General features: G+C 44.6%; 36 protein-coding genes and 4 pseudogenes. 23 read left to right on the forward strand and 17 right to left on the reverse strand.

Annotated features, from left to right (window positions below):
* The 3 genes from H539_RS0109555 to H539_RS0109575 all read right to left on the reverse strand — a co-directional run.
* Positions 1-247 (reverse strand): transposase (locus H539_RS0109555; protein ID WP_026693347.1); only part of this gene is annotated, 247 nt, incomplete at its 3' end.
* Between the two features lie 849 nt (positions 248-1,096).
* Positions 1,097-1,324: a VOC family protein gene (locus H539_RS32795; RefSeq protein ID WP_245602150.1), complete on the reverse strand. Its 228-nt coding sequence runs from the start codon at positions 1,322-1,324 to the stop codon at positions 1,097-1,099.
* A gap of 81 nt (positions 1,325-1,405) precedes the next feature.
* The gene (locus H539_RS0109575; RefSeq protein ID WP_026693349.1) at positions 1,406-1,795 is read right to left on the reverse strand and encodes a hypothetical protein; all 390 of its coding nucleotides are present in this window, start codon (positions 1,793-1,795) and stop codon (positions 1,406-1,408) included.
* 196 nt (positions 1,796-1,991) lie between these two features.
* On the opposite strand from H539_RS0109575, the gene H539_RS32055 reads away from it, so the two are divergent.
* Complete coding sequence (locus H539_RS32055; protein ID WP_162144708.1) at positions 1,992-2,207, forward strand: hypothetical protein; 216 nt, start codon at positions 1,992-1,994, stop codon at positions 2,205-2,207.
* On the opposite strand, the gene H539_RS33425 is transcribed toward H539_RS32055, so the two are convergent.
* Complete coding sequence (locus H539_RS33425; RefSeq protein ID WP_026693350.1) at positions 2,130-2,369, reverse strand: sigma factor; 240 nt, start codon at positions 2,367-2,369, stop codon at positions 2,130-2,132. The two genes, H539_RS32055 and H539_RS33425, sit on opposite strands and share 78 nt — an antisense overlap.
* Before the next feature lie 830 nt (positions 2,370-3,199).
* Between H539_RS33425 and H539_RS0109585 the strand changes: the two genes are divergently transcribed.
* Both H539_RS0109585 and H539_RS0109590 read left to right on the forward strand, forming a co-directional pair.
* Positions 3,200-4,867 carry a peptide ABC transporter substrate-binding protein gene (locus H539_RS0109585; RefSeq protein ID WP_026693351.1) on the forward strand — a complete coding sequence of 556 codons (1,668 nt, stop codon included), beginning with the start codon at positions 3,200-3,202 and terminating at the stop codon, positions 4,865-4,867.
* 191 nt (positions 4,868-5,058) lie between these two features.
* Positions 5,059-6,102 (forward strand): metallophosphoesterase, encoded by a 1,044-nt coding sequence (locus H539_RS0109590; protein WP_081415839.1) that lies wholly within the window; start codon positions 5,059-5,061, stop codon positions 6,100-6,102.
* 29 nt (positions 6,103-6,131) lie between these two features.
* Here H539_RS0109590 and H539_RS0109595 read toward each other — a convergent pair whose 3' ends face one another.
* The 3 genes from H539_RS0109595 to H539_RS0109605 all read right to left on the reverse strand — a co-directional run bounded on the left by H539_RS0109595 (position 6,132) and on the right by H539_RS0109605 (position 9,780).
* Positions 6,132-7,703, reverse strand: coding sequence for a phospholipase D-like domain-containing protein (locus tag H539_RS0109595; protein ID WP_026693353.1), 1,572 nt, complete (start codon positions 7,701-7,703; stop codon positions 6,132-6,134).
* A gap of 79 nt (positions 7,704-7,782) precedes the next feature.
* Complete coding sequence (locus H539_RS30115) at positions 7,783-8,433, reverse strand: winged helix-turn-helix domain-containing protein (protein WP_051348524.1); 651 nt, start codon at positions 8,431-8,433, stop codon at positions 7,783-7,785.
* Positions 8,434-8,526: 93 nt separating this feature from the next.
* On the reverse strand, positions 8,527-9,780 hold the full coding sequence (locus H539_RS0109605; RefSeq protein ID WP_051348525.1) for an MFS transporter: 1,254 nt from the start codon (positions 9,778-9,780) through the stop codon (positions 8,527-8,529).
* A gap of 176 nt (positions 9,781-9,956) precedes the next feature.
* Between H539_RS0109605 and H539_RS30715 the strand changes: the two genes are divergently transcribed.
* Positions 9,957-10,085: a DUF4177 domain-containing protein gene (locus tag H539_RS30715; RefSeq protein ID WP_081415835.1), complete on the forward strand. Its 129-nt coding sequence runs from the start codon at positions 9,957-9,959 to the stop codon at positions 10,083-10,085.
* Between the two features lie 83 nt (positions 10,086-10,168).
* Complete coding sequence (locus H539_RS0109615) at positions 10,169-10,579, forward strand: SMI1/KNR4 family protein (RefSeq protein WP_026693355.1); 411 nt, start codon at positions 10,169-10,171, stop codon at positions 10,577-10,579.
* A 52-nt stretch (positions 10,580-10,631) separates the two neighbouring features.
* Here the strand turns inward: H539_RS0109615 and H539_RS0109620 are convergent, their stop codons facing one another.
* On the reverse strand, positions 10,632-10,853 hold the full coding sequence (locus H539_RS0109620; RefSeq protein WP_026693356.1) for a hypothetical protein: 222 nt from the start codon (positions 10,851-10,853) through the stop codon (positions 10,632-10,634).
* Between the two features lie 376 nt (positions 10,854-11,229).
* The gene (locus H539_RS0109625) at positions 11,230-12,465 is read right to left on the reverse strand and encodes a helix-turn-helix domain-containing protein (RefSeq protein WP_026693357.1); all 1,236 of its coding nucleotides are present in this window, start codon (positions 12,463-12,465) and stop codon (positions 11,230-11,232) included.
* Between the two features lie 453 nt (positions 12,466-12,918).
* On the opposite strand from H539_RS0109625, the gene H539_RS0109630 reads away from it, so the two are divergent.
* On the forward strand, positions 12,919-13,974 hold the full coding sequence (locus H539_RS0109630) for a threonine aldolase family protein (protein WP_026693358.1): 1,056 nt from the start codon (positions 12,919-12,921) through the stop codon (positions 13,972-13,974).
* Positions 13,975-14,055: 81 nt separating this feature from the next.
* Positions 14,056-14,295, forward strand: coding sequence for a hypothetical protein (locus H539_RS0109635; RefSeq protein ID WP_026693359.1), 240 nt, complete (start codon positions 14,056-14,058; stop codon positions 14,293-14,295).
* A 146-nt stretch (positions 14,296-14,441) separates the two neighbouring features.
* Here H539_RS0109635 and H539_RS0109640 read toward each other — a convergent pair.
* A pseudogene (locus tag H539_RS0109640) lies at positions 14,442-14,588 on the reverse strand (MFS transporter); the annotation flags it as partial.
* Between the two features lie 127 nt (positions 14,589-14,715).
* Between H539_RS0109640 and H539_RS28200 the strand changes: the two are divergent.
* From H539_RS28200 to H539_RS30120, 5 genes and pseudogenes are all read left to right on the forward strand, one after another.
* Positions 14,716-15,585, forward strand: coding sequence for a phosphatase PAP2 family protein (locus H539_RS28200; protein WP_035322277.1), 870 nt, complete (start codon positions 14,716-14,718; stop codon positions 15,583-15,585).
* 64 nt (positions 15,586-15,649) lie between these two features.
* Positions 15,650-16,060 carry an NUDIX hydrolase gene (locus H539_RS28205; RefSeq protein WP_051348526.1) on the forward strand — a complete coding sequence of 137 codons (411 nt, stop codon included), beginning with the start codon at positions 15,650-15,652 and terminating at the stop codon, positions 16,058-16,060.
* Positions 16,061-16,220: 160 nt separating this feature from the next.
* Positions 16,221-17,580, forward strand: a pseudogene (locus tag H539_RS28210) (preprotein translocase subunit SecA); the annotation flags it as partial.
* Between the two features lie 63 nt (positions 17,581-17,643).
* A pseudogene (locus tag H539_RS30720) lies at positions 17,644-17,883 on the forward strand (SLAP domain-containing protein); the annotation flags it as partial.
* 220 nt (positions 17,884-18,103) lie between these two features.
* Positions 18,104-19,249: a polysaccharide deacetylase family protein gene (locus tag H539_RS30120; protein ID WP_051348527.1), complete on the forward strand. Its 1,146-nt coding sequence runs from the start codon at positions 18,104-18,106 to the stop codon at positions 19,247-19,249.
* Positions 19,250-19,594: 345 nt separating this feature from the next.
* On the opposite strand, the gene H539_RS0109675 is transcribed toward H539_RS30120, so the two are convergent.
* The gene (locus H539_RS0109675) at positions 19,595-20,323 is read right to left on the reverse strand and encodes a ZIP family metal transporter (RefSeq protein WP_026693362.1); all 729 of its coding nucleotides are present in this window, start codon (positions 20,321-20,323) and stop codon (positions 19,595-19,597) included.
* 117 nt (positions 20,324-20,440) lie between these two features.
* Here H539_RS0109675 and H539_RS0109680 point away from each other — a divergent pair, with 117 nt between their 5' ends.
* On the forward strand, positions 20,441-20,770 hold the full coding sequence (locus H539_RS0109680) for a four-helix bundle copper-binding protein (RefSeq protein ID WP_026693363.1): 330 nt from the start codon (positions 20,441-20,443) through the stop codon (positions 20,768-20,770).
* A 279-nt stretch (positions 20,771-21,049) separates the two neighbouring features.
* Here the strand turns inward: H539_RS0109680 and H539_RS31425 are convergent, their stop codons facing one another.
* Positions 21,050-21,166: a YetF domain-containing protein gene (locus H539_RS31425; protein ID WP_245602151.1), complete on the reverse strand. Its 117-nt coding sequence runs from the start codon at positions 21,164-21,166 to the stop codon at positions 21,050-21,052.
* 499 nt (positions 21,167-21,665) lie between these two features.
* Here H539_RS31425 and H539_RS0109700 point away from each other — a divergent pair, with 499 nt between their 5' ends.
* Positions 21,666-21,905, forward strand: a complete 240-nt coding sequence (locus H539_RS0109700; RefSeq protein WP_035322278.1) for a hypothetical protein — start codon at positions 21,666-21,668, stop codon at positions 21,903-21,905.
* Positions 21,906-22,472: 567 nt separating this feature from the next.
* On the opposite strand, the gene H539_RS28230 is transcribed toward H539_RS0109700, so the two are convergent.
* On the reverse strand, positions 22,473-24,704 hold the full coding sequence (locus tag H539_RS28230; RefSeq protein WP_245602152.1) for a transglycosylase domain-containing protein: 2,232 nt from the start codon (positions 24,702-24,704) through the stop codon (positions 22,473-22,475).
* Between the two features lie 370 nt (positions 24,705-25,074).
* Here H539_RS28230 and H539_RS0109710 point away from each other — a divergent pair, with 370 nt between their 5' ends.
* Positions 25,075-25,344: an IDEAL domain-containing protein gene (locus tag H539_RS0109710; protein ID WP_026693366.1), complete on the forward strand. Its 270-nt coding sequence runs from the start codon at positions 25,075-25,077 to the stop codon at positions 25,342-25,344.
* A gap of 433 nt (positions 25,345-25,777) precedes the next feature.
* Here the strand turns inward: H539_RS0109710 and H539_RS0109715 are convergent, their stop codons facing one another.
* Both H539_RS0109715 and H539_RS0109720 read right to left on the reverse strand, forming a co-directional pair.
* Entirely contained in the window at positions 25,778-26,230 is a 453-nt protein-coding gene (locus tag H539_RS0109715; RefSeq protein ID WP_425414704.1) for a hypothetical protein, read from the reverse strand.
* Between the two features lie 110 nt (positions 26,231-26,340).
* Positions 26,341-27,339 carry a C40 family peptidase gene (locus H539_RS0109720; protein ID WP_026693368.1) on the reverse strand — a complete coding sequence of 333 codons (999 nt, stop codon included), beginning with the start codon at positions 27,337-27,339 and terminating at the stop codon, positions 26,341-26,343.
* 265 nt (positions 27,340-27,604) lie between these two features.
* On the opposite strand from H539_RS0109720, the gene H539_RS30130 reads away from it, so the two are divergent.
* Positions 27,605-31,414: a PA14 domain-containing protein gene (locus H539_RS30130; protein WP_051348529.1), complete on the forward strand. Its 3,810-nt coding sequence runs from the start codon at positions 27,605-27,607 to the stop codon at positions 31,412-31,414.
* A gap of 414 nt (positions 31,415-31,828) precedes the next feature.
* On the opposite strand, the gene H539_RS0109740 is transcribed toward H539_RS30130, so the two are convergent.
* Both H539_RS0109740 and tagD read right to left on the reverse strand, forming a co-directional pair.
* Entirely contained in the window at positions 31,829-33,001 is a 1,173-nt protein-coding gene (locus H539_RS0109740; RefSeq protein WP_026693369.1) for a CDP-glycerol glycerophosphotransferase family protein, read from the reverse strand.
* Positions 32,994-33,389: a glycerol-3-phosphate cytidylyltransferase gene (gene tagD, locus H539_RS0109745; protein ID WP_026693370.1), complete on the reverse strand. Its 396-nt coding sequence runs from the start codon at positions 33,387-33,389 to the stop codon at positions 32,994-32,996. The genes H539_RS0109740 and tagD overlap by 8 nt, the downstream gene beginning before the upstream one ends.
* Before the next feature lie 485 nt (positions 33,390-33,874).
* On the opposite strand from tagD, the pseudogene H539_RS28240 reads away from it, so the two are divergent.
* The 7 genes and pseudogenes from H539_RS28240 to H539_RS0109780 form a co-directional block, all read left to right on the forward strand.
* Positions 33,875-35,119 (forward strand): annotated as a pseudogene (locus H539_RS28240) (CDP-glycerol glycerophosphotransferase family protein); the annotation flags it as partial.
* A gap of 59 nt (positions 35,120-35,178) precedes the next feature.
* On the forward strand, positions 35,179-35,907 hold the full coding sequence (locus H539_RS0109755) for a WecB/TagA/CpsF family glycosyltransferase (protein ID WP_026693371.1): 729 nt from the start codon (positions 35,179-35,181) through the stop codon (positions 35,905-35,907).
* Between the two features lie 404 nt (positions 35,908-36,311).
* Positions 36,312-37,397, forward strand: a complete 1,086-nt coding sequence (locus tag H539_RS28245) for a glycosyltransferase family 4 protein (RefSeq protein WP_245602153.1) — start codon at positions 36,312-36,314, stop codon at positions 37,395-37,397.
* A gap of 295 nt (positions 37,398-37,692) precedes the next feature.
* A complete protein-coding gene (galT, locus tag H539_RS0109765) occupies positions 37,693-39,198 on the forward strand; it encodes a UDP-glucose--hexose-1-phosphate uridylyltransferase (RefSeq protein ID WP_026693372.1) in 1,506 nt (501 codons plus the stop codon).
* A gap of 110 nt (positions 39,199-39,308) precedes the next feature.
* Positions 39,309-40,487, forward strand: coding sequence for a galactokinase (locus H539_RS0109770; protein ID WP_342664007.1), 1,179 nt, complete (start codon positions 39,309-39,311; stop codon positions 40,485-40,487).
* A gap of 12 nt (positions 40,488-40,499) precedes the next feature.
* A complete protein-coding gene (gene galE, locus H539_RS0109775) occupies positions 40,500-41,498 on the forward strand; it encodes a UDP-glucose 4-epimerase GalE (RefSeq protein ID WP_026693374.1) in 999 nt (332 codons plus the stop codon).
* Entirely contained in the window at positions 41,498-42,577 is a 1,080-nt protein-coding gene (locus H539_RS0109780; RefSeq protein WP_026693375.1) for a M24 family metallopeptidase, read from the forward strand. The genes galE and H539_RS0109780 overlap by 1 nt, the downstream gene beginning before the upstream one ends.
* The last annotated feature ends 223 nt before the right edge of the window (positions 42,578-42,800 follow it).

Raw genomic sequence — 42,800 nt, forward strand, 5'->3', positions numbered from 1 at the left:
TCCGAGGAACTTTAAGACGCAGCTTTCCTGAGGAAACAATCATTTCTCTTTCATAGTAGCCATTTCGGTAATCCGTACGGTTTGATGACCGTTCATGGGAACCGGCCTGGATATACTGATCCCTTTCTGTCTCCATGTACTGATTTAAGATAAGTACCAAGGAAGACTTCACAACATCGTTCAAGTCAGATTGTCCAATCTCAGCTTTAAGTTTATCGAAATCTAGTGTAAAATTAATTTGGGTCATCATCAGATCCTCCTGTGAATGTTTCTCGTGGTTGAAAACATTGTAACATGGAGGGCTGATGTGGCCCTTTTTCTTTTTACACAATTATATAGACTTAATCTCCATGCGGCATTTAACGGTAAAATCTGCAGAGGGAAGTCGGGGGCGGCTATCCCCGAAATGAAATAAAGGGAGAAATTCCCGCTAAATAATAAATATCATAAAAATAAGCTGAAATAGAGGGAGAAATTCCCCTTATTGACTCAAAAAATTAAAAAAGGGGGAGTTTTTCAAAGCATAACGGTAAAACCTCCCCTTAATTTAACCCTCAAGGAGCTCCACTCTGCATTTAACGGTAAAATCTCCCGTTATTTAGCCGTGCAGTTTACTAGATTAAGGACGAGGGATGAAGAGGGAAGCCGGGGTCTTATACCCTATCTGGAATAAAGGGAGAAATTCCCGCTAATTAGTAAATATCATAAAAATAAGCTGAAATAGAGGGAGAAATTCCCCTTATTGACTCAAAAAATTTAAAAAGGGGGAGTTTTTCAAAGCATAACGGTAAAACCTCCCCTTATTTTAACCCTCAACAAGCCCCATCCTGCATTTAACGGTAGAATCTCCCGTTATTTTAGCCTTACAGATTAATAGATTAAGGCCAAGAGATGCAGGTGGCCAATCCCTTTTCCCAAAGACCCAAAAAAAGCCGCCATCCCTTAGGATAGCGGCCACTCAAGTCAGCCTGTACAAATCATGATGATGTTTCCGTCAGGGTCCTTGATGGTGAAGAAGGATAAGTCGTCGAATGTGATGATGTTTGAGTTCATTGTGCAGTTGAGTGCTTCGGCATGTGCATAGGCGGCCCAGATATCATCTGTGTGCAGGTTTGTTTGGGGGGCTGAGGGGCTTGACCCCGTCCGGATCTGCATCCAGTGTGATGCCGGTGTGGCCTTCCACGTCCAGATTGAATACCGGCAGGCAGATTTCCTCTTTATTCAGCTCCTGGCCAAGCAGTTTGGTATACCAGATTGCAGCTTCCTCAAGATTTGAGACATGGATAAACACGGTGTTCATTTTGTTTTGAATCGGACTTTTCATGATTTTCACACTCCGTTAAGATATTTTCACCTTATATAACGGAGATTCAAAGATAAAAATATACGCGGGAACCAAGAAAATTTAAAAAATATGCTGAAAGTTTTCTGCGTTCAACTTCAACCCAAGTTCTTCCGCGGCAAGATTCAGCAGCTCCCAGGAAAAACAATAAAATTTCCATCTCACGATACGGTCTTCTTCATCTTCAAAACTGTGAATATTATTCAGACATAAACCATCATGCCTTTGCTCTATTTCCACCACCACATTTTTTCCCCACAGACGATAATAATAGGGAAAGATGTCTCCCTTAGCCTGACAGGTTTCCAGCCAGTCACGGAGAGAGTTCTTAATCGTTTCTTTCCTGCCATACTCCACTCCGGCATGGGTAATTTCAGTAACAACATCTTCATGCAGAAGGGAGGCAATCAAGCCGGGATCCTTATTTCTAAATCCCTCCAGCAGCACATCCATTGTTCTTCCACAAAAGCTTATTTGTTCAAATTGCCTCGAATATCTATGGATTGACCAGCACCGAAAGAGAAAACTGGATTTTTCAGACGGTTTTTCGATTGATCACGTTCGTTCAAAATTTCTGAACAGCGAGTTTGAACTGATGGAGAATCTGCAGTATCTCGCTTAGCAGCTGACTCCGAAGCAGTATATCTCCTTGATATTAGTCTATGTGCTGAGATTTACAGCTGCCGAGGCAGGCCAGATCATCGGATCCACCAAGGGAGCGGTGTCTGCCTGTGTCCAGCGTGCGAGAGAGGTTTTACGGGAAGCACCCCAGAACTCTGAGGCTGATTTAAAGAAGAATGCTCAAAAGATTGATAGTACTATTCAGCTCCTGAAAAACTTTCGAGAGCATAGAAAGAGACTTTAGTAGAGTTTCCTGGACTAAATCCTCGGCATCCCAGGGAGAATTCGTTAGCCTGTAGCAGTAATACCAAAGATCTTTGCGATATGGCTCGATCTTTTCTTTATACTCTTTTTCAATTCTCCGCAGGTCTTCACCAAGAAAAGATAAATTGTTTTCAGTGCCCATTTCCTGCCTCCAAAGCTGCTTTTTTATGGATGAATAATTTAATTTGGGATTTTAATGAATGAGCCGATCACCAGCCCCTGCCAGCGTGCCGGGCGCCTTTGTTTTATACCGCTGAAGAAAAGCTATGATATGAATGATCGCCCCTATGTATCTGTCTTTTCGGATAATGCCGCCTTCATATTTTTTTAGTGAAAATATACCATGGATGGGAAGCGGGATGAAGACTAAATTTCAAACCTAACCGGTAGAACCTACATGATGCCTCTTCTAAAAAAGTTCCATCTTGTACCAAAAATCATGTTGACTATGGAATTAGGGATGCTTTATATTTAATTAAATAGTCTAAAGATTCAAAACTATTATGTTTGTTTTTATCGCTTCTGTCGAGACTGACCTCCCAGGCAGCGGCGGTATTAGCATAAAGGAGCGGTTCCTGACCTTCAGCAGCAGGAGCTGTTTCTTAAAAAGCAGTCCCTGTCCTTCAGCAGCGGGGGCTGTTTTTTTTATGTTTTTACTGAGCGGCCGGCTTCTTTTCCAGTTTCTATTTCGAGATTCTGAGACTAACTAGTTCCGAAACAAAATCCCAGCGGGTAAGCTCGCAGCTTCTAGAGTGGAAAAGAAGAAAAATGGACCTTGAGGATAAAAGTCCTGTGCCTGCCAAAAGGATGTATAACTTAAATCCTAAGAGTTTTCTTCCAAGTGGAATTTCTTTGTGCAAAATGAAATGAAATCTTGTACAAAAAAATGTATTGAAATTGTAACATTTTAAATTTATAATAAAAAACAAATCTTCAGAAAAATTTGAAGGTTATAAAAAGGGGGGTATTTGATTGAAAAAGAAATTATCGTTTCTTTTGGTCCTCGTGCTGGCTTTAGGTACGTTTTTAGCTGCATGTAGCAGCAGTAAAAACACGGCCTCGAACGAAGGCACCAAAAACAATGACGGCGGAGGAACCAAAACCACAGAAACTAAGAAAGAACAGGTGCTGAACTTATTGGCATCCGCAGAAATTCCGTCCATGGATTCTACTTTAGCTACCGACAATGTTTCCTTTAACGTTATGAATAACGTTTATGAAGGTCTATATCGTTTAGGACAAGACAATGAGCCTGTACTTGGCATGGCTGCTGAAGAGCCGAAGGTTAGTGCAGATGGAAAAGTATGGACATTCAAACTTCGTGATGCAAAATGGTCCAATGGCGACCCTGTAACTGCTAACGACTTCGTGTTCTCCTGGAGACGTGCTGTAGATCCGGCAACTGCCGCTGAATATGCGTACATGCTGTACGATGTGAAAAATGCAGAGGAAATCAACACTGGTAAAGCGAAGGTTGACACACTTGGCATTAAAGCAATCGACAACAAAACTTTGGAAATTACGCTTAAAAACAAGCTTCCATATTTTAAATCTTTAATGTCATTTGCGACATTCTTCCCTGAAAATGAAAAGTTCATTAAAGCTCAAGGTAAAAACTATGCTTTAGAAGCGGCTAATGGTGTTTACAATGGTCCTTTCGTATTAAGCGACTGGAAACATGAGCAAAGTTTCCAGCTTAAGAAAAATCCTACTTATTGGGATAAAGATGCAGTTAAACTTGAGACAATCAACTTCAACATCGTTAAAGATACAGCTACAGGCGTAAACCTGTATGAAACGAAAAAGGCAGACCGTGTTACACTTAACGCCGAGTTCGTTGATAAATACAAAAATGACAAAAACTTTGCAACTACTCCTGATACTACTGTTTATTTCCTTCGTTTGAATGAAAAGAACAAAGTATTGGCTAACCGAGATGCACGTAAAGCGATCGATATGGCATGGGATAAAAAATCCTTCGTTGATGTAATCCTGAACAACGGTTCTAAGCCTGCAAACTTCCTGGTGCCTCGTGCATTTGCTAAAGGTCCGGACGGCAAAGACTTCCGTGATACAAACGGCGACCTTTCCAAGCTTGATGTAGCTGAAGCGAAGAAGCTTTGGGCTAAAGCGAAAAAAGAAGCTGGATTTGATAAAGTAAGCCTTGAGCTTCTAAACTATGATGATGACAACTCCAAAAAGATCTCTCAGTACCTGAAAGAGCAGCTTGAAACAAATCTTGACGGCTTATCCATCTCAATCAAGCCGCAGCCGTTCAAGCAAAAGCTTGATCTTGAGTCTAAAGGAAACTATGACTTCTCATTCGCTGGATGGGGACCAGACTATCAAGATCCTATGACATTCCTGGATATGTTCGTAACTGGCGGAGCTCACAACCAAATGGGCTATTCCAACAAACAATATGATAAGCTGATCAATGATTCAAAAGGTCCTCTTCTTAATGACCTTGGTGCTCGCTGGAAAGCAATGCTTGATGCTGAGAAAATCTTGATGGATGATGCAGCTATCTCTCCAATGTATCAAAGAGGAAATGCATACCTTCAGCGTGAATACGTAAAAGGTATTGTTGACCACCCATTCGGAGGAGACTTCGGATATAAATGGGCTTACATTCAGTAAGCTGTCATCCAGAAAAGGATGCGCTAAATTGGCGCATCCTTTTCTATTTTTGTGAAGAAAACAAGATATTGGAAATCCGCTTCTCTCCTCATGTATGATATAAAAAAATCATCTATGTTAGGAGCTGGATTGTGAGAGGCCGTAATCGATTTATTACTATACTTGTTCTTCTCAACGTGTTGATCATTTATATGGGCTGGAATATCTGGAAGTGGCTTCATATGGCATTGGGATTTCAGCACCCGGAATGGTTTATCCTGATTTATGCTCTTGTCTCTTACGCCTATATCCTTTCGAGAAAATGGAAGAACCTGAAGCTGCTGCGTACAGTTGGATCTGTGTGGATGGGCTTTTTTCAATATGGCGTGCTGATCTTTCCGGCTGCGGATCTTCTGGTTTTAATCCTGATAGCAGCAGGTGTAACCCTCGAACATGCTGTGCTGTTTTCCGGGCTTGCTGCTCTTCTTGCTTTCCTGGTTCTTTTTGGTTTGGGTCTGTTTAATGCGTACAGCCCGGTTATCCGGAAATATGAGATCGAGGTGAAACACAAGAACTCTGGGAGGAAATCCATTCGAATGGCTGTGGCATCGGATATGCATTTCGGCTGGCTGTCAGGAGCGGGGCATGCCAGACGGCTTGTCCGGAAGGTGAAGGATCTGGAGCCTGATTTGATTCTTCTGCCTGGCGATATTATCGATGATGAGCCTGGCCCATTTGTGGAAAAGAAGATTGATCAGATACTGAAGGAGCTTCAGGCGCCGCTAGGGGTATTTGGCGTGCTTGGGAATCATGAATATTATGGCGGGGAGATCCCTGAATATCTGAACATAATGGATCGAATCGATATAAAGATATTAATGGACGAAGTAGTGAAGATAGATGAAGGGTTGTATTTGATCGGCAGGAAGGACCGCATGGACGCCAAGCGCAAATCCTTTCAGGAACTGGCAGAAAAGGTGGACCGCAGCAGTACAGTCATTTCCATGGATCATCAGCCTTATGAGCTGCATCAGGCTGAAGAGGCAGGGGTGGACATCCTGTTTTCAGGCCATACCCACCGCGGACAGATGGCACCGAACCATTTGATCACAAGGAAAATGTATGAGCTCGATTGGGGCTATAAAAAGAAAAATCAGCTTCATGCTTTTGTGTCTTCGGGCTACGGATTTTGGGGGCCGCCGCTCAGGCTCGGCAGCCGCTCCGAAATCCTGCAGGTCGATGTCCGCTTTATCTGACCCCGGACTTTGTAACGTCTGGGGCTTTTTTATGTGAACTTTTTGGTTACTAAATTTGCATATGTGCTCGGGTGAAGCAGCGGGTATTTAAAGAATAAGCTTGAATCCTTTATTTCCTTCGATACAGCCAGGTGACCGTCGATGAGATTCTTCGTACTGGATGCAAACTCCTTACCCTTTACTAGAACGCCCAGCTCAAAATCATGGCACGCGCTTCGTTCATTGATATTATAAGATCCGTGAAAGACGGCGTTCGCCCGTTTATCATAGGAAATTTTCCAATGGGAAAAGCGCCCTGTATGGCTGTAATCAAAAAAGGAAACTCCGTTTTCAAACGGCTTATACATATTGCTTTTTACAGCCGGCCGGTTTGTCAGATGATCATTCACATATAAGGGATTGCAGATGGTAATCCGGCCAGCCTGCTCAGGAGGAAGGCTTTTTAGTTCATCCCAGAATGCCTGGTCGATTAAGTAGGGATTGATGATAACGGCTTCGTCTCCGGCATAGGATATCAGGGATAAGTAATATTGCTGAATGAGATTTACCGGATTGCCGGGAAAGCTTGAGATAATGGTACACTCTTCTCTTCCAAAATTCAGGTCCTCATCGCTTTGATAAAAGGAATCGCCTGGTTTATAGACGTCCCCGCCAAGAACTGTCCATTGAAAAGCAAATACTTCATTCAATGATTGAGCAGCTGCGCCTCTAATCCGGAAGCAGCCATCCTGCCACTCTCCCTCCTCTCTGGGCACACCCTGTGGATTATCCTGTTGGACAGGCGTATCATACGTATATTGATCGCCGATATTCAGGCTGCCCACGATCGAGGTTTTCCCATCTATCACCATAAATTTTCGGTGATTAATAACATTTAAATCAACAAGATACTCTTCCTGGACGTAATCCTGGAGACACAGGGTGCTTTCAGGAACTCCTTTTTCTTTTAGTTCCTTCCTTTTTTGCGGCCACTCATCCTTGGGATAGCAGTTATGGAAGGTATTTACGATTTTGCAGCCTGCAGATGTAAGCCTGTCAGCAATCTTTTGAAAGTCGCCAACCTGAAGGCTTTTTTCGTACCCGATGGCTGTAACTCCGAAGTCCACCATCAAACGTACCTGGACTCCCCTTGATAAAGCATCAAGGAGTGCCTCTGAGACCATGGTTCCTGATGTGTCATTAAAAAACAGCATAACGGAAAAGTGAATATACCTCTGTGCCTTTTTAATCTCCTCTACAAGTAATTCCAGGCACTCGGGCCCGTTTATAAAAGCCTCAACTTGATTGTTCCAAGTAGTTTTTGGAGAGAGTGCTTCCAGTTTACGAAGATCGAGCTTTCTTACATGATGGGTAAGTTCTTCGATGGTCTTGTGATCGATGCCAGGGATGGAAAGGATTTGTTCATAGGTGGTGAATACGCCGCCAAGCTGCTGGCGGAATTTTGACGCAGCCTCAAAGGGGATGTGTGCTTTCGTGAAGGCTGCCGCTTCTTTTGAGTCAGTGACAACCTTTTCGATGGGTCCTTTGGAAAGGAAGTAGTTTAAGAAGTTGATCGTTCCGGCCTGGAGTGTTTTGTTTTGTTCTGGCTGAATAGTAGACATAAGCGTTCCTCTTTCTAAAACAGTAATACTATTCCATACCCACTTCTTCTAATAAAAAAACAGGCCATAGGCGGCCTGCTCATTCTTCCTCAGAATCTTCAGTCGGAGAGATTAACCCAAGTTTATCGGCATCCTCAATTTTATAGCTGATCAAAACATATTGATAGGTTGCCTCTTCCTCATCGGATTCCTGGGGAGGAAGCTCGGGCAAGGGCTCTTTGTCCATCCTGTTTTTCCCCATGGCCTGCATGATCGGTTCCATGGTTTTCCGCCATTCTATTCCTGTCATCCGGTCTGTGCTGCTATTGATCGTTACATTATAAGGGAGTCTTTTGTACTCCACTCCTGACTGCTTATCCTCCCTGACCTTCTCCAGTGCTTTTTGAAACAGCTTCAGGCCGGGATCGAGCCTTCGGTGGACCAGGGACATGGTCAGCTCCACTGAGTCGGATTGTTCGTCCAGATTGCCGCTGTAAACCACATCCTCAATATTGACAGCCCGGTAATATTTTTCAGTAAGATTTCCATGCTGCTTAGTGTCTACCACTTCCAGGAGCTCAAGCTTCATCATTTTTTTGACATGATAATAAAGATTTAAAGGATCCTCTCCCAGCTGCTCCGCCAAATATTTGACGGTAACAGGCTTATCCTGTGCCAGGTGCAGAATCCGGCTCCGTCTGGGATCAGACAGAACCTTCATTAATTCCATAGATGAAATTTTCCACTTCAAGATGATATCCCCCAACCATCAAAGATGTATGGGCTGCAGTCATTTCCAGATACAGCCATATAAATAAGAATACCATATTGACTTCGCACAGTCTTAATCAATTGTCCGGACAACCTTCACGGTTAAAAGAATAATCACGATCCAGAGAAGCAGGAGCATGCTTGAAACCAGCATGATGACGCTGATCGAGAGTCCTGCTGTCAGCAATGCCGCAACGAGTGCATACGAAATAGGTGTAAACCCGTTAGAGGCGGTAGACATCAAGCTCTGGACACGGCCCATCATCTCTGGCTCTACAATCTGCTGAGTGATGGAAGGTCCGATAATATTGCTGATGGCTAAACATACTCCAGCGGTGAAGAGAATGCCCAAGGCAGGAGTCGTGGAGTTCAGCTGGCTGACCGAACCATTCAAAATGGCCATCGTGCCGATCAGTGAAAGGCTCAGGATGGAGCGTTTCCGCTTAAAATTCACGATTCCCGTGAATAAGGCGCCGGCCAGCATCCCGATTGCAAGGGAGCTTTCAATTACGCTGAGGTCCATCACATCTCCGTGAAACCTTCCTTCAACAAGGAGAGGAAGGCCAGCATTCATGGGCCCAACCAGAAAGAGATTGGCAATAACAGAAGTAATCATGGATGTAAGGAGATATGGAACTCGTTTTACATAAAGGATGCCTTCTTTTAAATCCTTAAAGAATCCAGCCGTTTTTTTAAAGGAAGAGTTTTTCTTTGGTTCCTTCATGAAAAGTACGAAAAGCCCGCTGAGCATAATCATGATCCCGGCTGTGGCAAAGGAAGCTTTAAACGAGCCGAACTTAATGAGTGCTCCGGCAATAACAGGGCCCAGGAGAAAAGAAAGCTGATTGGTCGTTTGCAGGACAGAGTTGGCCCTTACTAATTGTTCCTTAGTCACCAGGGTAGGGAGGATTGAATTGCTTGCAGGCCAGAAAAACGAGTCAAGGATGCCAAAGATACAGGCGAAGACAAATAGGATGGATATGCTTGCCGCCCCCTGGAAAACAAGATAAGCAAGAACCAGAACAAGCAGGCCTCTGGAGATGCTGGAAATGCTCATGATGACCGACCGGCGGATCCTGTCGGCTGCGACTCCCCCAATGGCCATCAAAAGCACACGCGGAATGGTAGTGGCCATCAGGATTAAGCCAAGCTTCGCATCCAGATTCAAGCCTTTGATCACATACCAGGTCTCCGACATTAAATAAATCGAAAATGCAAAGCTTGATAAAATGGCTGCACCTGCCAAACAAAGGAACCTGGAATTTTTCCATAAAAGACTGAGAGAAACTGCCTGCTGCTCCATAGAGAGAGTTTTAGCCTGTTCCATATTTTTTCCTCCTGATCATTGGAATTAAATACATCATTGTAATTTATTACAGCGTTATAATTTATTCTATGACAGGATACATAAATTGTAAATATTTTTTTATATTTTTCTGACATTTATTAAAAAGGAAATTTTTTCTAAATTCATTCGTAGAAAAACTTATAGGAGGAAGGAAAATGAATACATACGAATATAAGACCATCAAAATTGAGGGTAAAGGATTTTTTAATACTTCTTACGAAAATGATAAGCTGTTGAATGAATATGGGGCAGAGGGCTGGAAGGTCACAGCCTCCTTTCCCTAGATGCTTAATGGGAGTGCAGTTTCGTTTCGATTTACTACACATTGATGAAAGAACATACTTGATGGATTGCTGAGGTGCTGTTCATGAAAGAAGTCAGAGAGCTGATTCACACACGAAAACAGGGAGTAAAGGAAATAGATATCCAAGCAGCAGAAGACAAACTGGCTGTGACTTTTCCCGAACAATATCGGGATCTATTTAAATTAGTCAATAACGCTGAAATCGGAGAATGGATTCTTTACCCTGTCAAAGATGAGGGAAATCCGAAATCATGGGATGATGTGGTCAGGCAGAATACAGAAGTCAGGGAAGATAGAATGCCAGGGGACTTTATTGCCATCGGAGAAGATGGGTCAGGAGATAAGCTTTGTTTGAAAACGAGCAATGGGATCATAGAGGACCAGATCTATCTCTGGTATCATGAAACGGCAGAAGTAGAGGATTACGCTGCCAGCCTTAGAGAATTTATTGTCAGAAAGACGGAAGAAGGATAAGCGGTTACCTGGTATGTAAAAAAGCATCCAGATGGGCTGGATGCTTTCATTATTATAAAATTTTGCCGGATAGTAAGACGCCTAAACAGTTATCTGTGACATCTGTCACTTCGCACTCTGTTAAAGCTATGTGTTTTTCTGCTTCTAATAGTTTGGCTGATTCCATGATTTCTTGATTGTCTTCGTAACTCTCAGTGATCATGATAAAAGAAAAATCGCCTCGGTCTGTTGATCTCTCTTGTTTAATTTGGTCTAATAAAAATCCCTTTTCCATATGATCCCCCTATTTTACTTTCTTGATGAAAGAAATATTTCCTAAAAATCTGCACTATGAGGCAGGAAGGACAAAGGTGCTTAAGTGTCAGCTTTATGAAATACCTGCTGGAGTTATCTACAATTCAATCATATCAGCTATAGGTCCATAGTCATATTGGGAAATATTCTGGCCATTTCAACGATATTCATATTTTTGAACACATAAAGGGAGACGGACAGCAGTCCTTTTAACTAAATGAGAGTTGGTATAGTTGGGAAACTTTTATGGGAATTTTAAGTTTCTATTTATTGGAAGCAGTTTTTTAAATATCTTAAGTAGTCTGGACTCCGGAGGCTGTAAGAAAATGGTTCGGAGCAGGACGGCTCCGAACCGATTAATTTTGAAACAGCTGCTGGCTTTTCTCCATATATGTAATGGCTTCTTTATACATTCCCTTACTCTTATAGTGTTTTTCCAGCACACTATAGAGCTCCTCGCCGTGGACCTTTTGTAAATTGTCTTTTTCAAGCATGGGAAGCAGGTGGTTTTCTAAATAATGAAAGGCTTCGTCTTCATTCTTGAATAATAATAAGTGATATTCAGCCAAGTGCTGATATTTTTTTATGCCCGATTTTTTGGCGAGGGTCTTTAGCTTTTTGAAAGCGGGAAAGCTGTCTTCCATATTTTCAATATATAATAAATCCGCGTATCCATACAGGCTTGTAAGATAATACGGACTTGCAGGATCCTGAAGTTCAAGGCTTAGTTTATAGTATTTTAAGGCCTCTCCGTTATCCTCCAGCTTTCTATAAAGATACGCCATATTATGATAGATTTGAGGACGCAGATTTTCCTGGTCTTTAAAAATTTCCAGGCTCCTCAATAAATGCTCATAGCAATCTATGGCCTCTTTGAAAATTCTCGTATGGGTATAATGGATGCCCAAAAGCATCAGGGTATGGATGATCCTGATAAAATTATAGTTTTCAGAGAACAGGGCAAGCGCTTTTTTGGCATAATGAACGGAAACACCCGGTTCTTCCTTCAGGCTCTTGGTCAGCGCCATATAATAATAAAATTCGCCGATATCTTTGGAAAGGAAATTGGTGGTCAATAGCTGCATAAACAGTTCTTCGGCTTCCTCATACTTATTCTCGGTCATAAGAAGAATGGCACTATAATAAGTGAAGGAGTAATGATCCTGCTGGGAAAAATTCTTTTTATTTTTTAAAAGCATACTTTTATGTTCTTCAGCTTTTTCAAGGTCTCCGCAAAAGGTGTAATACCTTAATTTCATAAGGGAGAACTGATTGATATAAGAAGAATATAAAATAAGCTCCTCCAATTCTTCTAAAGAGTTATAGATCTCCGCTGCTTTATCTCTTTGAATATAGATGATTGCCGTGTGCAGCTCATCCAGCAGCTTCCCTATTTTCTCTTCTTTTTCATGAACTTCTTTTAAATCTATATCCAGCTTCTCTAATAATAGTTTTAGAGTATCCTGATTCACTTCTTTTGTATTATTTTCTATTTTGCTCAAATGCGGGGTAGAACAAATTCCAGAGGCAAGTTCTCGCTGAGTGATATTTTTTCGAATTCGATAGGCCTTAATCAAGGAGCCCAGCTTCATAATAACCCTCCTAGTATCTCTACATTAAAAATATACCATTTGACAGGTGTAAAGAGGGTGAAAAATGATAATTTGTATTGGTTTAGGGGGGGATTACCGATATACTTTAAAAATCGATTTATGATTTGTCTATGTGAAAAATAGAAGTATAGGAGATTTGCCACGTTATCCTTTCTAAACAAAGATACAAAACGCAGAAAGAGAGTATTCAGGAATGCGGTTGTTAAATAAGAACAACCGCTTTTATGGCGTGTAAAAAAATTGAATCTAACCATACGAACAATGATAGCGTTTCCATTTGTAATCTGCACCTTTCCAGAAGTTGACACAGCTCTCTAAATGCACTAAATTTGTTTACAAAGTGGAGAATCGCTTTAAAGGAATAAAGAACTGTTGGAAGTCATGTGAAATCTATCACAACAAAACATGAATGCTGAGCTGGAGGGGATATGGATGGTACGGTTTGAAAATGATTATGCTGAGGGTGCTCATGAGCGGATTCTGAAACGATTGGTGGAAACCAATGAAGAGCAGACACCTGGATATGGGATGGATGAGCATTGTGAAACGGCCAGGGCCTATATTCGAAGAGCTTGTGAGTCAGAAGAGGCAGATGTACACTTTCTGGTTGGCGGAACACAGACCAATACAACGGTGATCGCGTCCATATTACGTCCGTATCAAGGCGTAATTGCTGCGATTTCCGGGCATATTGCCATACATGAAACAGGGGCTATTGAAGATACGGGCCATAAGGTGCTGACTGTTCCGAGTGAAGATGGGAAAATCCAGGCAGAACAGGTGAAAGAATTATGCGATGCCCACTGGAATGACGGAGGTCCTGAGCACTTGGTACAGCCTGGCATGGTTTATATTTCACAGCCTACCGAAAATGGCACCACGTACAGTAAAGCTGAACTGGAAGAGCTGAGTAAGGTCTGCCGGGAACTTGGGCTGCCGCTCTTTATAGATGGTGCCCGATTGGGCTATGGCCTGGTTTCTGAAGGAAGTGATCTATCCCTGGCAGATATTGCGAGACTCAGTGATGTGTTTTATATCGGGGGAACGAAGATAGGAGCCTTGTTCGGGGAAGCCGTTGTCATTATTAATGAGGACTTGAAAAAGGATTTCCGTTATTTCATCAAGCAAAGAGGCGGATTGCTGGCGAAAGGAAGACTGCTTGGGATCCAATTCGAAACCCTTTTTGAGGATGGCTTATACTTTGAAATGTCCCATCATGCCGTCGAAATGGCCATGAACATCCGCGAGGCATTTATCGAAAAAGGCTTTTCACTGCGATACGATTCCAAGACCAATCAGCAGTTCCCTATTTTACCCAATGATGTGCTGGAGAAACTCAGCAAAACGTACTCCTTTTCCTTCTGGGAACACATCGGCGATTCACACAGTGTGGTTCGGTTTTGTACCAGCTGGGCGACTAAAAAGGAAAATGTTAAACAGCTGATCGAGGATATCAAGGCGTTAGAAATGGAATATGCAAGCGTGTAAAAAACATTTTATAGAGATTGCCGGGAACGTTCCATCTGGCAATCTTTTTTAATGTTTATGCATGATTAAAGCAAGGAATCCTTGCTGGCTTTTCCTTATAAATATGCGGCAAATAATCTATTTTGGAATGAAGATAAGCTCCAGCCGCTCATACAGCGGATTAACGAGCGGTATGTCCATTCTGATACAAAGGAGAAAATCTACTGTTATATGCTCCGTATCTTCCTTGAGGAAATATATAATACAGTGATCCTCGATGAAACAGGCCATGATATAAATGGGTGGCGAATTGACTGCAAACGATTAGGGATCAATTCTTGAATCAGTGATCTCTGTTAAAAACAAAAAATCCGGCCGCTGCAGCGGCCGGATTTCTGTCATTAATGGGCATTGCCCTGTGTAAGTTTTTTCTTTTTCAAGGACTTCCTTTTTGCGTAATATCTCTGCTCGCGTTTGTGGAAGCTTTATTCAATTTCCTCTAAAGAACGGCCCTTGGTTTCAGGGACATATTTCTTAACAAAGATAAGGGACAGAACGCCGAATCCCACAAATATAAAGAAGGTGGACGATAGGCCGACTGCGGCATTGAGCACTGGGAACAGCAGGCCTGACTCAAGATTCTGAAGTGTCGGAGCCTGGTAGCCATTCATCCGTTAAAAATGTCTTTCCGTAGCGAACTTGTCCATGCCGAATCTTCTTATTGTGAATAAAATAGATTACTAGAACACATGAGGTGATGGGATGACACTTTATTCTGGGAGGGAACTGCCCTATTGGAAAAACCTGCCTTACGCTGGAGAGACAAGCCTTCCGAAAGGAATTGATCCAGCTGCAGGTTCTTGGCCGACCTTCTTTTTAAGAAGAAACAGCAGGGGAGAATTTTTAGATGGAGAGGGCCAGAAACTATCATTTAATCTCCCGCATCCATCGAAAATAGATTTTGCGGGAAGAGAATTGGAGGTAGTGAAAAAAGCGCTGCGCAATCTGACGCCGGAGCAGATTACCATTGCTGAATATTGGGGGGCAGGGCCGGCTACCAAGCAATGGACTCCAATCATTGACCGGCTCGTTGATACGTATAACTTATCGCCTGCTTATGCGGCAAGAGTATTGGCGGTGGTTCAGGCGGGGATTCATGATACCTTTGTGGTGACCTGGTATCTTAAATTTCTATGGCAGGTGCCGCGCCCGAATCAATTGGATCCTAAGCTTAGGACAATCCTCTGTACGCCGAAATTTCCAGCATACCCATCAGGACATGCGGCCATTTCAGGATGTGCCGAAGTGATTCTGAGCTACTATTTTCCGGCTGAAGCCCAAAAGCTGAGACGGCTTGCGGAAGAAAATGCGGTATCCCGCATTTATGCAGGCGTCCATTTTCCTGCTGATGGATCAGGAGGGCTTTCACTTGGAAGACAGATCGGACATATTGTGGTAGATCGGATTAAAAGAGCCCTCGACAAAAATGGGGATAGGATCGACATCCCTCAGCAAGAAAATCGAAGTGCCATTTTGATTCCGCCTCCATACCGTCAGGCCATTCCTTTCCCAAGAGGCAGGGACTGTTCTTCTCTCCTGGATCCGCGGGAGGACCCGGAAGCACGGTCATAAAATATTCAAATATTTCCCAGTGTATTTTTGCTATAATGAAAGCGGAAACCAAGGGGGAATATAGATGGAGAAATGGTATGGCTCAGCAGGAATTTGTATAGATCAAGAGGGACGGATTCTCATGGTGCTTCAGGGGAAAACGGAAGAGGAAAAGCGATGGACCATTCCTTCAGGCGGCCTGGAGACAGGTGAAACCTTCGCTGAATGCTGCCTCAGGGAAGTCTGGGAAGAAACCGGATATCGTGCAGAATTGATCAAGCCCTTATTCGTCAAAAACGGAACGTCCTATGGAATAGAAGTGGAGGTCCACTACTTCGAGCTTCGTGTAATTGGGGGTACAGCCGCTATCCAGGACCCAGATGAACTGATCCATGAGATTGCCTGGAAGCATCCTCATGAACTGGATGAGCTGGTTTTGTCCTTTCCGGAGGACCAGGGATTCTTGATGGATTATGCAGCAGGAGTCCACTCATAGGATGAACAGGAGCGGCCTTATGGGTCGTTTTTTTATGGAAACAATCGGGGGTAAACGAGACAGTAAATTGTTGTAGTAATTAGTACCATAAAATAAAAATATTACATAATATGATATAATTATACTAGATACACACTTATTGGTACGGGAGAGACGCGGAATGATTACTAGAGTAAAAGAACTGTTTAATGACAGTTCCAAAGACCTGAAGAAATTACAAAAACAGGTTTCTCAAGTGAATAAACTAGAATCTAAATATGAGAAGTTTTCTGATGAAGAGTTAAGAGGAATGAAGGATCATTTCATAGAGCTTCTGGGGCAGGGAAAAGCCCTGGAGGATATAAGTATAGATGCATTTGCTGTGGTCCGGGAGGCGGCTAAGCGGGTCCTTGGCCTACGTCATTATGATGTGCAGCTGATCGGGGGCTTTGTGCTGAATGAGGGAGCATCGCCCAGATGAATACAGGGGAAGGAAAGACCCTGGTCGCGACCCTGCCGAGTTATCTGCATGCCCTTGAGGGGAAGGCGTCCATATCATTACGGCCAATGAATATCTTGCGCGCCGTGATAAGGAGCTGATGGGCAGTGTTCATGAATTCCTGGGACTGACTGTGGGTCTGAATATTTCACAGGTTTCCCCGGAAGAAAAGGCAGAAGCATATAAAGCGGATATTACATATGGGACGGGAACGGAATTTGGTTTTGATTTCCTCCGCGACAATATGGTATCAAATCTGACAAGCAAGGTGCAGCGCGGCCATCATTATGCCATCGTGGATGAAGTAGACAGCATCCTGATTGATGAGGCGAAGACGCCGCTCATCATTGCCAGCAAAAACAGTGATGGAGCGGATCTGTTCAATATTACGGCCGGTATCCTGAAGGAATTCAAGGAAGATGCCGACTATGAAGTGTTCCATGAATCCAAACAGGCCCATTTGCTTGACCCGGGAGCGGCAAAGATTGAGGCTGCGTTTGGAATCGATAATCTCTATGATGCGGAGCACGGGGAACTTCTTCACCATATCAGCCAGTCGCTCAGGGCCCAGGTTCTGATGCATAAGGACGTCGATTATATCGTGAAGGAAGGAAAAGTGGTCATTATTGACGGCTTTACCGGCCGGATCATGGAGGGGCGGACCTTCAGTGAAGGTCTTCACCAGGCGATCGAGGCAAAAGAGGGGCTTGAGATTTCGGAGGAAAACGAAACACAGGCGACCATCACGATCCAAAACTACTTCTGCCTCTATGGGACATTATCCGGGATGACAGGAAGCGCAACTCCTTCCAAGACCGAGTTCTGGGAGACGTACCGCTTGAAGGTCATCACCATTCCGACGAATAAGGATATCCAGAGAATCGATTTGGAGGACCTGGTCTTCCAGCGCACCGAGGATAAGATGAAGAAGATTCTTTCAGAGGTTAAACGCCTGAATAAAGAAGGACGTCCGGTGCTGATCGAGAATCAGATCAGTGGACTGCAAAAGGAAAAATTGACGGAGCTTATGGCCGGCCTTCCGCGTCTTGCTCCAGGTGAAGTCAACTTCATCGGAATTGAAGCAGTCTGAACAGGAGATGGTTCGTTTGCCGTCACCGTCCTGATCCGGAACGGAAGTGAAAAGACGATCAAGCTTGAACAGATTCCCCTTATTGAGGAGGATGCTGCGGGAGATGTGATCTGTAAAGGAAGCTTCAAACTTGCGGATTTCCAGGTAAAGGGAAACACGAGCAAGCCATGGACCTTTATTTTCCCGGCGTCACTCGTAGAAAAACAAAGTCCTGATTTGAGCAGCTGGAAGGTCTATCCGCCGAGTGCACAATAACTTGATTGGTTTTCGTAAACAGCCTTTCTAAAAGATCGAAAATCGTAGGCAGCTGATTGGCTGGTGACAGCAAAGATGGGAGCCGCCTTGCGGAAAGTCATAGAATAGAAGAAATCAGGCTGTTAGGACAGCTTAAAGTTTCATAACCTGATAACAGAAGCAGTAGTTTAACAGTTTTATAGAGGCAGCATTAAAAAGGAAGAAGGACAGAGCAGGGGAAATGAGACAAGGAAAATGGTTTAAAGTATGTGTTGTGATGCTGGCCTTGATTGTGGTTTCCGTTATCGGGATACGAATGAAAAACAGCAGTGTACAGGCAGAAAAACGCTTGGTTCAAGAACAAAACAAACCGCTGGAAAACAAGACGGATGCTACTCACCCGGATCTGTTTGAAAACAATCTGGTGAAGGCAGAGAAATCCAGGACGCCCGCACCGGCTCTGGATGAAGGATATGCTGAAGCAGTTTCTGAGCCTGCCAAAGAAAAACCGGCTGTGGCGCCGGCACCTCCAAAGGCGGCCGAGGCTTCTAAGCCGGCAGCAGAGCCAAAGACACAAGCGGTACAGCCTGCTCAAGAAAAACAAATGGCCGCTGTTCCGAAAGCACATCAGCCCCAGAAGGAAGAGCCTGCTTTGGACCAGGCCCAAAAGCCTGCCCAGAAAGGGGAACAGGCTCAGAGCGGAGGGCAAAAGCCTGCTTCGGTTCCATCCCAGGTTAAAGAGCCTGCCCCAAGGCAGCCGGCAAACGTACAGCCTCCTAAAGCCGGCAGTAAAGTCATTTATCTGACCTTCGATGACGGGCCGAGCAGGGATACGCTAAAGCTCATCGACACGCTCAATGCCTATGGAGTAAAGGGGACTTTCTTTATGCTTGAGCCGAATATGCGCAGCTATCCAGGCACCATTTCTGCCTTGAAAAAGAATGGAGAAGTTCTTGGCTTGCATGGGGTCACACATGATGCGAAAAAAATCTACAGATCGCCGCAGACGGTCGTCACTGAAATGACGGCCGCCCAGAATACGCTAAGAAAAATGACCGGAATCAAAACGAACTTAATCCGCACACCCTACGGCTCTTCTCCTTATATGAAGCCGGATTATATGAAAGCCGTTAACAACGCTGGATTCAAATTATGGGACTGGACCATCGACACCAATGACTGGCGATACAAAAACGGAGAATTTGTCAGTAAAACCATCAAAGATCTTGAACACTATCCATACCGGACTGCTCCTCGTATTCTTCTTATGCACGACAAACAAACAACGATTGCCCATCTTGGCGAGCTTCTCATCTGCCTTAAAAAGAATGGCTATTCCTTTGGCCTTTTGAATGAAGGCATGAAGCCATACAGCCAGGAACATTAAAAGCTCCATTTGAGGGCTTTTTTTTCTGCCGTAAATTAAGGGTTTAGGGTACCGCGTAAACAGGAATAGACCCCCTTAAAGGTGATACATCTGATGAAGATTTTCACTCAAGCGCATATTGAACGGTTTATCTTCGAGGCTGCCTTGGTATTTTTAGGACATTTCCTGATCTCGCGCGGATTGATTTTTATCGCCAGCAGAAGCAGCCATTTTAAACAGAGATTCTTAAAGGCTTTTCATTCCTTTTTAGGCTGTGACCTTTTATGGGGTCATCCTTCTATTTTTATTTCTATTCTCCAAGGAAAAATATAAGGATTAAAAAACTCGCTTGACGCGAGTTTTTTCTTACGAAAAGTGGTCCAGCACGATGGATGCCAGCAGGCCCAGTGCTGTAATCAGCCCTGTTGTAGGACCGCTGTCTTCATACGCTTCAGGCATCATGGTCGAAGCGATCATGGCGATGATCCCGCCGCCGGCAAAAGCTGCAATGGCTGCCATGATGGCATCGGACGCTCCATCCAGGAAAAAGTATCCGCTCCAGGAGGCAAACGTAGAGATGGCCAGCACCATAATCCACATGAGAAAGATTCTTCCTTTTGAATAACCGCTGCTTTTCAGACCAAAAGTGCTTGAAAGTCCTTCAGGAATATTGCTGATGAAAATAGCCGCTACGAGCAGGAAGCTGACGGTCTGTTTTTCAAGGAGGCTGGCACCAATCATGATAGACTCCGGGATCGCGTCCATGATGGTCCCGATAAAAATGGCGATCCCCCCGCCTGCCGCCGCTTTTTGTCCCGATCTTTTGCGCTGGGAAGCCCCTCTTTTAGAAACTATGTAATCAAAAAGAGTAAACATTACAGCTCCTAATAAAAATCCAATGCTGGTTGCCGTGATTCCTCCCTCATCGAGCGCATCTCCAAGAAGCTCATAGGAGGCCGCCCCGATCAGGACTCCTGTGCCAAAGGCCATGATATAGCCAATCAGTTTCTTTCGAATCGGCAAAAACATGGCGCCCAGTGCTCCGAGCAGTACAGCTGATCCTGAAATTCCTCCCCACAATGCTGCATTCCACATAGGAACCCCTCCTTTCATCTTTACAACTACCCTCTGTTGGACTTCTACTAAACAACCGGTTTATTTCTAAACTCACAGGATAAACAGATATAGAGAACCTAAAAAAGGAGGAATTCGATGTCACACGAAAACTATCAATCGCTTATCCAAACTCTGCATGAATGCATGGAGGCGTGCAATCACTGTTTTGATGCCTGCTTATCGGAGGACTCTGTAAAGATGATGGCGGAATGTATACGATTGGACAGAGAATGCTCGGACTTCTGCGGATTCTTTGAACAATCCCTGAGCAGAGGAACTCCATTTGTAGCAGAATTAGCCAGAACCTGTACAGCAATCTGCCAGGCATGCGGCAATGAGTGTAAACAGCACGATCATGACCACTGCCAGAAATGCGCGGATGCTTGCTTTAAATGTGCAGAAGAATGTATGCGCCTTGCCGCTTAATAAGAAAACGGGACTGGATTTCATCTAGTTCCGTTTTTTTATAGTAACCAGAACAAGGCTGAAAGGAAAATTACTCCTGACACAGATAAAGGAGAGCGGGAAAAATCTGATGGATCGTTACCGATAGCCTACTGTAGCCTAGGCGGGGGAGGAATCTGGTGGCCCTCCTGGATTTCTGTGAAAATGGAACTCGGTGTCTGGATGCTTTGCTGGCTTGCTCCCAGTGCTTTTTAACAGAGCTTGAAGGTCCCCTTTTTGTTGCGGGCTGTTTTTCAGATTTCAGCACATAACCCAATTTCCCCCGCTGACTTCAATCGCTGCATGATCAACATCTGAAATATTGGCTACTCCGGCCTGCCGAAGACGTACCTCCAGTTTATCCACAGTAAGCCTCATCCTTTTCAAGTTTCCTTCATTAAGATGACCTTTTTCAATAACATTGACGGGCCTGCCTTAAATAAGACTCTCACATCCATTTACTTTCAGCCCGAAGAACTCAACCTCCAAAAGCGTTAAAACCAGTACAGCCGCAATAATCAAAGTTGTACCCAGCCCCTCACAGGCTGTAAGGTGCCGAATGAAATCATGATCACGGATTTTCCGGTATCGTCATTTGCGCCAGTAACCTTCTGCCGCTGATACGCAGCAGGAAAGTTGCCACAATAAAAATTAATATCATCTGCCCGATCCATGTTACTAGTCAGTGTGTGCGGATTGTGCGGTGGTTTATGCATATTTCTGGAGAATTCATTGGGAGAGGAGCTCCGGCTGATATATAAAGGAAGCTTTTGAAGCAGATACAAGCGGAGAGATTCCCCCCTTTAACATAATGAATTCAGCCTGAATATAGTGTGGAAAAGAGTGTGGAAAAGGAAGCAAAGTAGGAGGGATGGACATGGTTTTATTTGGCCAGACTGTAATCAACTTAGTCAGCCTCGAGGTTGATGTGATCGATCGAGGGGCTTCATTAACCCTTGGGCCCAATCAGTATGTGGATGTATTAATGTCAAACAAGCAAAACCAGGGATTTGGCGAGCAAAACGGAACGAATGGAACTGCGGATCATACGGTCATCATATTGAGCGATGAAGATACCAATGACAGCAGCGCCGTAAAAACAAGTGCAGGAGATTGAATGGATAATGCCCACTTATCCCCATAGTTGTTCACAGCTGTGGAATATATGTTTGGTTTTCGGCGGCGGCCCTGTGGATTGGGGATAACTTTTTTATCATTTATCAAATGAATTGTGCGCAACTTCAGAACGTATTGACTATTTACACACATATCCACAGGCTGCTTCTTGATTACGACTTTCTTAGAACTGGGAGGATGGGGATAACTGGGGGCAGACTGTAAATGAACTTGGACGCAGCTGGGTTTCTCGGTATATAAATGGAAATGGAAGCACAGGGAAACAGGCTGAGGCTGGGAGCGGTGTCCATTAGCGGAGTCCCAAATCCAAGTTAGGACAACTTCAGGCGGGAACCGGGGAAAGTAGTCCGAAGGCAGCCAGGGTTCGGACAACTTCAGGCAGGAACAGAGAGAAGTAGTCCAAAGTAAATAAGAGTCCGGACTACTGCAGCTGGGGATCGATGCAAGGAATCCAAAACACGATCGAGCTGAAAACAAAGGTGCCGCCATAACAAAAGGGATCCAGAATGAAACATTCTGAATCCCTTCCGCCTGAGAATCTGGCTGGTTACTCTCCATGCCCATTCTCATTTTTATTTTGGACGTTCGTGTCTTTCTTACCTTCTTGTTTTTTCATTTCCTTGCCTTTATCTTTAGGGTCTTTACCAGGGTTATTATTGTTTGGTTTTTTCTCATCTGGTTTGCCGTTTTTCTCTTTTGGAGGCGGCGTCTTTTTGTCTTCTGGTTTTTTATCTTTTTCTTTTTTATCTGGTGCTTTTTTCGCTGCTTCTTTTTTCTTTGCTTTCGGATCTGGAGGAATGACGTCTGGTGCTGCTCCTTTAATATAGAGTTCATTCCGGATCTTCAGGACAGATGAAGGCTGTGTGAATGTTCCGTTATAGCTGTATGGTAGCATCATCTCTTTGAAGATGGTGTGCGATACTTTGGTTTCCGCACGGCCCATGTAATTTCCGTATCCGTTAGCGGGATAGCCGGTCCAAACGACTGTTACGTAATTGGTGGAGTAGCCGGCAAACCAGCTGTCGCTGGTGGCGTCCTCCGGGTATCCCCATTTTCTTATGACGGAATCATCAAAATTGGTTGTCCCCGTCTTTCCGGCAATATCTGCGCCGGGAATTTTTGCCACTGTTCCTGTCCCATTTGGTGCATTGAGGACGCCGCGAAGTATGTCTGTGACCATATAAGCTGTATAGTCGTGCATCACCCGCTTGGGCTTGGATTCAAAGCTGATCTCTTTTCCATTCGCAAGGACAACCTTTGATACAAAGTGAGGCTGATTGTATACCCCTTTGTTTGCGAAGGCGCCGTATGCACCGGCCATTTGTACCGGGGAAACGGGATTGCTTCCTATTGCATAGGACTCATACACACGGTTGTTTGGATAAGAAATTCCAAGTGACTCGGAAAATTTCTGTGCCTTGGAAGTACCCACCTCCTGCAACGTTTTCAAAGCAGGGATATTTCTTGATTCAATCAAGGCATTCCGGATGGACATTTTGCCTTTATAATTTTTCACCGCATTCCGGATTGGATCACCGGTCGAATATTCGTAAGGTTCATCCACCAGCTGATGGTAGGTAGACCAGTTCAGATATTCAATGGCCGGCCCGTAATCAAAAATCGGCTTGAAGGTGGACCCTGGCTGGCGCTTCAGCGCTGTCACGAGATTCCGTCCCCGGAAGGTTGTCTTATATTGATTCCGCCCGCTTCCAATGGCACGGATGGCACCCGTTTTGGCATCCATAAAAGTGAAGGCCGTCTGGAATCTTGAGTTCGGATATTGAACCAATCTTCCGGAAATAATGGAATCAGCACGCTGCTGTGCCTTCTGGTCGAGAGTCAGATAAATCTTCAGACCGTCTTTTGTAATATCCACATTTTTTAGTTTTGCCTCGACCTCATTCACAGCCGCATCTAAAAAGGCTTGATATGGCATGCCGGATTGAGGCTTTTCCTGTACCAGTCCCTGTGTGACGGGTACCTCTTGGGCTGCCTGCATTTCACTTTTCGTAATATAGCCATGCATGTTCATCAGCTTAAGAACGATATTCCTTCTCTTGGTCGCCGCATCGATATGGTCCTTCTTGGAAGGATCGTAGGCATTTGGACTTTGAGTCAGACCCGCAATCATCGCGGCCTGAGGAAGAGTCATTTTATCTAAATGACCCACATCCAGTCCGTAATAATTTTTGGCCGCTGCCGCAACTCCATAAGAACGGTTTCCCAAATTGATTTTATTGAGATACATGGTAAGGATTTCTTTTTTGGAATATTGCTTTTCGAGCTGATAGGCCAAATACCATTCCTGGATCTTTCGCTTCACGGTTTTTTCAGGAGTGAGGATGGAGTTCTTGATTACCTGCTGGGTGATCGTGCTCCCGCCCTGGCTCCCATAGCCGCCTGTTAAATTGGCCAAAATGGCTTTTGCGGTCCTCTTTATATCGACACCGTGATGGGAATAAAAACGGCTGTCTTCTGTTGCGATAAAGGCGTGTTCAAGAACAGGAGGGATCTGGCTGTATGTGATCTTGGTCCGCTGTTGATTGCCATATTCATGTAGAAACTGGCCGTTTCGGTCATAAAACTTAGAAGAAAGAGGGTCAGCGAGCTTCTCCTTTGTGATCGTTGGGGCCGCCTTTACTACACCATATACGAAGGTCCCGGCAATTCCGCCTCCCGCGACCACGAGGATCAGGACCGCAAGCACAATGACTCTGAATAAAAGCCAGGATCCATGTTTTCTTTTCTTCTTCTTCTTTTTATTTTTATTTTCTGCCACCCGGCGTTCTTCCCGAGTTTTATAGGCTGTTGTCATGCTGTGGGTCCTTTCTTAGATCAATGATCTTTCTTGATGAAAAATATAATAGATAAAAGCAGAGGAATATTGAAAGACTTATTGTACCGTAAAATTAGAAATCTTTCAGGTGTTGTGTGTCTATGAATCGATAAAGAGGAAAATAGACTTACAATCTGGCAAAATTCTCTTTTCCTCGTTTTGGGTGACGATAAAATTTTTGGGATTTAGAGATGAGGATTCCAATGAAATAGGAAATTCCTGATTTTTGGGATTGCTTCTATTTAATTTGTTATTTTCTGTGAAAACGGGGTAAGTAAATAGAAATACCAATAACGGAAGGCAGGGATACAGAATGAAACGTGAATATAAATTTAACAAAGACAATGATTTATACGGAAAGCAGCTTTCGGATTATTTACTTGATAAAGAAGTGGTGACAACCAACAAAATCCTCTCACAAAAATATACCGAATACACACAAGGAGCCAACCGCATCATAGCAAAAGTACAGCGCGAATTCCTGGAAAACAGACGCACCGTTGAAATCGACAAAGCACTCGACAACAAAGACGAAGCACGCTTCCTTGCCCTCACTTCCGATGGCTGGCAGAAAATCATCTAAGCAGGGGGACTGTCCCTATTTCCCGGGGCAGAAGCCTTAATATATAATATAAGCAATTTAAAACAAAAGCAGGTGGAGAAACTATCTCCACCTGCTTTGTTTTATTGGGCTCATTTCTTAATCCGGCAATATAATAGAGGGAAAAATTCCGCTTAATTCGTCAGGTTGAGTAAAAACAGCGCCAATAAAGGGAGAAATTCCCGCTATTGATTCCAAAAACGCAAAATTTGTTGGATTTTACTTCCATAACGGTAAAGCTTCCCCTTATATCCGCTAAATCAAGCTCCTTTCTGGATTTAACGGAAAAAACTCCCCTTATTTTACTTTTGGTTCCTCGAGTAATCCCTGATAAATAAACACTTTTCAGCATGTAACAGAAAAAAAGGGACTGCCCAGAAAGCCGTTTACCTGACTTTCTGGACAGCCCTGTTTCTCAGGTGAAATCCGGCCAATTGATTTGAAGTTCATCGCCTTCGATTTGCTCGAGTGTGCGGTATCGGAAGGGCAAAAGCTCGGATTCGTCCTTTTTTATGAATTCCTTTGCTACTTCAAAGGGAAGAAGTTCGAATTGGTCTTCTTTTTCTGAAATGAAATAAGCACCGGCTATTTGGCCATGGTTGGTTAAGTCCAGGGTGAGGAATGCTGGGTAATAGGTTTGGTCACTTGCCTCTAGTATGGCTTTTGCGGTTACTGCTGATCCGTCCGGCTCGTGCTCAACAGAATCATTACTAATCTTATCCAGAACCTTTAGAGCCCAGCCAGCTTTTTTATAACCCCAAATGACTGGTTTTCCATCTGTCTTATCCTCCATTACCACATTGAAATCTAAAACGAAATAACTGAATGTCAGCTTCAGGCATAACGAATTATATAACTTTAGATACAAAGTATCTTTCTAAAGAATATTCAAAAAATTCTTCTATTGTTTCTATTTGGAAGCACTCCCCGCACACCAAAAAAGGCAGCATCGCATCATCGATTATCTGCCTGTATTCATCAGAATAATCGCTTATATCCTAAAAGTCTATTTTTATAATAAGAAACGTTCACAGAAGTAATTTCAATGCCTTTATCCGAGTTGGCGTGGATAAACTGGCCATCTCCCATGTAAATGCCCATGTGGGAGATTTCTTTACCCCCGGTGGTGCCAGAAAAGAACACCAGGTCGCCAGGCGCCGGGACCGACACAGGCTTACCAGTGGAAAAATAGCTTGCGGAAGACTGTCTTTGAATCTTGTATCCTGCCTGATTATAGACATAGTAGACAAATCCGCTGCAGTCAAAACCGCTTGGAGTGGTGCCTCCGTATACATAAGGAACTCCTATATACTTTTTTGCTTTATTAAGGAGGGCATTCACATTTACAGCTGGATCCTGAACAGCCGGTTTCGGTGCAGGTGCAGCGGCCCCAGTACTGTTAGCCTGCGGAATGGCCAGCACCTGTCCCGTGCTGATGCTTTCCTTTGTCAGCTTGTTGGCGGCAGTCAGGTCGGCTACTGTCACCTTAAAGGCAGCAGAAATTTTCCACAGGCTGTCGCCTGCTTTTACTGTATAGGCCAGTGTTTTGGCAGGTGCCTGATGAACGGGTGCCGGTTTCACCGGGGGAGCAGCTGCCGGCTGTGAAACAATCAATTTCTGCCCGAGCTTGATTGTATCATTATTGAGGCTGTTCCATTTTCTAAGATCTGTCGATGATATTTTGAATTTTTTGGAGACTTTGTCGAGGGTGTCCCCCTTGACGATGACATATGTAAGCGGGGCTTTGGCTTCTGAAGCAGGAGCTTTATCAGGAACCTGCAGGAGCTGCCCAATTTTAAGAGAATCGCTTTTTAATTTATTCAAATCTTTTATTTTCGCTGTAGTCGTAGCATGGTTCTGTGCAATTTTACTGATTGTATCGCCCTTTTTTACTGAATATGTGCTGGCGAAGGCCGATGGGATAAAACTGCCGGTTATTAAAATGGAAGCAGTCAGTGCAGCAATCGTTTTCTTCAATGAATCCACCCCCGAAATAATTTCCTCTTTTACATCATTCTACATAATCTTTCATTTTTACAATATTACATTTGTGTTACAAAAGGCGAAAAAAAGGGGAAAAATTCGTCATTTGACCGATATTACAGTCGGATATGGAAAATCCCTTATTTTAGATTGGACAAAATCAGGCAATATGTCCTCTTTTTCAACAATCTATTAACTTTTTTGTAACTTTTTAGCATACTATTAGAGGATGGTATGTTAGTAATAAATAGGGAGAGGATTGTTTACTATTAAATTAAAACTTCTATTTGCCTCGGTTTATACTTTGTCATTGGCCTTTGTTTTTTCGTTTTTCCTTCATGGAACTAATGCCAGCGCGAGTGAAACGTCATGGAGCGTCACTTACTATCCCACGGATCACCTGACAGGGACACCTGTTGCGGCATCTGCAGTGAGCGTGCTTAATTTCAACTGGGGAATGGAAGCACCAAATTCCAAAATCCCAAAAGATAATTTTTCAGCGAAGTTTGAAAAGAAATTAACAGTTTCACAGTCTGGCAGCTATACCTTCTCGGGAAGAGTGGACGACGGCATCCGCATTTATGTGGATGGAGTGAAAAAGTACGAGTACTGGAAGGATGGTGTACGAGATTATTCGGCCAATATTTCCCTTACAGCCGGAACTCACACCATCAGAGTGGATTATTATGACCGCGGAGGAAAAGCAGCGATCAACCTCGCGATCACACCGCCGCACGTACAGCCGGCTACCCCGACAGATAAGTGGCTAGCTACCTTCTATCCGACGGACCATCTCACAGGATCTCCGGTTAACACTTATTATAGTGAGTTGAATGAGGCATGGGCCGCATCGCCGATTGCCGGAATTCCAACCGATAATTTCTCTGCAACTTTTGAACGGAAATATGCGGCTTCATCAACAGGAATCTATACGTTCTCCGGAAGAGTGGACGACGGTATCCGGATTTATGTGGATGGAGTAAAGAAGTATGAGCTGTGGAAAGACGGAGTAAGAGATTATTCAGCGAACATTTCCCTTTCAGCCGGTACTCATACGATTAAGCTGGAGTACTATGACCGCGTAGGGAGAGCAGCAATCAACCTTGCGATCACACCGCCGCACGTACAGCCGGCCATCCCGACAGACAAGTGGCTCGCTACCTTCTATCCAACGGATCATCTCACAGGATCCCCGGTTAACACTTATTATAGTGAGTTGAATGAGGCATGGGCCGCATCGCCGATTGCCGGAATTCCAGCCAATAATTTTTCCGCCAAATTTGAACGGAAATATACGGCATCCAAAGCGGGGATTTATACGTTCTCCGGACGAGTGGATGATGGCATCCGGATCTATGTGGATGGAGCGAAAAAGTATGAGCTGTGGAAGGACGGCGTAAGAAACTTTACATCGAACATTAATCTTTCAGCCGGAACTCATACGATCAAGGTCGAGTATTATAACCGCGGAGGAAAAGCAGCGATTAATCTCGACATCACACCGCCGCATGTGCAGCCGGCCATCCCGTCAGATAAGTGGCTTGCGACGTATTATCCGACAGACCATCTGGCAGGTGCACCGGTCAATCATTATTATGCGGACCTGAATCTGGCATGGGCTGCCGTGCCGGTTGCCGGAATCCCAGCCGCCAACTTTTCTGCCAAGTTTGAACGGAAATATACCTCATCTACAGCGGGAACTTATACATTCTCCGGACGAGTGGACGATGGTATCCGGATCTATGTGGATGGAGTGAAAAAGTATGAGTACTGGAAGGACGGAGTAAGAAACTTTACATCAAATATTTACCTTTCAGCCGGAACTCATACCATTAAGGTGGAGTATTACGACCGCGGAGGAAAAGCAGCGATTAATATGAATATCGCGCCACCGCACGTGCAGCCGGCCATCCCATCTGACAAATGGCTTGCGACGTATTACCCGACTGACAACCTTACTGGAACTCCAGTCAATCAGTATTATAATGATTTGAATCTTTCTTGGGCTGTTTCCCCGATTGCCGGGATTCCATCTGATAATTTTTCAGCAAGCTTTGAAAGAAAATGGATAGCCGCTACAACAGATACGTATACCTTCTCAGGAAGAGTGGATGATGGTATCAGAATCTACGTGGATGGAGTAAAGAAATATGAATACTGGAAAGACGGAGTAAGAAACTTTACGGCGGATATTGCTCTGACTGCTGGAACTCATACTATCAGGGTCGAGTATTATGGACGCGGCGGAAAGGCTGCTATCAATCTGGATATTAAAAAGCAGCACATTCAGCCGGAAGTCACATCAGATAAATGGATGGCGACTTATTATCCAACCATTGATTTTGGGGGAGACCCGATCAATCAGTACTACAGCGATATAAACTTCTCCTGGAGTGCTTCACCGATCGAGGGCATGCCGGCGGATAATTTTTCAGCGACATTTGAAAGAAAACTATTAGTCACTGAAACTACTAAATACAGATTTTCAGGAAGAGTGGATGATGGCATCCGGATTTATGTGGATGGAGTCAAAAAATACGAAATCTGGAAAGATGGAGTAAGAGACTACAGCACTGATATTACGATGTCAGCCGGCAATCACGATATTAAAATCGAATATTATGACACAGGCTCCAATGCAGGCATCACTCTGAATATGGAGCCTGTATCTGCGACAGACAGCTGGTCAGCTTATTATTATCCTTCTAGTAATTTAACAGGTACACCAGCTATTGATATGGCGGAAAATTTGAATTTTTCTTGGGGATCAAGCCCTCCGGCACCTCAAGTATCAGTTTCGAATTTTTCAGCGAGATTCACTAAGATCATCTCTGTACCATTAGAAGGAAAATACAAGTTTTCCGGACAGGTGGGCAATGGCATCCGAATTATTGTGGATAACGCAACCATCCTGGATAATTGGACAACTGGTCAGAAAAATATCAATACAGATGTCAATCTGACTTCAGGTCTTCATACCATTGAGGTGCAATACTTCAATTCTTCCAGTCAGGCCGTTCTGGACCTTAATCTGGACAGAATGGAAATCAAGAAGGTCAGTCAAACAACTGCTTATTCGTATACACTGCAATCGGCAGTGGATAAGCAGGTGAAATATGCAAGCCCGCAGACGGATAAGAGCTACGACACGTATGTCAACGCAGGAGCTTTCTCTTCTGTCACTACATCAGGCTCTACCACAACCGGAATTGTAGGGCCGGGATCAAACTGGAACGTTAGAAGCGGAACTGATACAAGTTCATGGATCTTTGGCGTGATAAAGCCAGGTCAAAAGGTCACCATCCTGTCTGATAAAATCAAAGCAGCTAACGGAGGAGACTGGTATAAAATCAGCTATAACAGCTGGAAAGACGCACCGCCGACAGATGTAAAATCTTATATGGATCCAAATAATATAGCGGCTTCATCACCAACGTTCTATCAGTTCCTGAAGCTTTCCGGAAGTGCCGGAACCAATGCATATGAAGTAAACTCAACAATCTTAACAGCAGCCAAAGCAGGCGTATTAAGCGGAAAAGCCCAGGTATATCAGCAGGCAAGCCTTGATTACAACATCAATGAAGTATACCTGATCTCCCACTCCTTACTGGAAACAGGCAACGGAAAATCCGTTCTTGCAACGGGTGTGAAAGTTAAATACAAGCTTGATTCAAACGGACAGAAAATCTATGTGAGCGGCAAGCCTCAAGTATCTGTCGTCACAAGCGGCTCATACGATGCCATCGTCTACAACATGTACGGCATCGGAGCCAAGGACAGCTGCCCGCTCGACTGCGGAGCCCAAAAAGCCTTTGACGAGGGCTGGTTCTCAGTAGATGCCGCCATCCGCGGTGGAGCCCAATTTGTCGCTGAAAACTACGTATTTAAAGGGCAGGATACCCTCTATAAAATGAGATGGAATCCAGAAGCCCTAAGCAGCGGGAACCCTACCCACCAATATGCGACAGACATAGGCTGGGCAAGCAAACAGACAACCAGATTCTACGAGCTTTACAGCATGCTCGAAAGCTACACCGCCGTATTTGATGTACCGGAATATTTGAATTAATGAGAGAGACACAGTCCTTTGGGGCTGTGTCTTTTTTTGTGGTTGTGGCAGAGTACAAGGGAAATGGTTTTGGGATTGAGAATCTGGAGATTGGGTTGTGTGAAGATAGGGAGAGATGGAGAAAAACTATTAGAGTTGAGGCGGAAAATTGGGTGGAGCAAAATTGAGGGGTACTGGAGCAAAAAAGACCATAGCCTGAGCAAAAAACTGGGTTGGCGGAGCAAAACCAGGTGGATCTGGAGCAAACACCTCTCAGCGATGAGCAAAAAAACCGGGTGGAGCAAAAAAGCGGGGCAGCGGAGCAAAAAAGGGGTTAGCCTGAGCAAAAACCGAGGACAACGGACCAAACTTCCAACCCAGCACAATCCCCATATAAAAAAACCCCACAAAAAAAGGAGGCCGCAGCCTCCCTTATCAATCCCTATCCTTAAACAGAAACTCAACCAAATTCCTGCTGGAGTTTCCCCGCGAATAGGTATTCCATTTTTCTTTGTATTCGATGATTTTTGCAAGGTCCCAGGAGTTCTGGTTGATTACTTCGATGATTTCAGCGGTGGAGCTGACGATCGGTCCGGGCATGGATGTTTGGTAGTCTTCCCAGAAGCCCCGTTCTTTTGTGTAGTCCTCCAGGTCGTAGGAGTAAAAGATCATGGGTTTCCCCAAAATGGAATATTCAAATGGGATGGACGAGTAATCTGAGATCAGCAGGTCGGTGATGAGCAGGAGCTCGTTTATGTCCCTGTGACCGGACAGGTTGTAAAGGAATCCTGGGTAGCTTTGTTCATCCAGCTCTGCGGCAATCACTGCTGGATGAAGTTTTAATAGTAAAACACAGCCTTGGTCTGCGAGTGCTTCGTGCATCTGCCGGACATCCAGTGCCAGCTTTCTGGATGTGAGGTCGCTGTCCCTGTAGGTGGGTGCGTAGAGGATCACCCTTTTACCCTGGAATTCAGGATACTCACGATAGAGGTTCTGGATGACAGCTGTTTTTTCTATTTCATTATAGAAAAAGTCAGTGCGCGGCACTCCGGTTCTGATCAGGCTGGAATCCGGGGATCCGAAGCTTTCTTTGAAGATATCTGCCATGATTTCAGATCCGACCGGGATGTATTGGAACTCTTTGTAGACTTGTTTGAATCGGTCTCTTGCCCTCCTGCTTCTGTCTTTGATGGAGGGATCTTTGAGCCCGAATTGTTTGATGGCGCCAGCTGCATGCCAGACCTGGACCCGTTTTACCTGGGGCCGGAAGGAGGCAGCTGAAAGAAAGGCGAAATAGTTGTCCACTATAATAATAGAAGAAGTCGCCAAATGGTAGATGGATGCAAAAAAGTGGGCGATATTCTTGCTTCCGTAATTAAAGACGATGGTATTCCCATCGTCTTTAAGGTCTGCTCTGGAGTTTTTCGTATTCAGGAATACGGTTTTATACGGGATTTTCTGCGCCTTCATTTCATGTAAGACATATAAGCAGTTGTCTCCGAAGGATGAAACAAAGACTGCTTTCTTTTGTAAGGGAAAGCAGCGGAAAATCAGGAAAAGAATTCTGAATACGAGCAGGTAGAGGCTGATTGCAGCTTCTCTAGCCATTTACCTTCAGAAGGTCTTTTTTAATTTTAGTAGTAGAAATGCCCACAGTCCGCGGCAGATAGACTACTTCGCAATACTCTTTTAATTCGTCGAATTTGCCTTCCCAGTCATCGCCCATAACAAAGATATCGACGCCTTCGCGGATGATATCATCCTTTTTCTGCTCCCAATTTTCTTCAGGGATTACCTCATCTACGTAACGGATGGATTCAAGGATTTTCTTGCGGTTTTCAAAGCTGTGGTACGCTTTTTTATTTTTAATGTCATTAAATTCATCTGTAGAAATGGCAACAATCAAGTAATCTCCTAAAGCCTTAGCTCGCTGGAGAAGATTGATATGACCCCAATGAAGGAGATCAAAGGTGCCGTAGGTAATTACTTTTTTCATTTGAATTCCTCCTGCCCAACAATAATTACTATTTATTTTTCAGGTCCATTCATGACAATATGCGACATTTGGAAGGATGGGTGCGTTCCTATAGTTTTAAGATACCTATAGCCCGGTCCCTGTATAATTAAACAAAAATATATCCATAAAATCTTTACATAAATGATATTTTACTTGTTTTTAAGTTTACATACAAGTAAATACCGGTTCATTTTGTGGTTTTAGCAAGAAAATTGCTGGAAGCTTAATCAATAATTTCATGCTTTCGCTGACAGTTCTCCACATATTTCGCTATAAAAAGGGTGTTATTGCTAGTCTTCCCCTGAGCGGTGTCTGAATACCTGCTATATATATGCAAAACCCGCTGGTTTGCATGGGTGGTGTTCTTCCTGAGAGGCGAGATATTTTTATTAATTTTATGTTAAGATAACTATAAGGAAAAATGTTTTGGCAGGAAGGATATGCAGATGGAAACAGCGGCAGATAAAAAACCAACAAATAATAAGTTGTCTTTAGCGGCATCCTTAAAAAGAAAAGCAGGTTCACTCGCATCACGGGTGTTTAAAATGATCTTTAAGTTCTCCGGGAAGCTTCCGGTTAAAAAGGACGTGGTCATTTTTGAGAGTTTTCTTGGAAAGCAGTACAGCTGTAATCCAAGGGCTATATACGAGTATCTAAAGGAAAACCATCCAGAGTATAACATGATCTGGAGTGTGGATAAGCGTTATTCCAAAGAATTCGATGAACGGGGCATCCCTTATTACCGGCGCCTTTCATTGAAGTGGATGCTGAATGTCCCAAGGGCGGCAGTCTGGGTTTCCAACAGCAGGATGCCTTTATGGATCCCAAAGCCTGAGCATACAGTGTATCTGCAGACCTGGCATGGAACTCCATTGAAGAAGCTCGCGGCTGATATGAAGGAAGTGCACATGCCCGGCACCGAAACCGATAAATACAAGAAAAATTTTATTGCGGAAGCAAGCAAATGGGATAATCTCATCTCTCCCAACCCGTATTCCACAGAGATTTTTTCAAGAGCCTTCCAGGTTCCGCAGGAAAAAATCATTGAGTCCGGCTATCCGAGAAATGACATCCTTTATAAAGGAAATACCCCTGAAAAGATCCAAGAGATTAAAAACCGCATCGGAATTCCAGCCGGAAAGAAGGTTATCCTTTATGCCCCTACCTGGAGGGATGACCAGTTCTATTCTATAGGCCGTTATAAGTTCGATTTGCAGTTGGATCTGAACCAAATGAAGCAGGAGCTGGGCGATGAGTATGTCGTTCTGTTAAGGCTTCACTATTTGATTGCGGAGGATCTGGATCTTTCTCCATATGAAGGCTTTGCTTATAATCTGTCCAAGCATGGCGATATCAATGAGCTTTATTTGATTTCTGATCTGCTGGTTACCGATTATTCGTCTGTATTTTTTGACTTTGCCAATTTGAACCGTCCAATGCTGTTTTATGTGTATGACATAGACAGCTACAGGGACAAGCTGAGAGGGTTTTATTTTGACTTTGAATCCCAGTCTCCGGGTCCTCTTGTGAAGACGACAGGAGAGCTGATCCAAGCCATTCGGGGAGTCGAAGCAAGGGGCTTTGAACCTGATCCATTTATGGAGGAGTTTTATAACCGCTTCTGCAGCCTTGAGGACGGAAATGCTTCACAGCGGGTAGTGGAGAAGGTCTTTGCTCCCTCGAAAAGAGAAAGCCGTATGCGCGGCTGAGCTGGTCCGCCTGCGGCTGGCTTTTTTTACAGGAAATAAGGAAAAAGGATGAAAATGATTTGGATGCACATCGAGTTACCATATTAGACATCCCCTTTATAGGAGGCACCAGGGAGCAGTTTATTCAAAAAGAGCTCCTGCCGAGAATAGAACACAAGGAAAAATGCTTCATCGTTACAGCCAACCCGGAAATTGTTGAGTTCGCCGTGTCAGATGAGGACTATAAAAAGCTTGTATTATCTGCGGACTTCGTTGTCCCGGACGGAATCGGAATCATTGTGGCCTCCAAAATGATCGGCCAGCCTCTTGAAGAAAGGATCACAGGGTTCGATATCCTGAATGATCTGCTGGCTCTCGCCGACAGAAAATCTCTCAGCGTATACATGCTGGGTGCGCAGGAGCATGTGATTCAGAAGGCTGCCTGGAAAGTAAAAGAGCTTTATCCTCATTTAAAGCTGGCAGGATTTCATCATGGCTTCTTTAATTTAGAAGACGATTCCTTTGCCAGGGAGATAGCGGAGCTTAAGCCGGATTTAATCTTTGTGGCTACAGGGGCTCCAAGACAGGAAAAATGGATCGCAGCCCATATGGATAAATTTGATAAAGGAATTTTCATGGGAGTGGGCGGATGCTTTGACATCCTCGCCGGCGAGGTGAAAGGAGCTCCGGAATCCTGGAAAAGGCTGCATGCCGAATGGCTCTACCGCCTGCTGCGCCAGCCTACAAGATGGAAGAGGATGCTCGCCATTCCGCGTTTCCTCCTCAGGGTGGCTAAAAACAGGCCATAAAAGCTGTAACTTTCTTGCATAAGGAACGTCTAATTTTAAGAAAAGCATTAAACCTGTCTGTACCCTGCCGATATAAGTGATAGCATCCGACATAATGCGCGGATGTTTAGGTTAAGGTAATCTTAAGGTTTCTAAAATAAGCTAAAACCTGCGCTGTTCCTACATAGTAACCGGTCAGAAATCACTAATCCCTGTAACAAAAAAGACAGGTATATGACAGAACTGGGCGTAATTCTTCAAAATGCTTCATTGTGTAAAATAATCATGGAGAAATATGAAGAAAACCTTTATAATGTGTAGTTAGGAAAAGAAAATCCATTATAATTGGTATAAATGACCATGTAATGCAAATATGTTACAGATTGAGAAGATTGGGTATTTATTTTATACATTGAGGAAAAGAGGTGAGTGCCTTGCTATTGCTGTTCGTCTTCTCTGCAGCCCTGATTATTTCGCTGATTGTAACTCCGTTCGTCATTCGTTTTGCACATAAGGTGGGGGCGACAGACAAGCCTAACAGCCGCAAGGTGCACATCGCGGCCATGCCGTCAGCCGGCGGACTGGCGATCTTTATCAGCTTTATCGCTGTTTTGTTTTTCGTCCACCCGGATGCACCATATGAGTACAATAAAATCGCCATCATGGCAGGCGCCTTTGTCATTGTACTGGTCGGCCTGCTGGACGATATTTATGAAATAAAAGCGCGGACCAAGCTCGCGGGCCAGATTGTTGCAGCCCTAATTGTCGTTTACTGGGGCGGCATTCAGGTTGAATATATCAACCTTCCGTTTGACGGCCAGCTGGACTTTGGCATCATGAGCATACCGATCACTATCTTCTGGATTGTCGGCATCACCAATACGATCAATCTGATTGATGGTCTTGACGGCCTTGCAGCCGGTGTCTCCTCCTTTGCCCTTCTCACCATTTCGGGAATGGCCTTGATTAAGGGAGACATGTTCGTTGCTGTAACGGCGCTGATCGTAACGGGAAGCACCCTTGGCTTCCTGAAATTCAATTTCTTCCCGGCAAAGGTGTTTATGGGGGATACAGGAGCGCTGTTCCTTGGATACATCATCTCTGTACTGTCCCTGCTGGGTTTCAAAAACGTAACCTTTATTTCATTGGTCGTACCAATCATTATCCTGGGCGTTCCCATCTCTGACACATTCTTTGCGATCATCCGTAGAATTGTGAATAAGCAGCCGATAGCCGCACCGGATAAATCACATCTTCATCACTGCCTGTTAAGGGTAGGATTCAGCCATAAGCAGACCGTGCTTCTCATCTATGCACTTGCTGCATCTTTCGGACTTGCCGCTTTAATATTCTCGATGTCCACAGTATGGGGAGCCATCCTCTTCGTTGCCATCCTGGTCATCGCAATCGAAATATTCGTAGAAAAAATAGGCCTGGTAAGCCACGATTATAAGCCGCTGCTAAAAATGCTGAGCGCAAGCAAAGGCGTAAACGCAAAAGACCGACCGTAAAACCCTGGCCCTTGGCCGGGGTTTTTTTGCCTTTAAAAAACACATATTAGTGTTTCCTGATTTCTTCATTATTATACATCGAGCAGGGAGGATCAATTCGGATAAGGTCAAGCGCTGAGATCAAAGCCTGTCCGGAAGAGAACGCCATCACCCCTAAAAAATAATGGGCTCTTCTATCAAAATACAACAATCTAAATATATTCATTGTAATTTTCCAAAGAAAGCACTATCATGGAGATAAGATAATTAATTAATTTAATTAAGTTTGAAATATTAACAGAAGAGGTGTACGCAGATGACGATATACCAAAATGTTCAGGGGTTGCTTGAATATGGAGTGCAGCAGGGGCTTTTGGAAAGAGAGGATCTGGTATATTCCCGCAACCGTCTGATGGAGCTGCTTAGGCTGGATGATTGGAGAGATTGTGAGGGGGCTTCAGGGGAACTTCATGAGCTTTTAAATTCGATTTTGAATTGGGCATTTGCCAATAAGCTTCTTGAAACAAATACCCTGACTGAACGGGATATTTTTGATACGGAAATCATGAACTGCCTGATGGGGCGTCCGTCTGAGATTGTCAAAGAATTTAGGGAGAATTACAAGGAAAGTCCGGATAAGGCGACAGACCGATATTATCACCTTTCTCTTGCCTCCAATTATATCCGGAAGGACCGGGTGGCAAAGAATCTTGAATGGAAGACGCCGACACCGTATGGGGAAATTGATATTACCATCAATTTGTCTAAGCCGGAGAAGGACCCGAAAGAGATTCAGATGTTGAAAAGTGCCCCGCAGAGCTCGTATCCTAAGTGTGCATTGTGCAGGGAAAATGAGGGATACAGAGGGAATCTCAGGAATGCGGCCAGGGCGACGCACAGGATCATTCCCCTGTCGCTGAACGAAGAGAACTGGTTCCTGCAATATTCTCCGTATGTGTATTACAATGAGCACTGCATTGTGTTCAGGGCCGAGCATGTGCCGATGAAAATCAGCGGTGACACGTTTAAACGCCTGCTCGAGTTTACTGAGCAGTTTCCTCATTATTTTGTCGGATCCAATGCGGATCTGCCGATTGTCGGGGGTTCCATTCTGACTCATGACCACTTCCAGGGAGGAAGATATGAGTTTGCGATAGAGCGGGCGGCAACAGAGGAGCCGGCTGTGCTGGAGGCTTTTCCTTCTGTCACGATCTCACGGGTTAATTGGCCGATGAGTGTAATCCGGGTCCAGGGGAGCAAGGATGAAGTGAAGCAGGTGACAGAATACATCTGGAGAAGCTGGCAGACGTACAACGATGAAGAAGCCGGAATCCAGGCATTCAGCGGGGAAATACCGCATAATACGGTGACACCGATTGCCAGGAGGCGCGGAGATCTGTATGAAATGGATGTAGTATTGCGCAATAACAGGACATCCAAAGAGCATCCGCATGGCATCTTCCATCCTCATCAGGAGCTGCATCATCTTAAGAAGGAGAACATCGGGCTGATCGAGGTCATGGGTCTTGCCGTCCTTCCGGGAAGGCTTTCAGAGGAGCTGAAGATCACCTCATACTACCTTGTCGAGCAGCGTCCGAAAGAGAACTGGGACGAGTCGGTGCTTAAACATTGGGACTGGGCACAGGAAATCCTCAAAAAACATGCAGATATTACTACTGAAAATGTGGAAGGAATCATTCAGGCAGAAGTTGGAGCGGCATTCCAGACCGTGCTCGAGCATGCGGGAGTCTTTAAACAGACACCGGAAGGAACCCAGGCATTTCAACGGTTCATTCAGCACCTGAAAACTCACTTGAAATAAGGCAGGGCGCCTCTTTGGGAGGCGGCTGCTTTTGATTCATAACTTTATTAGTTAATTTAATTAAGTGGAAACTATTACCCTATACATTTTACAAAAGGAGGAAGGCTGAAATGATGAATACGATTGAACTGAAAAAATTGTTTAAAGAGCACTTTGGCTATGATGAAGGGGCAAGGATCTTTTTTGCACCGGGACGTGTCAATCTAATCGGGGAGCATACAGATTATAATGGCGGCTATGTGTTCCCGGCAGCACTGACTTTTGGAACCTGGGCAGCTGCAGCACCGCGGAAGGACGGTACGTATCGCTTAGCTTCAGCTAATTTTCCTGTAACCGCTTCACTTACGACAGCTGAGGAAATCACCTTCCGTAAAGAAGATGACTGGGCCAATTATCCAAAGGGCGTGCTCAATGAATTACTTCTCCTAGCGGATGAAAAGGAAATCTACACAGGAGCCGATATCCTGTTTTATGGGAATATCCCGAATGGTGCCGGCCTTTCTTCCTCAGCAAGCATCGAGCTCGTAACCGGTCTTGCGCTAAGCAGGCTTACCGGGCAGGACATTGAGATGCTTGAGCTTGTGAAGCTGGGGCAGCGTGCGGAAAACCGTTTCGTTGGAGTGAACTGCGGCATCATGGATCAGTTTGCTGTGGGCATGGGAAAAGAAGGCCATGCGATGATGCTGAAATGCGATACTCTTGATTTTGAGTATGTACCGGTCAAGATTGATGGCTATAAGCTTGTGATCACCAATACCAATAAAAGACGCGGCCTAGCGGATTCTAAATATAATGAACGCCGCAGCGAGTGCGAGGAAGGTCTTTCCATCCTTCAGCAGAAGCTGCCGCAAGCTGTGAATTTAGGAGACGTGAGCCTGGAGCAGTGGGAGCAGGTTAAAGACAGCATCGAAAATGACGTCATCCGCCGGAGGGTGGAGCATGTGATAACAGAAGATGATCGTGTGCTTTCTGCGACAAAGAGTCTTCAGGAAAATGATCTGGAGGAATTTGGCCGTAAGATGAAGCAGTCTCACGAGTCTCTTCGTGATTTATATGAAGTGACAGGCTTCGAGCTTGATACTCTATTTGAGGAAGCTTCGAAAGTCGAGGGCTGCATTGGCACACGGATGACAGGAGCAGGCTTCGGAGGCTGCAATGTGAGTCTCGTGAAGGATGAAGCGATTGAAGCATTTAAAGAGCAGGTAGCGAAAAATTACACAGAAAAAACGAATCTTGTTCCAGATTTTTATGTATGTGAAATCGGCGACGGAGCAAAGGAAATTATTTAAGGGGGAAGGATCATGGCAGTATTGGTAACGGGCGGAGCAGGCTACATCGGCAGCCATACGGTTGTGGAGCTGCTCGCTAAAGGCGAAAAAGTCGTTGTCATCGACAATTTGGTAACAGGCCACGAACAGGCTGTCACAGGAGGTACCTTTTATCAGGGAGACCTGCGTGACTCTGCATTTTTGGATTCTGTATTTGAAAAGCACGAGATTGAAGCGGTCATCCACTTTGCGGCAAGCTCCCTGGTGGGCGAAAGCGTGTCCGATCCGCTAAAGTATTATGATAATAACTTATTGTCTTCCCATTCTCTTGTGACCGCCATGCTGAAGCATGATGTAAAAAAGATCGTGTTCTCTTCGACGGCTGCCACATATGGCGAGCCGGAACAGATTCCGATCCAGGAAAGCGATGCGACAAGCCCGACAAGTCCTTACGGGGAAACGAAGCTTGCCATGGAAAAAATGTTCCGCTGGTGCGACGGAGCCTACGGCTTGAAGTCCGTGTCGCTGCGATATTTCAATGCGGCAGGCGCCCATCCTGACGGCATCATCGGTGAGGATCATACTCCTGAAAGCCATTTAATTCCGATCATTCTCCAGGTCGCTCTTGGACAAAGGGAGCAAATCGGCATTTTTGGGGATGATTATGCGACAGAGGATGGAACCTGCATCCGCGATTACATCCATGTGATGGACCTGGCAAATGCCCACTGGCTTGCGCTTGAGCATCTGCGTGCGCAAAATACGAGCGATGTGTTTAATCTGGGCAATGGGACTGGCTTTTCGGTAAAGCAAGTCATCGAAACCAGCCGCGAGGTCACCGGACATGAGATCCCTGAAGCAGTAAGTCCAAGGCGCGCGGGCGATCCTGCCATCCTGATAGCTACTTCTGAAAAAGCACAGAGAGTGTTAGGCTGGAAGCCGCAGTACAATAATTTAAAGACCATTATTGAGACAGCATGGAACTGGCATCAGGCGCATCCGTACGGCTATGCCGAAAAGGAGCAGAAGTAATGGACACAGCGATTGATAGAGTACGTGGATTTATCAAAGAAAATGGCATCGATGGAGTCTTTTTCAGAAAGAGAAACAATTTTTCCTGGCTGACCGGCGGGAAAGTGAATCATATTGTCAATACCACAGAAAATGGAGTGGCCGATCTTTTCATCACTTTGGACCAGAAATACTGCATTACCTCCAAAATGGAATCAGCCCGTATCCATGATGAAGAGCTTGAGGGTCTTGGCTTTGAATTCATCACGCCGGAATGGTATGAAGATCAGGATGCGGTGGTGCGTAAACTGGCAGAAGGGAAAAAGACAGCCAGCGATGTTCCATTTGAAGGATTCACTGATTTCGGAATGGCGCTTGCCAGTCTGCGCTTTACGCTGTCACAGGAGGAGCAGGAGCGCTACCGCTGGCTCTCTCAAAAGGCAGCGAAGGCAGTCGAGGCCACGACACGTGAAATTGAACAGGGCTGGACAGAGTATGAGATCGCTGCGCATCTTGGGGCAAAAGTGGTCAAGGACGGAATCAATCCCCAGGTCATTTTGGTTTCTACTGATGACAGGGTATATAAATACCGCCATCCGATTCCAACGGCCAAAAAGCTCGACAAATATGCGATGATTGTGATCTGTGCGGAGAAATGGGGACTTGTGGCCAATGCGACCCGCTTCGTCCACTTTGGTGAGCTTCCCCAGAATCTGAAGGAAAACAAGCAAAAGCTCGTGAAAATCGACCTCGCCATGAATACGGCAACGAGGCCGGGAGCTGCCATCAAGGATGTGCTGCAGCTTGGATTTGATATGTACAGGGAGGTGGGCCATGGAGATGACTGGCGCTTTTTGCATCAGGGAGGACCGACCGGTTATGCATCCCGTGAATTCCTTGCTGTGCCTGGAGTAGAAGGAACCGTACAGCTCAACCAGGCCTTCGCCTGGAATCCAGCAATCCAGGGCATTAAATCTGAAGATACGATCCTTGTAGGCGAAAAGGAAAATGAATTTTTGACCCACACCGGTGAATGGGTGTATATAGAGGCAGAGCATGAAGGAAGGACGTATCTGCGTCCAGACATTTTAATCCGCTAAAACATAGGGGCTGTTCAGCAAGTCGGGTAAATCGGCTTGCTGGATGGCTTTTTTTAATGTCCTTACTCTAGGAACCAAAGGTAAAATAAGGGGAGGTTTTACCGTTAAATCCAAAATGGAGGTCAGTTCGGGGAAAATAAGGGGAAGATTTCCCCTTATTTTAAAAAAACCCTTCCGTTTTTAACTTTTCAGGGTCGATAAAGGGAATTTCTCCCTCTATTTG

It is taken from the genome of Peribacillus kribbensis DSM 17871 (genome assembly GCF_000430765.1).
Taxonomy (GTDB): Bacteria; Bacillota; Bacilli; order Bacillales; family DSM-1321; genus Paraperibacillus; species Paraperibacillus kribbensis.

Bases quoted from the DNA above. Each gene is read 5' to 3' on its own strand.
- H539_RS32795 (WP_245602150.1), bottom strand. From the start codon at position 1,324: ATGAAAAGTCCGATTCAAAACAAAATGAACACCGTGTTTATCCATGTC.
- H539_RS0109575 (WP_026693349.1), bottom strand. From the start codon at position 1,795: ATGGATGTGCTGCTGGAGGGATTTAGAAATAAGGATCCCGGCTTGATT.
- H539_RS33425 (WP_026693350.1), bottom strand. From the start codon at position 2,369: ATGGGCACTGAAAACAATTTATCTTTTCTTGGTGAAGACCTGCGGAGA.
- H539_RS0109590 (WP_081415839.1), top strand. From the start codon at position 5,059: ATGGGCTGGAATATCTGGAAGTGGCTTCATATGGCATTGGGATTTCAG.
- H539_RS0109595 (WP_026693353.1), bottom strand. From the start codon at position 7,703: ATGTCTACTATTCAGCCAGAACAAAACAAAACACTCCAGGCCGGAACG.
- H539_RS0109605 (WP_051348525.1), bottom strand. From the start codon at position 9,780: ATGGAACAGGCTAAAACTCTCTCTATGGAGCAGCAGGCAGTTTCTCTC.
- H539_RS30715 (WP_081415835.1), top strand. From the start codon at position 9,957: ATGAATACATACGAATATAAGACCATCAAAATTGAGGGTAAAGGATTT.
- H539_RS0109615 (WP_026693355.1), top strand. From the start codon at position 10,169: ATGAAAGAAGTCAGAGAGCTGATTCACACACGAAAACAGGGAGTAAAG.
- H539_RS0109620 (WP_026693356.1), bottom strand. From the start codon at position 10,853: ATGGAAAAGGGATTTTTATTAGACCAAATTAAACAAGAGAGATCAACA.
- H539_RS0109625 (WP_026693357.1), bottom strand. From the start codon at position 12,465: ATGAAGCTGGGCTCCTTGATTAAGGCCTATCGAATTCGAAAAAATATC.
- H539_RS0109630 (WP_026693358.1), top strand. From the start codon at position 12,919: ATGGTACGGTTTGAAAATGATTATGCTGAGGGTGCTCATGAGCGGATT.
- H539_RS28200 (WP_035322277.1), top strand. From the start codon at position 14,716: ATGACACTTTATTCTGGGAGGGAACTGCCCTATTGGAAAAACCTGCCT.
- H539_RS28205 (WP_051348526.1), top strand. From the start codon at position 15,650: ATGGAGAAATGGTATGGCTCAGCAGGAATTTGTATAGATCAAGAGGGA.
- H539_RS30120 (WP_051348527.1), top strand. From the start codon at position 18,104: ATGAGACAAGGAAAATGGTTTAAAGTATGTGTTGTGATGCTGGCCTTG.
- H539_RS0109675 (WP_026693362.1), bottom strand. From the start codon at position 20,323: ATGTGGAATGCAGCATTGTGGGGAGGAATTTCAGGATCAGCTGTACTG.
- H539_RS0109680 (WP_026693363.1), top strand. From the start codon at position 20,441: ATGTCACACGAAAACTATCAATCGCTTATCCAAACTCTGCATGAATGC.
- H539_RS31425 (WP_245602151.1), bottom strand. From the start codon at position 21,166: ATGAGGCTTACTGTGGATAAACTGGAGGTACGTCTTCGGCAGGCCGGA.
- H539_RS0109700 (WP_035322278.1), top strand. From the start codon at position 21,666: ATGGTTTTATTTGGCCAGACTGTAATCAACTTAGTCAGCCTCGAGGTT.
- H539_RS0109710 (WP_026693366.1), top strand. From the start codon at position 25,075: ATGAAACGTGAATATAAATTTAACAAAGACAATGATTTATACGGAAAG.
- H539_RS0109740 (WP_026693369.1), bottom strand. From the start codon at position 33,001: ATGGCTAGAGAAGCTGCAATCAGCCTCTACCTGCTCGTATTCAGAATT.
- tagD (WP_026693370.1), bottom strand. From the start codon at position 33,389: ATGAAAAAAGTAATTACCTACGGCACCTTTGATCTCCTTCATTGGGGT.
- galT (WP_026693372.1), top strand. From the start codon at position 37,693: ATGACGATATACCAAAATGTTCAGGGGTTGCTTGAATATGGAGTGCAG.
- H539_RS0109770 (WP_342664007.1), top strand. From the start codon at position 39,309: ATGATGAATACGATTGAACTGAAAAAATTGTTTAAAGAGCACTTTGGC.
- galE (WP_026693374.1), top strand. From the start codon at position 40,500: ATGGCAGTATTGGTAACGGGCGGAGCAGGCTACATCGGCAGCCATACG.
- H539_RS0109780 (WP_026693375.1), top strand. From the start codon at position 41,498: ATGGACACAGCGATTGATAGAGTACGTGGATTTATCAAAGAAAATGGC.